The sequence below is a fragment of the Rhodococcus sp. YH1 genome, assembly GCF_009939605.1.
Classification (GTDB): Bacteria; Actinomycetota; Actinomycetes; order Mycobacteriales; family Mycobacteriaceae; genus Rhodococcus; species Rhodococcus aetherivorans.
Genome location: NZ_WVTE01000266.1, coordinates 1 through 54964 on the forward strand (window position 1 = coordinate 1; position 54964 = coordinate 54964).

Here is a 54964-nt window from a genome sequence, read left to right on the forward strand (position 1 = left end):
CGACAGCCTTTTCGACACCGACACCGGTGAGGGAGCGGACCTCCATCTCGGCCTGCTTGGCCGGGTCCTCCAGCTTGCGCCGGCCGATGTAGGTACCGACGATGCCGAGGACGAAGGCCAACGGGATCGACACGATGCCGGGGTTGGCGAGCGGGAAGAGGGCGAAGTCCGCGTTCGGGAACATCGAGGACGGCTTGCCGGACACCGCCGGGGAGAAGGCGATGAGCAGCAGGCAGCTGACCAGGCCGCCGTAGATGCTGAACAGGGCGCCGGTGGTGTTGAACTTCTTCCAGAACAGCGAGTACAGCAGCGTCGGCAGGTTGGCGGACGCGGCGACTGCGAAGGCCAGGGCCACCAGGAAGGCGATGTTCTGGCCCATCGCGAGGATGCCCAGCACGATCGAGACCACGCCGATCACTACGACGGTGATGCGGGAGACCCGCACCTGATCCTCCTCGGAGGCGTTGCCGCGCTTGATCACGCTGGCGTAGATGTCGTGGGCGAAGGACGCGGACGCGGTGATCGCGAGGCCGGCGACGACCGCGAGGATCGTGGCGAACGCGACGGCGGAGATGATGCCGAGGAAGATGGTGCCGCCGAGTTCGAAGGCGAGCAGCGGCGCGGCCGAGTTCTCCTTGCCGGGGGCGCCGAGGATGACGTCCGGTCCGACCATCTTGGCGGCACCGTAGCCGAGCACCAGTGTGAACAGGTAGAACCCGCCGATCAGGGCGATGGCCCAGGTCACCGAGCGCCGGGCCTCCTTGGCGGTGGGCACGGTGTAGAAGCGCATCAGCACGTGCGGCAGGCCGGCGGTGCCGAGCACCAGGGCGATGCCGAGCGAGACGAAGTCGAGCCGGGTCATGTCGCTGATGCCGTACTTGGCGCCGGGGGCGAGCACGTCGCGGCCGGCGACGGCCTCGTTGGTGGAGCTGTTCACCATGGCCTGCGCGTCGGCCAGCAGCTGCGAGAAGTTGCCGCGGACCGCGAGCAGCACGAGCACGAACATGATGCCGGCACCGGCGACGAGCAGCACGGCCTTGACCATCTGCACGTAGGTGGTGCCCTTCATGCCGCCGATGAGCACGTACACGATCATCAGGACGCCGACCACGGCGACGACGATGCCCTGGCCGAGCTTGCCGTCGATGTTGAGCAGCAGCGCGACGAGGCCACCCGCACCGGCCATCTGGGCGAGCAGGTAGAACAGCGACACCGCGAGGGTGGACAGCGCGGCGGCCATACGCACCGGACGCTGCTTGAGCCGGAAGCTCAGGACATCGGCCATGGTGAACCGGCCGGTGTTGCGCAGCAGTTCGGCGACGAGCAGCAGGGCGACGAGCCAGGCGACGAGGAAGCCGATGGAGTACAGGAATCCGTCGTAGCCGTAGACGGCGATGGCGCCGGCGATGCCGAGGAACGACGCGGCCGACAGGTAGTCGCCGGCGATCGCGAAGCCGTTCTGCGGGCCGGAGAACTGCCCGCCGCCGGTGTAGAAGTCCGAGGCCTTCTTGGTGGAGCGGCTGGCCCGGATGACCAGGCTCATCGTCACGACGACGAATGCGACGAAAATCGCGATGTTGAACAAGGGGTTGCCGACGTCGGTGGCACCCTGGGCCAGAACTGTCACTGGGCCGGTCCTTCCAGCTCTTCACGGATCGCGGCGGACCGCGGATCCAGGTCACGGTTGGCGAACCGCACGTAGAGCGCGGTGATGACGAAGGTCGATACGAACTGCGCGAGTCCGAGGATCAGGCCGAGGTTGATGTTGCCGAGCACCTTGGTCGCCATGAAGTCGGCGGCGTAGGTGGCCAGCAGGACGTACACGAAGTACCAGGTGAGGAAGAGCCCCGTCATCGGGAAGACGAACCGCCGGAGCCGGCGGCGCAAGTCCTGGAACTCCGGACTCGCCTGCATGTCGACGAAGTCCTGCGCATCGGGCGTGCGGCGCTCGAGCGCCCCGCCCTTGCCGAGGTGAGCTGTGGTCACTGCCGACTCCTTGGTCGTGGCTTCAGGGATCGCCCCTGTGAGACGTACTACCAGTAGACCGTAATGAGACGAGAGTCACACGAGAAGATGGTGGCACCGGTCACACGCCGAGCTGTCGACCGGTGCGGCGAACGGTCCCCCGGGCGCGACGAGTGGCGGCTCAGTGGCCTCGCGGCCGGGGCGACTTTCCGGGTCCGCGCCGGTCCGCGGGGTCGCCGGTGTCCTCGAACGCCCCGAGCTCCCGGTCCCGGCCCATCCCCAGCCGCTCGGGCACGTGCATGCGGGAGAAGACGCGACCGATGTCCGCCGGGACGCGGGATCGGGTGGCGAGGCTGACGACGACCATGGTGACGAACGCGAGTGGCACGCTCACGGCGGCCGGGTAGCCGATGACGGCGGCGAGCCAGCCTCCGCCCGTCCCGGGGTCGATGCGCACCAGCACGACCACCAGGGCCGCGCCGCCGGCCACCACCGCGCCGACCACCATGCCCGCGGCCGCCCCGGCCGCGGTGAGCCCGCGCCACCAGATGCCGAGCATCAGCAGCGGACACAGCGTGGAGGCGGCCACCGCGAACACCAGACCCACCGCCCGCGACAGGTCCAGCGACGTCACCGCCAGCGACAGGCCGAGCGGCACCAGGCCGGCGAGGACGGCCGCGATCCGGAAGTCCCGCACCCGCCCCCGCAGCACGTCGGTGGACAGCACGCCGGCGACGCTGACCAGCAACCCCGAGGACGTGGACAGGAACGCCGCGATCGCGCCGGCGGCGACGAGCGCGGCGAGCAGCTGGCCGCCCCAGCCGGACAGGACCGACCCCGGCAGCAGCAGCACGGCCGCGTCGGAGCGGCCGGTGATGAGCAGTTGCGGCACGTACAGGCGCGCGAACACCCCGAGCAGCGTCGGGAACAGATAGAACACGCCGAGCAGGGCGATCACCGCGAGCGACGTCATGCGGGCCGCACGCCCGTCGGGGTTGGTGTAGAAGCGCACCAGCACGTGCGGCAGCCCCATGGTGCCGAGGAAGGTGGCGAGGATCAGCGAATACACCTGGAACATCGGGTGCGCGCCGCCGATCCCGCCGCCGGGCGCGGCCCAGTCGTCGTTGGTGGCGGGTGCCCCGGCCACCACCGGCACGGCTGCGCCGGGCTCGAGCACCAGCGCTGTGCCGGCGGCCACCTCGTGCTCGCCGGGCGCGAGCAGCACGGTGCCGTCCACGGTCCGTCCGTCGACCCGTCCGGTGGCGGCGACCTCGAGGGGCTCGCCGACCTGGACGACGACGTCGGTGGTGACGTCGACGGTGGTGCGCTCGGTGACCGTCGGCGGCGCCGGCTGCCCGACGGCGCGGTCGTCGTCGAGGAAGTGGACGGCGAGCACGAGGGCCGGCACCGCGACGGCGGTGAGCTTGAGCCAGTACTGGAACGCCTGGACGAAGGTGATCGAGCGCATGCCGCCACCGACGACGTTGCCGACGACGATCAAGCCGACCGCGACGACGCCGACCCAGTCGGGGACGCCGAGCAGGATGTTCAGGGTCAGTCCCGCGCCCTGGAACTGGGGGACGAGGTAGAGCACGCAGACGACGGCGACGATCACCATCGCCAGGGTGCGCAGCCATCGCGCGCCGAGCCGGAACTCCGCGAAGTCGGGCACCGTATAGGCGCCGGACCGGCGCAGCGGCGCGGCGACGAACAGCAGCAGGCCCAGGTAGCCCGCCGTGAAGCCCACCGGATACCACAGGGCGTCGGCACCGTACTTGGCGATCAGCCCGGCCACTCCGAGAAACGAGGCGGCGGAGAGGTATTCACCGGATATGGCGGCGGCGTTCCAGCGGGGGCCGACGCTGCGGGAGGCGATGAGGAAGTCGGAGGTGGTGCGGGCCAGCCGGACTCCGTAGATGCCGATCGCGACGGTGGCGGCGGCTGCGGCGACGAGCCCGATGACGGTGACGACGGGGATCGAACCGGTATCCATGAGCCGCTCAGTCGTCGACCAGGTCGGTGAAGTCCTGCTCGTTGCGTTCGGCCAGGCGGACGTAGAGCCCGCCGATGCCGAGCAGCAGCGGGTATCCGACGAATCCGAGCAGCAGCCACGGCAACCGGATGCCGAGCACCGTCAGGTCCGTCAGGCGCGGCACGAAGTGGAACAGCAGCGGCAGGGCACACAGCAGGCACACCGCCACGAGCGAGAGCCGCGCGGCGAGGCCGAGCTGGGCTCGGACCAGGCCGCGCACCATGGCCTCCCCGACCTCGGTCTGTTCCTGGACCTCTACGCGGGTGCGCACCATGCGGGCGCCGCGGCGCTGGGCGAGCACCACCCGTTCGCGCGGCGGCGAGCCGCCCGAACCACGCGGCGGCGGGCCGCCCGAACCACGCGGCGGCGGGCCGCCCGAACCACGCGGCGGCGGGCCGCCCGAACCACGCGGCGGCGGGCCGCCCGAACCATGCGGCGGCGGGTTGCCGGACGGACTCATCTGGTCGTCCAGGTCTGCATCGGTCCGCGGATCAGGCGGTCCTTGAGCTCGCGGGTGTGGCGACGGCTCACCGGCAGTTCGACGGGCGGCTTGCCCTCCTCGGCCCGCAGGCACACGACGAGGCCGGAGCCGACGCTGCGAATGCCGGTCACCAGGGGCAGCAACACGAGGTAGGAGCGGTGCACCCGCAGGAACCCGGCGTCTGCCCAGCGGCTCTCGAGGGTGGAGATGGGGATGCGCACCAGGTGGGAGCCGGTGCCGGTGTGCAGGCGTGCGTAGTCGCCGTCGGCCTCGACCCACTGCACCGACGACCGCGGCACCAGTGTGGTCACGCCGCCGAGTTCGACGGGGATCACCTCGTCCGCCGCGGCCGCGCCCGCGGCGGCGGATTCGGTTTCGCGGGTGCGGCGGCGCTCGGCGATGCGGCGCACCGCCTCGGCGAGACGTTCCTCGCGCAGGGGTTTGAGCAGGTAGTCGACCGCGCCGAGGTCGAAGGCCGCCACCGCACGGTCGTCGTGCGCGGTCACGAACACAACGGCGGGCGGGTTCGCGAAGTTGCGCAGGATGCCGGCGAGCTCCAGGCCGTCGAGGCCGGGCATGTTGATGTCGAGGAACACCGCATCGATCCCGCCGTCGCGCAGCAGCCGCAGGGCGGTGGTCGCCTCGCCCGCGGTGTGGACATGGCCGATCTCCTCGCGTCGCCGCAGCAGGTACGCGAGCTCGTCGAGGGCCGGCGGTTCGTCGTCGACGGCCAGCACGGTGAGGGTGTCGGTGGTGTCGTTCACAGCCGGTCCATCGTGCCATGCCGGACCGTCCGCGCGGAGCGGACCGGTCCACTCGCGCGGAGCGGGGCCGGGTGGCGGAAGGGTCGCGTCATGCCCGTATCCCGGGCCGGAACTTCGGCACCCGCATGCTGACCTTCGTTCCGGCCCCCGGCGCCGTCTCGACGACGAGGCCGTAGTCGTTGCCGAACGCTGCGCGCAGGCGATCGTCGACGTTGGCCAGTCCCACGTGCGCCGCCTCCTTGGCGCTGGTGCGCCCCTGTCCCTCGGCGACGGCGTCGAGATCGCCGGAGCGCAGGAGTTCGGGGTCCATGCCGACGCCGTCGTCCTCGACGCTGATGACGCAGTCGGTGCCCTCGTCCGCGGCGACGATGCTGATGGTGCCGGTGCGGGTGCTCTTGCCCGCGATGCCGTGCCGCACGGCGTTCTCGACGAGGGGCTGCAGGGCGAGGAACGGCAGCACCACGTTGAGCACCTCCGGCGCGACCTGCAGCCGCACCTCGAGGGCGTTGCCGAACCGGGCCCGCTCGAGCGTGAGATACCGGTCGATGTTGCGCAGTTCGTCGGCGAGCAGCGTGTACTCCCCGGCCGCGCGGAACGAGTACCGGGTGAAGTCGGCGAATTCGAGGAGCAGTTCGCGGGCGCGTTCGGGGTCGGTGCGCACGAACGACGCGACGGTGCCCAGGGCGTTGTAGATGAAGTGCGGGCTGATCTGAGCGCGCAGCGCCAGCACCTCGGCGCGGTCGAGGCGGGCGCGGGAGGCGTCGAGTTCGGCGAGTTCGATCTGGCTGCAGGCGTAGCGGGCGACCTCGGTGAGCACGCCGAGCAGAGCCGGGCCGGGCTCGGTGGTGGTCACGACGCCGAGCGCACCGACGACCCCGACGTTGTCGATGACGAGCGGCTGCACGATCACGGCGCGCGCGGCCTGCTCGTCGGGACCGCGCTGGAGGTCGCCGTGCCCGACGAGGACGCGCCGGTCGTCGGCGATCGCGCGCTTCGCGGCGGTGAGCAACTGGGCGGACAGCCCTTCGAAGGGGCCGCTCCACGCCAGGCGGGTGCCGTCCGCGTCGACGAGCGCGACGGACGACGTGCCGGTGAGCGAGCGCAGGTGCGGGGCGGCCTCCTGCGCGGACGTCGCGTCGAGGCCCCGGCGCAGCGGCCGCGCGGCCAGCGACGCGGTGTGCAGGGTGGCGTGCACGGCACGTTCGGCCGGTGTGGTCAGGCCGCGCCGGGTGCGCAGCCACAGCACGGTGACGCCGGCGACGACGAGCAACGCGACGGCCAGGAGTGCGGCGAGGGTTGCGCTCACCGCGGGTCCGGTCCCGGCTCGGCGTCGAGCCGCGCGACGAGGGTCTTCGGCGCGACGGTGCGGTACGCGTCCTCGACGATGTCCGCGACGTCGTCCCAGAAGGCGTCGCCGGTGGCGCCGGGGCCGTCGAGGCGGACCCCGATCCAGCCACGGGTGCCGACGTACGGCGGCCGGAAGAAGCGATCCGGGTCCCGCTCGATCCAATCCTGTTGTGCGCCCGCGGGTGCGGCCGCCCAGAACGCGACACGGTCGTCGTGGTGGTGGTCGGCGAAGGTGGCGAACTGCGGGGAGCGGCGGACGAACCAGGCCGGTTCGCCGTGGCTGACGCGTTCGGTGACGTCCGGAAGCGCGGTGCACAGGGCACGCAGGCGGTCGAGCGGACTCATCATGGGTTCACGCTAGGCCACCGCAGCGACGCCGTTGCGGGGTACACGGTGGCCGGGTGCACGCGGATCGGCGCGGCGCCGGCCGGTGCCCGCACAGGCCTCAGCAGCAACGTGCCCCCGGGTTCGCGTCCGCGGCGGCGTAACGGGTGCGCCAGTACTCGCGTTCGGTGGGGATCTCGGCTCCGGGGTGCAGCCGTTCCAGGTGGGCGACGTAACGCGCGTAGTCGTGGTCGCCCATCAGCGCTCCGATCCACCAGCGCACCGTTCGTCCCCGCGCGGCGAGCGCGGCGAGCACCCTACTCATGGTGCGCTCCGGTCGGCTCCGAGCGGGGGCCGCGAGCGGGACGGATGTGCGCGGCGCCCGGGGCGCGCACGCGTCCGGACGCGATGAGCACGTCCCACTGGTGCTGTATTCGTTTCTCGGCGGCCGTGGGTACGAACCCGGCCGGGGCGAAGATCTTCGACGGAACGTCGGGAGCCTCGGTGGTGGGCAGCCCTCCGGCCCGGAACGCCTTGACGCACACGATGGCTCCCGCGACGGCGACGATCAGCACGAGACTCGCGAACACGATCGACAGTGTGCCCTGGATGAAGGTGTTGCGGATCACCGCGTCGATCGCGGCGGGGCTCGTCGCGGACCGGAAACTGGTCTCCCCGGCGTCCTTGGCGGCCTGGAAGTCGAAGTGCTGGGTCCAGTACCCGATCGCGGGATCCCCCGAGAAGATCTTCTGCCACGAGGCGGTCATCGTCACGATCAGGTCCCACACGAGCGGAACGCCCGGGATCCATGCCCATTTGAACAGGCCCTTCTTCATCACCACGGTGAGCACGACCGTCAGGGCGATCGCGGCGAGCAGCTGGTTGGCGATGCCGAACAGCGGGAAGAGGGTGTTGATGCCCCCGAGTGGATCGGTGACGCCCATCAGCAGGATCGCACCCCACGCGGCCACGACCAGCAGCGAGCACAGCCACGCGCCCGGACGCCACGACGGGTCCTTGAACCGGCGGGCCGGTCCCCCGAAGTTGCCGAGCGAATCCGAGAGCATGAAGCGGGCGACGCGGGTGCCGGCGTCGACGGTCGTGAGGATGAACAGGGCCTCGAACATGATCGCGAAGTGGTACCAGAACGACTTCAGCGCGTCGCCACCGAACAGGTCGCTCAGCACGCTGGACATCCCGAACGCGAGGGTCGGGGCGCCGCCGGTGCGCGAGATGATCGAGTCCTCCCCGACGTCGGCGGCGGCCTGGGAGATGGCCTCCGGGGTGATATCCGGGGCACCCAGTCCGAGGCCGTTGACGTAGTCCGCCGCAGTGGCGGGAGTGCCTCCGGTCACGCCGGCCGGGGCGTTGAGCACGAAGTACAGATGCTGATCGATCACGCAGGCGGTGATCAGCGCCATGATCGCCACGAAGGATTCGGTGAGCATGCCCCCGTACCCGATCAGCCGGGTCTGCTTCTCCTTCTCGAGCAGCTTCGGGGTCGTGCCTGAGGAGATGAGCGCGTGGAAGCCGGACAGTGCGCCGCAGGCGATGGTGATGAACAGGAACGGGAACAGCGATCCGGCGAAGGCCGGGCCGTTGCCCTCGAGAGCGAAGGAGGTGACGTCCGGCATCTGCAGGGTCGGGCGGACGATGAGAATACCCACGGCGAGCAGCGCGATCGTCCCGACCTTCATGAACGTGGACAGGTAGTCTCGCGGCGCCAGCAGCAGCCACACCGGTAGCACCGAGGCGGCGAATCCGTACGCGATCATCAGCCACGTGATGGTGACCTTGGACAGGGTGAACCACTCGGCTCCCCAGTCCGTTTCGGCCACCCAGCCGCCGGCGACGATGGCCAGCAGGAGCAGTGCGACGCCGATGAGCGAGACCTCCGAGACCCGGCCCGGCCGCAGGTAACGCAGGTACACCCCCATGAAGAGGGCGATGGGGATGGTCATCGCGATGGAGAACAGACCCCATGGGCTCTCGGCGAGCGCATTGACCACGACCAGAGCGAGAACCGCGATGAGGATGATCATGATGACGAAGACCGCGACCATGGCGGCGATTCCGCCGACGACGCCCAGTTCCTCCCGCGCCATCTGACCGAGGCTGCGCCCGCGGCGCCGCGACGAGATCGACAGCACCAGGAAATCCTGCACCGCACCGGCGAACACGACGCCGAGGATGATCCACAGGGTGCCCGGCAGGTACCCCATCTGCGCGGCGAGCACCGGACCGACGAGAGGACCGGCGCCGGCGATCGCGGCGAAGTGGTGTCCGAACAGCACCCGCCGGTCCGTCGGGATGTAGTCCTTTCCGTTCTCGAGGATCTCCGCCGTGGTGGCCCGGTCGTCGCGCGGTTGGACGATCTTGCTCTCGACCAGCCTGGCGTAGAAGCGGTAGGCGATCAGATACGTGCACACCGCGGCGATCACGAACCAGACCGCGTTGACGTTCTCCCCGCGGACCACCGCGATCATCGTCCAGGCGACACCACCGAGCAGCGCCAGCACGACGAACACGACGCGGGCCGACGAAGGCATCGGGGAACGGTCGACGATGCCGACCGGCGGGAGGTCGGGATCCGTGCGCAGGTATTCGATCCGGGGCGGGGACTCGGGAACCGATTCGACGGCCATAAGGAATCCTAGAATCGTCTGCTCCCGCCCCGGCGGGAAAACGCGGATGTCGGCAGTCCGGGGCCCGGTCAGTACCGGGTGCGCCGGTTGAGCCGTTCCTCCGCGGCCGCCTCCTCGACGTCGAGTCCCTCGAGCACCGTGCGGAGCGTCTCGTCGTCGAGGTCGCCGTTGTCGCGTGCCGCGATCAGGGCCTGCCGCTGGGCGCGCAGCACGGAGCGCCGGAGCTTCTCGAACAGGGTGCCCGAGTCGGGCACGGCCGGTTCGTGCTCACCGGCCTCCTCGGCCTGCTGCGCTTCGAGGCGGGCCTTCATGGACCGGTTCACCCGGGCGAGGATGCGTTGCAGCGCCTCGGCGTCGACGCCGTCGGGCGGGTTCTTCGCGAGCAGCGCGAGGTGCTGTTCGGCGGCAGTGCCGGAGATGGTCCGCGCACGTTCCATCTGCTCCTGGGCATACAGCCGTTCGTAGGGATCGGCGACGTTCAGCACCCGGATGAGGGCCGGCATCGTCGCCCCCTGGATCAGCAGGGTGCCGACCGCGACCACGAAGGCGATCACCTGGATCGTCTCGCGACCGGGGAACGGCTCGCCGGAGGCCAGGACGAGCGGCACGCCCCCGGCGGCCGCGAGGGTCACCACACCGCGCATCCCGGCCCACGAGATCACCAGGTACTCACGGCCGGTGAACTGGTCGCGCCCCAGCCGGTCGAGCCCGACCTCCCGCGTGAGGCGGCGACGCGCCCAGTGCAGCAGCACCCACAGCGGCCGCACCGCGATCACCACACCGAGCACCGCGAACGCGTAGAGGAACGCGCGGTGCACGTCGAGACCGCTCTCGCGGACCTCGTCGATCACGAACTTCAGCTGCAGTCCCATGTAGGCGAAGACGAACATCTCGAGCAGCACGTCGAGGCTCTCCCACACCGCCCGTTCCTGGATGCGCGTCGCCACGGACGCGTCGGTGGCCCGGTGCCCCATGTACAGGCCGGCTGCGACCACGGCCAGCACACCGGACGCCTCGATCTCCTCGGCGGCCAGGTAGGCGGTGAACGGGAGCACCAGTCCCAGCACCGTTTCCAGCGGCGAGTCGTACATGCGGCCGCGCACCCGGTGCACCACGACGGCGAGCAGCAATCCGATCGTCACGCCGCCGGCCACCTCGTACCCGAAGAACACCACGGGCGAGTCCACCAGCACCCGGGTGCCGGCGACGGCGGAGACCGCGACGGTGAACAGGGTCAGCGCGGTCGCGTCGTTGACCAGACCCTCACCGGTGAGGACCGCGATGACGCGTTTGGGCAGTCCGAGTCGCTGTCCGACGGCGACGGCGCTGACCGCGTCGGTCGGCGCGACCACGGCCCCGAGCACAAGTGCGGCGCCGAGGGTCAGATCCGGCACCAGCGCCGAGGCGGAGAACGCGACGGCGAAGGCCGTGACCAGGACGGTGAAGATGCCCAGCCGCAGGATCGGCGCGAGGTGCCGGCGGAAGGTCGCCACGGAGAAGCGCAGCGCCGCCGAGTACAGCAGCGGCGGCAGCACCACCCCGAGGATGATGTCCGGATGCAGCTCGAGCCGCGGCATGCCGGGCAGGAACGAGGCGATCGAGCCGATGGTGACGAGGACCAGCGGGGCCTGGAGGTTTCCGCGGTTCGCGAGTCCGGTGACTGCGACGGCGGCGATGACGACGAGGAGGATCCAGGTCCCGTTCACCCGTCGATTGTGACCCGGACGGGCGGTGGGCGCCGCCGCACGATCCGAGTGCCCGGTGTCCGAGCCCACCGGGCACCGATACTCGCGTGCCCTGCACCGCACCCTTGACACCCCCCGAGAAACGAACGTATATTCACCTCAAGTGAATGAGCATTCATTTTGCTCGTGTGCTTTTCGAAATCCGACGCACCCCGCCCCGAAGGCCCCGGTGGTGCCCCAGCAAGGAGTCGACATGGATCTGGCGTTGACGGAGGAGCAGCAGAGTTTCCGGCAACTCGCACGCGAGTTCCTCGACAAGGAGGTGGTCCCGCACCGGGCCGCATGGGACCGCGCCGAATCGGTGGACATCTCGATCGTGCCCAAGCTCGCCGAGATCGGGTTCTTCGGGCTGACCATCCCCGAGGAGTACGGCGGCCTCGGCGGCGACTACATCACCTACTGCCTCGGCATGGAGGAACTCGGCCGCGCCGACTCCGCTGTGCGCGGCATCGTGTCCGTCTCGATGGGCTTGGTGGGCAAGGTGATTCTGTCCCACGGCACCGAGGAGCAGAAGCACGAGTGGCTGCCACGCATCGCTTCGGGTGAGGCGCTCGCATGCTTCGGTCTCACCGAACCCGACAACGGCTCCGACCCCGGACACCTGAAGACCCGCGCGGTGCGCGACGGCGACCACTACATCATCAACGGGTCGAAGATCTTCATCACCAACGGAACCTGGGCGAACCTGTGCCTGGTCTTCGCCCGCACCGGCGGTCCCGGCCCGAAGGGCGTGTCCGCCTTCCTCGTTCCCACCGACACCCCGGGCTTCGAAGCCCGGGAGATCCACGGCAAGCTCGGCCTGCGCGGCCAGGCCACCGCCGAGCTGTACTTCACCGACATGAAGGTGCCCGCGAGCGCGCTGCTCGGCGAGGAGGGCCAAGGCTTCTCGATCGCCATGCACTCGCTGGACAAGGGCCGGGTCTCGGTCGGCGCCGGCTGCGTCGGCATCATCCAGGGCTGCCTCGAGGCCGCCGTCGACTACGCGACGAACCGCAAGCAGTTCGACCGGCCCATCGCCTCGTACCAGCTGATCCAGGACCTGATCGCGGACATGTCCGTCGACGCCGACGCCGGCCGCCTGCTGACCTGGCGGGCAGCCGACCTCATCGAGCGCGGAGAACCGTTCGGCACCGCCGCATCCAAGGCGAAGTACTTCTGCAGCGAGGCTGCGGTGCGAGCCGCCAACAACGCGATCCAGCTCTTCGGCGGGTACGGCTACGTCGACGAGTACCCCGTCGCCAAGTACATGCGCGACGCCCGCGTGATGACCCTGTACGAGGGCACCAGCCAGATCCAGAAGCTGCTCATCGGCCGCGCCGAGACCGGCATCAGCGCCTTCCTGTAGACCGTCCAGGACGGCGGGCCCGGGATCGCCGGTGGAGCGGGGGTATCGCCGGCGGAGCCGGGGGTCGTCGCCACACCGGCGGGTAGTCAGGCGGTAGTAGATCACGCACAACGCTCGGCTGGGGTCTCCCAGTCGAGCGTTGTGCGTGATCGGCCGTAGAGGCCCCGGCCGGGCACCCCGGGCAGGGCCTCGACGCGCACCCTTGACAGAGTGACGCGCGCCACACTACCGTTCTGGTCGAACACAATGAATGAGCATTCATCCACTACGAATTTTTGTTCACTCATCGTTGTCGCTCCGACGGGGCCGACCCGCCCCGGCGAAAACTCGCCCCCTGACACACACGGAGTTCTCATGCCCCCTGTCTCGGCCGACTGGACCAGTACGCAGCATCGACGCTCGGTGACGTGGATCGTCGCCCTCGCGACGGCAGCGCTCGTCTTCGACGGATACGACCTGGTCGTGTACGGAACCATCCTCCCGATCCTCATGAAGGATCCGACCCAGCTCGGTGCCGTCTCTGCCGAACAGGCCGGGGTGCTCGGCTCGTACGCCCTGATCGGGGTCCTGATCGGCGCCCTGCTCGCCGGCGCCTTCGGCGACCGGGTCGGCCGCCGAAAGCTGACACTGATCAGCATCACGTGGTTCTCGGTGGGCATGGCTGCCGCGGCGATGACCCACTCCGTGACGATGTTCGGCGCCATGCGACTGCTCACCGGCATCGGCGTGGGTGGACTCATCGCCACCACCGGCGCGGTGGTCGCCGAGTTCGCGCCGCCCAGCAAGAAGAACATGTACAACGCGATCGTCTACTGCGGCGTCCCTCTCGGCGGTGTCATGGCGTCGCTGCTCGCCCTGCTGCTGCGTGACGCCATCGGCTGGCGCGGCCTGTTCTGGATCGGAGCGCTGCCCCTCGTGATCCTGCTGCCGCTCGTGCTGCTGAGGCTTCCCGAGTCGCCCCGCTGGCTCGTCGCCCGTGGCCGGATCGACGAGGCCCACGCGATCACCGCACGCACCGGCATCCCTTCTCCGACAGCCGAAGAACTCGTCGTCGAGCGGGCGGGCGCCCAGAAGGTCGGATTCGCCGCGCTGGCCACCCGCCGGTACGCGCTCGGCACCGCACTGCTCGGCCTGATGAGCTTCGGCGGCATCATGCTCACGTACGGGCTCAACACCTGGTTGCCGAAGATCATGGAGAACGCCGGATTCGACGCGAAGAACTCGCTGGCATTCCTGTTGGTGCTCAACGGCGGCGCGATCGCCGGCGTTGTGCTCGCCTCCCGGGCGGCGGATCGCACCGGCCCGCAGCGGGTCATCGTCGGCACGTTCCTGCTCGCGGTGCTGTCGCTCATCGTGCTCACCCTCGACCTGCCGCTGGCGGTGCTGCTCGGCGCGGTCGCGGCGGCCGGTATCGGCGGGATCGGCACCCAGATCCTCATCTACGGCTTCGTCGCCAACTACTACTCGACCACGGCACGCGCCGCCGGCGTCGCGTGGTGCGCCGGATTCGGCCGTCTCGGCGGGATCTTCGGGCCGCTCGTCGGTGGGCTGATCCTCGGCGCCGGACTGAGCAGCAACATCGCCTTCTACATCTTCGCGGGCATTGCGCTGCTCGGCGCGGGCTTCACCGTGCTGGTGCCCACCCGTCACGAGACTCTCGCGACAAGCCCGAGCGGGACGCACCGGGCGGCCGAGCCCGCCATGGTGACCGTCGACTGACCGCACCCGGAACGGGGGCGGGTCCGTGGTTACGGACCCGCCCCCGTTCGTGCGTGGACGTCGGATCCTTGCTCGCTCAGCTCCAGTCGTAGAAGCCGCGGCCGGACTTGCGGCCGAGCTCGCCGCGGGCCACCTTGTCGCGCAGCAACTGCGGCGGCGCGAACCGCTCCCCCAGGGTGCCGTGCAGGTACTCCGCGACGGCCAGCCGGATGTCCAGGCCCACGAGATCCGTCGAGCGCAGCGGGCCCATCGGATGCTTGTACCCCAATTCCATTGCCCGGTCGATCGACTCGGCGTCGGCCACGCCCTCCTCGAGCATTCGGATCGCCTCCAGGCCGAGCAGCACGCCGAGGCGGCTGGTGGCGAAGCCCGGCGAATCGCGCACCACCACGGGCGTCTTGCCGAGCAGCTCTACCCAACCCGCGACGTCGCGCACCAGCGCGTCGGAGGTCGTCTCGGCGCGCACGATCTCCACCAGCTCCGACGCGGGCACCGGGTTGAAGAAGTGCATGCCCAGGAACCGGGACGGGTTCCTCAGGGCGGCGCCCAGCTCCGTCGGCGACAGCGAGCTGGTGTTGGTGGCGATCACCGCGTCGTCGGGCACGACGCGCTCGGCGTCGGCGAGCACGCGCCTCTTCAGGCCGGGATCCTCGGGCACCGCCTCGACGAGCAGCCGGGTGTCGCCGGGCAGCTCGGCCACCGACGCGACGAACGCGACCCGGCCGGCCACCACGTCGAGCGGATCGACGAGCTTGCCGCGCTCGGCCGCGCGGGAGAGGCTGTCCGTCAGCCGCTTTCGCGCAGCATCCAGGTCGCCGGTCTCGGACACGGTCACGGTCGCGCCGAGCGCGGCGAAGGCATGGGCGATGCCGACGCCCATGCGGCCTCCGCCGATCACGGCAACACGGTCGGGAAGTCCTGTCATCTGCTGGTCCTCTTCTCCAGGAATCGGGTCATGCGTTTCTACCTGTCCACCGCCCCGTACCGCACCGCCCGGGCGGGATCGTCGAGATGATGTGGTCGCTCACAGCGCCTCCACCGCCAGCGACACGCCCTGGCCGACACCGACGCACAGGGTGGCCAGGCCCCGCGCCGCGCCCTCGCGTTCCATGCGGCCGAGCAGGGTGACGAGGATGCGCGCCCCGGACGAGCCGAGCGGGTGACCGAGCGCGATGGCGCCGCCGTCCGCGTTGACGAGGTCCTCGTCCAGGCCGAGTTCGCGGATGACGCCGAGCGACTGGGCGGCGAAGGCCTCGTTGAGCTCGATCGCGCCGATGCCGTCGAGGGTCCAGCCGGTGCGGTCGAGCAACTTGCGGGTGGCGGGGACCGGGCCGAGGCCCATGATGTGCGGGGCGAGCGCCGCCGAGGCGCTGCCGACGATCCGGGCGCGCGGCGTCAGCCCGTGCCGGCGCACCGCGTCGGCGCCGGCGAGCACCAACGCGGACGCGCCGTCGGACAGCGACGACGACGAGCCGGCGGTGACGATGCCGCCGGCCCGGAACACGGGCTTCAGGCGGGCGAGTTTCTCCTCGTCGGTCCCGCGCCGCGGGCCCTCGTCCACGTCGACGACGCCGTCGCGCACCGGCACCGGGACGATCTCCTTCTCGAACCGGCCGGCGTCGATGGCGGCGAGGGCGCGCCGGTGGCTGCGGACCGCGAACGCGTCGCTCGCCTCCCGGGTGATGCCGTGCAGGGCCGCGACCTCCTCGGCCGTCTCGCCCATCGACAGGGTGGTCGTGTCGTCGAAGCGCGGGTTGGTGAACCGCCAGCCGATGGCGGTGTCGAAGACGGCGCCGGGCTTGGCCCAGGGCGTGCCGGGCTTGCTCATCACCCACGGCGCCCGGGTCATCGACTCGACCCCGCCGGCGACGACGACGTCGGCCTCCCCGGACCGGATGGCCTGGGCCCCGGAGGCGACAGCGGTGAGCCCGCTCGCGCACAGGCGGTTGACGGTGTACCCGGGGACGGTCTGCGGCAGGCCGGCGAGCAGCACCGCCATGCGGGCGACGTTGCGGTTGTCCTCGCCGGCCTGGTTGGTGGCGCCGAGGATCACCTCGTCGATCGCGTCGGCCGGGACGCCGCTGCGTGCGACGGCCTCGCCGACGACGAGTGCGGCCAGGTCGTCGGGCCGCACCGGGGCGAGCGCGCCGCCGTAGCGGCCCTGCGGTGTGCGGACTCCGTCGACGACGTAGACGTCGATCATCCGTAGATCTCCCTTCCGAAACCGGGGGCCGTGTGACCCTTGACACCCTCCGGTAGTGAATGTACGTTCATAGTTAGTGAAGCACAATTCATCACTCATGAACAGAACTTCAATTCCTGACCCGACCTGCGCTGACGAGGAGTCATCATGACCGTGTTCGAGGACATCACCTACGAGATCGACGGCCCCGCGGCGATCATCACGATCGACCGCCCGCACCGCTACAACGCGTTCCGCGGCAAGACCGTCGAGGAGCTCATCAAGGCGTTCCGCGCCGCGTGGGCCGACAGCCGGGTCTCGGCGATCATCCTCACCGGCGCCGGCGAGAAGGCGTTCTGCACCGGCGGCGACGTCAAGCAGCGCGCCGAGACCGGCGACTACGGCCCCACCGAGAGCGGCATGTTCGAGATCGGCTACCTGCACAAGCTGATTCGCGACATCCCGAAGCCGGTCATCGCCGCGGTCAACGGAGTCGCCGTCGGCGGCGGACACGTGCTGCACGTGCTGTGCGACCTCACGATCGCCTCGGAGAACGCCAAGTTCGGCCAGGCCGGCCCGAAGGTCGGATCGTTCGACGCCGGTTTCGGCTCGGCCTTCCTCGCCCGCGTGGTCGGCGAGAAGCGCGCCCGCGAGATCTGGTACCTGTGCCGCCAGTACGACGCCGCCACCGCCGAGCGCTGGGGCCTGGTCAACTGGGTCGTGCCGCAGGACAAGCTGCTCGACGAGGCCAAGGCGATCGCCGCCGAGATCGCCGAGAAGAGCCCCACCGCCATCAAGTTCCTCAAGCAGTCGTTCAACGCGGACACCGACCACCAGGCCGGCCTGAGCAACCTCGCGATGTCGGCGCTCGACCTGTTCGGCAAGTCCGACGAGGGCCTCGAGGGCGCCAACGCGTTCGCCGAGAAGCGGCCCGCCGACTTCGCCAAGTTCGTCAAGGCCTGATCCCTCCCCATTTCGGATTCCCCGAGAGGACCCCTCATGAGCAACATCGCACTGGTCACCGGCGCCGGCTCCGGCATCGGCAAGGCCATCGCACTGGCCTTCGCCGCACAGGGCGACCGCGTGGTCGCCGCCGACCTCGACCTCGCCGCCGCCGAGGCCACCGCCAAGGAGTACCCCGAGCTGATCACCGCCCTGCCGGTGGACATCGCCGACCGGGCCCAGGTCGACGAGCTGCGCGAGCGCACCCACGCCGAGGTCGGCGTGCCGAACGTGCTCGTCAACGCCGCCGGCTGGGACCGCACCGATCAGTTCCTCAACGCCACACCCGAATTCGCGCAGAAGGTCGTGGCGATCAACTACCTCGGCCCGGTGCACGTGTGCAGCGCCTTCCTGCCCGGCATCATCGAAGCCGGCAACGGCGGCCGCGTGATCAACCTCGCCTCCGACGCCGGCCGCGTCGGCAGCTCCGGCGAGTCGATCTACGCCGGGGCGAAGGGCGGCGTCATCGCGCTGACCAAGTCCCTCGCCCGCGAGATGGCGCGGCACGGCATCAACGTCAACTGCGTGTGCCCCGGCCCCACCGACACCCCGCTGTTCCAGGCACAGGACGAGAAGCTCAAGGCCGCACTGATCAAGGCCATCCCGTTCCGCCGGCTCGCCCGGCCCGACGAAGTCGCCGCCCCCGTGCTGTTCTTCGCGTCGGAGGCCGCGTCGTTCGTCACCGGTCAGGTGATCAGCGTCAGCGGCGGCCTCACGATGGCCGGCTGACCGCGGACACGCGAGGGAGGACGGACACCATGACCGCGTCGTACAACGCCCGGGCCTACCGGGAGTACTTCGAGAACGACTTCACGTACCTCAACGGATTCCGGCGCAACACCAAGCGTTACGCACACCAGGTCGCCCTGAGCGACCCCGGCACCGGGCGGCAGTGGACCTACGCGCAGCTCGGGGAGCGCGTCGACCGGATCGCGACGGGCCTGGCGGACGCGGGGGTGCAGACCGGGGACGTCGTCGCCTACCAGCTGTTCAACGGCGTCGAATTCGCCGAGCTCTACCTCGCCACGCAGGCCGTCGGGGCGGTCGGCTCGCCGGTGAACTTCCGCCTGGCGGCCGGCGAGACGGCGTTCGTCCTCGACAAGTGCACCCCTGCGGTATTCGTCTACGACACCGAACTCACCGATATGGTGCAGGAGGCGTTGCGGCTCGCAGCGCACACCCCGAGGGTGATCGTGGCCGTCGGCGACGGCGACACCGTCGAAGTCGACGGCGTCACGGTGATGCGGTACCGGCACCTGGCCGCCGACCGCATCGCGCTACCGCCGCTCCATCGCACGGTGTGGGACGAGACCACCCGTCTCTACACCTCCGGCACGACGGGCATGCCGAAGGGCGTGCCGCTCAACAGCATGATCGAGATCTTCAGCGCCCACGACGTGATCATGCACTTCCCGCTCGGCCCCGACGACAAGACGCTCAACATGACCCCGTGGTTCCACCGCGGCGGCCTGCACGCGGGCGGGCCCAACCCGACGTTCTACATCGGCGGTGAAGTGGTGCCGCTGCGGTCGTTCGACGCCGACCGGGTCCTCGACCTCGTCGCCGCGTACGGACTGACCTTCCTCATCGGCGCACCGACCAATCTCGCCATGCTCGCCGCCGCCCAGGAGGCGCGCCCGCGCGACCTGTCCAGCCTGCGTGGCATCGTCACGATGGGCGCGCCGCTCGAGAAGGAGGCGGCGCTGCGCTACCAGAAGGTGCTCAACCCCCGGATCTTCAACGGCTACGGCACCACCGAGGCCTTCTGGAACACCTTCCTGCGGCCGGCCGACCTGCCCGACCGCGCCGGTAGCGCCGGCCGCGCCTGCACCGACGACGAGGTCCGCGTCGTCCACGTCTATCCCGACCGGCTCGCCGACCCCGACGACGTCGTCGCCCACGACGGCCACGACGTCGGTGAGGTCATCGTCCGCTCCCCCAAGTGCGCCAACGCCTACTTCGACACCCCCGACCAGGAGAGGGCCAAGTTCCACCAGGGTTGGCTGCACATCGGCGACCTCGCCACCTGGGACGCCGACGAGTTCGTCACCATCGTCGGACGCAAGGACGACATGCTCATCTCCGGCGGCGAGAACGTCCACCCGGTGCAGGTGGAAGAGGCACTCAACGCCCATGCGCAGGTGCAGGACTCGCTCGTCGTCGGCGTCCCGGACGAGAAGTGGGGACGCATCGTCGTCGCCTACATCGTCGCCGAGGATCCCTCGCTGACGGTCGATCACCTCGACGCCCACTGCCGCTCCCACCCGATGCTCTCGTCGTTCAAGCGGCCGCGCGCCTACCGGTTCGTCGAGACCCTGCCCGTCTCCCCCACCGGCAAGAAGCTGCATTACAAGGCCACCGAAGCCGCCGCGGCCGAGTTCGCCGCCGGCCTCTTCTCCGCTCCCTCCGACTCGAGGATGACCCGATGAGCACCGCCACCACCCTCCCCAAGTTCGACGCCCTCGACCCGCTCGCCATCGACTCGCTCTACTCCGACGACGAGCTCGCCGTCCGCGACACCGTTCGCAAGTTCTGCGCCGAGCACGTCACTCCGCACATTGCGGAGTGGTTCGAGGCCGGCGACCTGCCCGGCGTGCGCGACCTCGCCCGCGAATTCGGCAAGCTCGGCCTCCTCGGTATGCACCTCGAGGGCTACGGGTGCGGTGGCTCGTCCGCCGTGCACTACGGCCTCGCCTGCCTCGAGTTGGAAGCCGCCGACTCCGGCATCCGCTCCCTGGTCTCGGTGCAGGGCTCGCTCGCGATGTTCTCGATCTGGAACAACGGTTCCGAGGAGCAGAAGCGGCGCTGGCTGCCGGGCATGGCGGCGGGCGAGATCATCGGCTGCTTCGGCCTGACCGAACCCGACGTCGGCTCCGACCCGGGGGCGATGAAGACCCGCGCCCGCCGGGACGGGTCCGACTGGGTTCTCGACGGTCGCAAGATGTGGATCACCAACGGCTCCATCGCCGACGTCGCCGTGGTCTGGGCGAACACCGACGAGGGCGTCCGTGGCTTCGTCGTGCCCACCGACACACCCGGTTTCAGCGCCCACACCATCAAGCACAAGCTGTCGCTGCGCGCCTCGGTCACCGGCGAACTCGTCCTGGACAACGTGCGCCTGCCCGCCGACGCGCTGCTGCCCGAGGCCAAGGGCGTCAAGGCGCCGCTGCAGAGCCTGTCCGAGGCGCGGTACGGCATCATCTGGGGCGCGATGGGCGCCGCGCGCTCGGCGTGGGAGGCCGCCCGCGACTACTCGATGCAGCGCACCCAGTTCGGCCGCCCCATCGGCGGATTCCAGCTCACCCAGGCCAAGCTCGCCGACATGGCCGTCGAACTGCACAAGGGCCAGTTGCTGTCGCTGCACCTCGGCCGGCTCAAGGACAGCGTCGGGCTGCGGCCCGAGCAGGTGAGCTTCGGCAAGCTCAACAACACCCGCGAGGCCATCGAGATCTGCCGCACCGCGCGAACCATTCTCGGCGGCAACGGCATCTCCCTCGAGTACCCCGTCATCCGGCACATGGTCAACCTCGAGTCCGTGCTCACCTACGAGGGCACCCCCGAGATGCACCAGCTGGTGCTCGGCCAGGCCTTCACCGGCGAAAACGCCTTCCGCTGACAGGAATCCCACCATGAACGCACGATTGATCCACGACTCCGAGCACCTGCAGTTCCGCGAGGTCGTCCGTGACTTCGTCCGGGACAAGATCACCCCGGTGCACGAGGACTGGGAACGGGCGAGCTGCCTCGACCGGTCCCTGTTCACCGAGGCCGGCAAGCTGGGCCTGCTCGGCTTCCCGGTCCCGGAGGAGTACGGCGGTCCCGGCGTCGACGACTTCCGCTACAACGCCATCCTGATCGAGGAGGTCAACCGGGCGGGCAACGCGGCCGCCGGGATCGCGTTCTCGCTGCAGAACGACGTCGTGCTGCCGTACCTGACCGACATGACCACCGACGAGCAGAAGGCGCGCTGGCTGCCCGGCGCCGTCACCGGCGAGACCGTCCTCGGCATCGCGATGACCGAACCCGGCACCGGCAGCGACCTGACCGGCATCCGCACCTCGGCGGTGCGCGACGGCGACCACTACGTGGTCAACGGCGCCAAGACGTTCATCTCCAACGGGCAGAACGGCGACCTGTTCGTCGTCGCCACCCGCACCTCCGACGACCCGCACAAGGGCCTGACCCTGCTCGTCGTCGAGGCCGACACCGCCGGCTTCTCCCGCGGGCGCAATCTGGAGAAGATCGGCCTGCACGCGCAGGACACCAGCGAGCTGGCCTTCACGGACATGCGGGTCCCGGTCGCGAACCGGCTCGGCGAGGAGGGACAGGGCTTCTACCAGCTCGTGCACAACCTGCCGCAGGAACGGTTGTCGCTCGCGATCGGCGCGGTCGCCGCGGCGGAGGGCGTGTTCGCCGAGACCCTCACCTACGTCAGGGAGCGCAAGGCCTTCGGCAAGCCGGTCTCGAGCTTCCAGAACACCCAGTTCGTGATGGCCGAACTGGCCACCGAGCTGGATCTGGCCCGCACGTTCCTCGACGACTGCATCGCCGAGCACGTTGCCGGCGAGCTCACCGCCGCCCGCGCGGCGCGGCTGAAGTGGTGGGCCACCGAACTGCAGGTGCGGGTCGCGGACCGGTGCCTGCAGTTGCACGGCGGCTACGGGTACATGCGCGAGTACGCGGTGGCACGCGCGTTCGTCGACGCCCGCATCCAGACCATCTACGGCGGCACCACCGAGATCATGAAGACGATCGTCGCCAAGGATCTCGGGATCTGAGCGGACGTCCCGAGCGACGAGGAGGACGCCCATGTCGGCCGATCCGAGCGAGCTGCCGATCGACGAGGCCGTGCGCGTGGTCCGTGCGAACTCCCGGCGCAGGCAGATCCTGATCGCTGCCGCGAAGGTGATGCAGCGCACAGGGTTCCATCAGATGTCCATGCAGGCGCTGGCCGACGAGGCGAACGTCAGCGTGGGCCTGCTCTACAAGTACTTCGGCAACAAGGAGGAGATCCTCCTCGCCACCATCACCGCCATCCTGGACGCGTTCCGGGATCAGCTCGAGCCCGCGATGGCGGCGGCCGGCACGGACCCCGTGGAGCGCCTGGCCGCGGGGATCGGCCGGTTCGTCGAGATCGTCGACGAGAACCTCGACGCCGTGGCCCTGACCTACCGCGAGAGCCGCACGCTCGACCCGGCCGGGCGGGAGATGCTCAAGCGGCTCGAGATCGCCACCTCCGCCCCGCTGCGTGCGGTGCTGACCGACGGCATCGACGCCGGCATCATGAACCCGGTCGACGTCGACCTGATGGTCTTCGACCTGGTGCTGCTCGCCCACGGCTGGGCGCTCAAGCACTGGCATTTCGGCCGGCTCTACAGCCTCGACGACTACATCCGGCTGCAGACCCGGTTCGTGCTCAACACCGTTCTGCCACAAGAACACCGAACCCGCTACCGACACCTGCTGGAGTAACCGTGAGCGTCGTCACCACACGCGAAGACCGCGTCGGGATCATCACCCTCGACCGTCCCCCCGCCAACGCCTTCGACGAGGCGCAGGCGGAGGCCCTGGCCGAGGCGGTCACGACGCTGGGCGAGGACCCCGCCGTACGGGCCGTCCTGATCCGCAGTGCCCGGCGGATCTTCTGCGGAGGCGCGGACATCGCGATGATGGAGTCCTGGAGCACGCAGCCCGATCGGGGTGCACGCCTGCGCCGCTTCACCGCACGGCTCCAGGACGTGTTCGCCCGCATCGAGGCGCTGCCGAAGCCCTCGGTGGCCGCCCTCGCCGGTGCCGCCACGGGAGGCGGCCTCGAGCTGGCCCTCGCGTGCGACTTCCGCGTCGCGGGCGCCTCGGTGAAGCTCGGGCTTCCCGAGGTGGGAATCGGGCTCCTCCCCGGCGCGGGGGGCACGCAACGGCTCACCCGGCTGGCCGGTCCGTCGGTGGCGCACCGGCTCGTTCTCGGCGCCGAACTGGTCACCGGCCGTGCGGCCGAACGGCTCGGAATCGTGCAGTGGGCCACCGACGCCGACGTCGAGACCGAGGCCCGAGCCTTGGCCGATCGACTCGCGCAGCTGCCGCCGGCCGCCTACGCGGCCGCCAAACGCTGCATCGTCGCAGCTCGGGGCGATGAGGGGTTCGCCCGAGAGCTCGACGAGATCAGCCGGTTGATCGAGACGCCGGACACCGTCCGCTTGCTGGAAGGATTCGTCGCGCGCGCCCGGTAGCCCGGCGTGCGGGCCGTCGCGGGATGTCCGCCGCCCGGGGCTGCGCCGGACGACCCGCCCGGATCACTCGGTACTGTGGATCCGACCCAGCGGCGACGAGGAGCACCACCATGACCACCGACCACGACGCGCTACCCGTGGACGAGGCCGTGCGAGCCGTGCGCACCAGCTCCCGCCGCAAACAGGTGCTCGACGCCGCGGTGACGGTGATGCAGCGGACCGGGTTCCACCAGATGTCCATGCAGGCGCTGGCCGACGAGGCCGGGGTGAGCGTGGGCCTGATCTACAAGTACTTCGGCGGCAAGGAGGACGTCCTCCTCGCGACCATCCTCGCGATCCTCGACGCCTTCCGCGACCAGCTCGAACCGGCCATGGACGCCGTCGGCGACGACCCCGTCGAGCGGCTCGCCGCCGGGATGCGCCGCTATATCGAGATCGTGGACGAGAACCTCCACGCCACGGTGCTCACCTACCGGGAGAGCCGCACTCTCGACGACGCCGGACGCGCCCGGATCAAGGAACTCGAGGTGGAGTCCTCGGCGCCGCTGCGCGCCGCGCTCGACGCGGGGATCGATGCGGGCGTGATGAACCCGGTCGATGTCGACCTGATGGTCTTCGACATCATGCTGCTGGCGCACGGCTGGGCGCTCAAGCACTGGCACTTCGGGGCCATCTACACGCTCGACGAGTACATCCGGCTCCAGACCCGCTTCGTGCTGAACACGCTCCTCCCGGCCGAGCGCCGCGACGACTACGCGCAGTTGCTCACGTAGCCGATACGGGAAGCAGGTCGCCGCCGAGAGGTAGCGACCAGCGCGCCCCGCGCACCGTCTCGATCGCGTCGTGGCGGGAGGTCGGCATGATGCCGGGCAGCAGCAGCGTCCACATCTGGTCGATCCGCTCCTCGAGGTCGACGCGCCCGGCGAGGACGTCGGACAGGAGCTGCACGCCCGTGAACGCGGAGATCACGAAGTGCGCCAGCATCGACGGATCGAGGTGGGCATCCAGGTCGCCTTCCTCGACGGCACGACGGCCGAACGCCTCGCAGGCCGTGATCCAGTCCAGGTACGGCCCGGCGGGCTTGTCGAGACTGCCGAGTTCGAGGGTGAGCCGGATCCCGGCGCGCACGACGGGGTCCTCGATCATCTGCCGGCCGATGCCGTGGCACAGCATCACGATCTGTTCGAGGGTCGACGCCTCGGTGCCGGCGATCGCATCGACGAGCGCGATCGAGCGGCGGTGCTGCTCGGCGACGATGGCGCCGGCGAGGTCGATCTTCGACGCGAAATGGAAGTACACCGCCCCCTTGGACAGTCCCGTGTCGCGGAGAATGTCGGCGAAGCTGGCGCCGTGGAACCCTCGTTCGTCGAACATCGCGGCGGCGGCGTGCACGATCTGCTGCCGGGTCACTGCGGCGCGGGCTTGCTTGGCCACTCACTCACCTTTCTCGCGAGGCGGATTCCGACGAGACACCTCGGCCCGAGGCATCCGACGTACATCCCCTCGACAACCCCCGACCGACACACCGCCGACTCCCCCTGGGCGGCCCGCCGGGATCTGCGTCGATCCCGGCGGAAGGCACCAGCCACCTTAACAAGACCGATCGACCGTTCAACGAAGGGTGGACGGCACCGGCGTGCCCGCCCCGCTCCCCCTCGGCAGCACGGGCCGATCGGCGGCCCCGGCCTATCCGGCGCCGAGGGCCTTCTTCGCCGCGTCCTGCGCCTTGTCGACCTGCTCGGCGTACTTTCCGCCGGTCTTGCGGTCCGCGAGATCACCGGCCTTCTCGATCGCCTCGTCGACCTTGTCGGGGTTCTGCGCCGCGAACTCCTTGCCCTTGTCGACCAGCCCCTTGACCGAATCCATGAAACCCACGTCGCGTCCTTTCGTCCGAATGATCGAGCGGGCCAAGCCTGCCACAGCAGGTCGCGACCGGACGTGGGGCCGGGTCCGACGCCGCGCTATCGGACGTCGGGTCCGGGAGCCGGGCCGGGTCCGGCAGCCGGACCCGGTCCGCGACCTTCGGTGCCGAGAGTCTTCTTCACCGCTTCCTGCGCCTTGCCGACGTGCCGGGAGTACTTTCGGGGCCCCTTCGTCCGGGCGAGATCGCCGGCCTTGTCGATGGCGTTGTTCACCGTGTCCGGGTTCTTCCGGGCATAGTCCTTGCCCTTGTCGACCAGGCCCTTGAGCGAATCCATGAATCGCATCGGGTCCATCCCTTCTCTGTGCAATGGTCGGATCGTCACCAGCGTGCCACCGGTGGACGCAGAGCGGGAGATCCCTGTCGGGACCTCCCGCCGAAGACCTCCACTGCTACGGGCTGCGCGGGCCCGGCTGCGCCTGCGGGCCGGGATCGGACTCCGGGCCGGGCCGTCCCGCGGGACCCGGAGTCGCACCGGGAACGGGATGGTCCGCGGTACCGAGGTGCTTCTTCGCGGCGTCCTGCACCTTGTCCACGTGCTGGGCGTACTTGCCGCCCGTCCGGGCATCGGCGGCGTCGCCTGCCTTGTCGACGAACCCGCCGGCCTTGTCGGGGTTCTTCTCCGCGTACGCCCTGCCCTTGTCGACCAGGCCCTTGATCGAATCCTTCAAACCCATCTGCCGCTCCTTCCGTTCGAGGGATCGATGCCTCAGCGTGCCACCGCGGGCCGGTTCCCAAACCTGCCGCGGCGGCGCAGTGTCCCCGTCCCCGGCCGGGCCGGCGCAGTGCCCTCGTCCCCGGCCGGGCCGGGGCAGTGCCCTCGTCCCCGGCCGGGCCGGGGCAGTGCCCTCGTCCCCGTCAGTGCACGCCCGGCAACAGGTCCTCACTGGCGGCGAACAGCCGGCGGTGCTCACCGTGGACTCGCCCGGTCACCCACCACGAGACCTCCACGAGGACCACGCCGATCGCCCCGCACGTGAACGCCGTGACCATTGCGCCGACGTTGGAGATGTCGAGGGCGAAGAACTCGCGGGCGAAGGGGAAGGCGAACAGGACCAGGTACCCGAGCACCGAACCGGCCAGCAGCACCAGTTTCCACATCACGTACGGCCGCGCCACCACGGCGAGCACCCACAGCGCGATCATGATCAAGGTGATCAGCGCCGCGGTGCCGGCCTGCATCTTCTGCGCCTCGGTCTGCTCGGGCCCGGCGTACACCAGGATGTAGCAGACGAACGTGCTGATCCCGATGATCACCCCCGACGGGATCGCCAGGCGCATCACCCGCGACACGAAACCGGAGCGGGCCCGCTCGTTGTTGGGGGCGAGCGACAGGATGAACGCGGGAACTCCGATGGTGAACCACGCCGCGATCGTCACGTGCCGCGGCAGGAACGGATACGGCAGCGGCTCGTAGCCGAACACCTGGGACAACGCGCCCGAGAGCCCGACGAGGAACGCCAGCAGCACGGAGTACACGGTCTTGGTGAGAAACAGATTCGAGACCCGCTCGATGTTGCCGATCACCCGCCGGCCCTCGGCGACGACGTAGGGCAGGGTGGCGAACTTGTTGTCCAGCAACACGATCTGCGCAACCGCACGGGTAGCCGGGCTGCCGGAGCCCATCGCGACCCCGATGTCGGCGTCCTTGAGCGCCAGCACGTCGTTGACCCCGTCGCCGGTCATGGCGACGGTGTGCCCGCGCGACTGGAGGGCTCCGACCATCGCCCGTTTCTGGTCGGGCCGCACGCGACCGAAGGTGGTGGCCGAGTCGAGAGTGTCGGCGAGCCGGTCGCGGTCCTCCGGCAGGGTGCGGGCATCGACGGGGTGATCGGCGTGCGGCAGGCCGAGCGACGTCGCGACCGCGCCGACCGACACGGCGTTGTCGCCGGAGATGACCTTGACCTCGACGTGCTGGCTCGCGAAGTACTCGAGGGTGGGCTTGGCGTCGGGCCGGACCCGCTGCTCGAGCACGACGAGGGCCTGCGCGGTGACCGTGCCGGGGGCGTGCGGGTCGTCGACGGGACGGTCGCACCGGCCGAGCAGCAGCACCCGCAGCCCCTGCGCCCCGAGCGCCTCGGCGCGCCGGGCCGCCTCCGAGCCGGGATCGAGCAGCACGTCCGGTGCGCCGAGCACCCAGTCGCCGTGGTCGCCGTACGACTGGCCGCTCCACTTCTTCGCCGACGAGAACGGGGCGACGGCGGTGGCCTCTCCCCAGCCGGGGTCGTCCGGCAGCGCCTCGCGGACGGCGAGGACGCTGGCGTTGGGACGCGGGTCGTCCGCGGCCATCGCCGCGAGGGCGGCACGGACGGCCGTCTCGTCGCTGCCGTCGACGCATACGACGTCGGCCAGGCGCATGCCGTTCTCGGTGAGCGTGCCGGTCTTGTCGGCGCAGACCACGTCGACGCGGGCGAGGCCCTCGATGGCCGGCAGTTCCTGCACGAGGCACTGCCGGTGACCGAGACGGATCACGCCCACCGCGAACGCGATCGACGTCATCAGCACCAGGCCCTCGGGGACCATCGGAACGAGCGCGGCGACCATGCCGCTGAGTGCCGGGCCGAGCGGCTGGCCGCTCGAGAACAGCTGGTTGTAGATGATGAGCAGGCCCGCCGGGATCATCAGGTAGGTGATGAATTTCAGGATCTTGTCGATGCCGGCGCGCAGTTCCGAGTGCACGAGCGTGAACTTGCTGGCCTCCTCGGCGAGCCGGGCCGCGTACGCGTCGCGGCCGACCTTCGTGGCCCGGTAGGCGCCGCTGCCCGCCGCGACGAAGCTGCCCGAGAGGACGTGTGCGCCGAGCTCCTTGTGCACGGGATCGGCCTCGCCGGTGAGGAGCGACTCGTCGAGTTCGAGCCCCTCGGCCTCGACGACGAACCCGTCGACCACCGCCTGGTCGCCGGGGCCGAGTTCGATGATGTCGTCGAGCACCACCTCGCGCGGCGGGAGCTCGGCCACCACTCCGTCACGGCGGACGAGAGGCTTGGCCTGGCTGACGATCGCGAGCCTGTCGAGGGTCCACTTGGCGCGGATCTCCTGCACGATGCCGACGGCGCTGTTGAGGATGATCAGCAGGCCGAACATGCCGTCGATGATCGAGCCGGTGGCCAGGACGATGGCCAGCAGGACGCCGAGGATCGCGTTGATGCGGGTGAAGACGTTGGCGCGGACGATCTCGCCGACCGACCGCGACGCCCGGTCCGGCACGTCGTTGGTGGCGCCCCGGGCCACGCGTTCGGCGACCTGCTCGGTGGTCAGGCCCAGCTCGATGTGCCGCGCGTCGGTCGGGGGCGCGGCCGCCTGGTCGGCGACGGCGGTGGGCTCCTCTGCTGCCATGGGAATCAGGCTAAGCCACCCGCTGCGCTCCGCCGCCGTGCCGTGACGCGCCTCGCGCCGGGCTCAGCTGTCCGGGCGGACGAACTCGGGCTGGTCGAGCACGCGCAGCCAGCTGCCGTCGGGCTGGCGGCGGGCCACCTGGGCCCGGGCGCCGGCGCCGTCCTTCGGCGGGGTGGCGGTCAGCGCGAGGTCGCCGCTGATCAGTGTCGGCAGCGGCGGCTCGGGTTCGAAGTGGGGGGCGTGTTCCAGCACCTGCCCCCACAAGCGGCGGATGGCCTCGCGGCCCACCGTGCGACCGCCCGGCGGGTAGGCCATCACGGCGTCCTCCTCGTACAGTGCGGCGACACCCGCCGCGTCGCCGGCGTTGGAGCGCTCGACGAACAGGCGGGTGAGATCCTCTGGCTGCCAAGCCTTCTCTGCGTCGGACACGGTAATCCTCTCCAGGAACGGAAGCGGGACACCTCCAGCCTCCGACCCGCAGATTCAGAAGTCCAACAGATTGTTCTGATCGGAACTAGAATCCAAGGTTATGGAACTGCGGCAGCTCGAGTACTTCGTCGCGGTGGCCGAGGAGGCGAACTTCACCCGGGCCGCCCACCGCGTCCACATCAGCCAGTCCGGGATCAGCGCCCAGGTCCGCCGGCTCGAGCACGACCTCGGCGCCGCCCTGTTCGACCGCTCCACCCGCACCGCCACCCTGACCACGGCCGGGGAGGCGGCCCTGCCGCACGCCCGGGCCGCGCTGGCGTCCGCCGCGGCCGCCCGGCAGGCGGTCGAGGAGGTGACGGCACTGATCCGCGGACAGCTGGTGGTCGGCATGGTCACCGCCTGCACCGTCGCCGGGCTGTTCGACGCGCTCGCCGCGTTCCACCGCGCGCACCCGGGGGTCGAGATCACCCTCGTCGAGGACGCCTCCGACCGGCTCGTCGAGCGGGTCCGCTGCGCCACCGTGGACCTCGCCCTCGTCGGCTCCGCCGGCAGCCCGCCCCCGGGCCTCGAGACGCTCACCCTCGTCAGCGAACCGATCGTCGCGGCCGTGCCGCCCGGTCACCCGCTGACCGGACGCGCCCGCCTCACGCTCGCGGACGTGTGCGCGCACCCCGTCGTGTCCATGCCCGAGGGCACCGGGATCCGGACCGTGTTCGACCGGGCGTGTGCCGCCGCCGGCCTGCGCCCCGACATCGCCCTGCAGGCCAGTTCCCCGGACACCGTCGCCGACCTCGCCCTCCGCGGGCTGGGCGTGGCGATCCTCAGCCGCTCGATGACCGCGCACTTCGAGGGCCGGTTGTGCGGGCTCACCGTGGACGACGCCACCGCGCCCGCGGTGCTGTCGCTGATCTGGTCCGATACGGACGCTCCGGCCCTGCGCGAACTCGTCCGGCACAGCCGTCGCACCTTCGCCGTCGCAGGGACCTAGGACACTTCCCCGGCGGCGGACGGCGGCCGAGAATGGGCACGGGCCGGCGAACCGGCCGGAGTCGAATCCACGACGACAGGGGCGGACATGAATCTCGAGGACCTGATGGCCAAGGCACGCGACACGGTCACGGTCAAGCGCGTGTACTCGGAGCCGGTCGAGAAGGACGGCCTGACGGTCATCACCGCGGCCGTGGTCTCCGGCGGTGCCGGCGGAGGCGGAGGGTACTCGCCCGACGGGGAGAACGGCGAGGGCGGCGGCTTCGGCGTCGGAGCTCGCCCGGTGGGCGCGTACGTCATCAGCGGCGGCAAGCTGTCGTGGCAGCCGGCGGTGGACGTCAACCGCCTGGTGCGTACCGTCGCGAGTGTGGCGATCGCCTTCCTCGTCACGCGGGCGCTCGTCGAACGCAAGCGTGCCGCTACGACGCGCTGACACCGCTCACAGCGTCGCGAGGACGAACGACAGCACGAATCCCGCGGCGGTGCTCAGCGCGACCGTGGGACCGCCCTTCTCGTAGGCCTCCGGCATGAGCGTGTCGGCCAGCGACGCCAGCACCGCGCCCGCCGCGAACGCCAACGGCAGGGAGATCGTCTCCGGCGGGGTCACCGCGAGCGGCCCGGCCCCGACGACGACGGCGATGGTCAGCAGCGTGGCGCACGCGACCCACATCCCGAGGATGTACCCCCGGGACCGGCCCTGAGCGCGCATGGAGGCGCTGCCGACGAGCGACTCCGGGAAGTTGGACACGAAGATCGCGACCAGCAGGGCGAGGCCGCCGGTGCCCTCCCCCAGGGACACGCCGAGCGCCACGTTCTCGGGCACCCCGTCGAGCGTGACCGCCGCCAGCAGCGCCAGCCCGGCCGCCCCGCTCACCGAGGACGACGACGGCGCGGTTTCCTCGGCGGCCGCGTCGACGTCGAGTTTCTCGCTGCCGTGGTCCTTCTCCCGCCGGCCCTCGGCCACCCGGTCCAGCCACGCGCTGAGCACGGTGAACACGAGCGCGCCGACGACGAGTCCGATCGCCGCGCGCCAGATGCCGCCCTTCTCGTACGAATCCTCGAACAACTCGAACGACAGGGCGGTGATGAGCGCGCCGGCGGCGAACGCCAGCATCGCCGCGAGAACGCGTTTGGGGATCTCCACCCATCCGCCCACCAGGGCACCGAGCACCAGCGCGCTCGAGGCGATGATCCCGAAGAGCAACGATTCGACGATGGCCCCGCCCTCCCTCCGACGCTCCCCGACGGACGGCGGGATACCCGCTGCGGCGGCCCGGAAACCCCCTACCGGCCCGGAAACCCCTACCGGCCCGGGGTCAGCCGAGCGGAACCCACCACGGATCCTGCGAGCCCGGCCGCAGTGCGTCGACCCGCTGCCCCGGCATCGGCACGGCCGTGGGCACCCCCTCCTCCCGAGCGGCCGGCAGGAGCCGCGCGATCGGCTCCGACCACGCGTGGAACGCCAGGTTGAAGGTGCCCCAGTGCACGGGGACGAGCAGGCCGGGGTGGTCGCCGCCCCCGAGATCGAGGTGGGTGCGCACCGCCTCCTCCGGGTTCATGTGCACGTCGGGCCACCGCGGGTCGTACGCGCCCACCGGCAGCAACGTCAGATCGAACGGGCCGTAGCGGTCCCCGATGCCGGCGAAGCGGGGCGTGTAGCCGCTGTCGCCGCCGAAGAACGCGGTTCGCGTCGGCCCCGCGATCACCCACGACGACCACAGCGTGATGTTGCGGATCAGGCCGCGTCCGGAGAAGTGCCGCGCCTCGGTGCACGTGACGGTGAGCGCGCCCACCTCGGTGTGCTGGTCCCAGTCCAGCTCGACGATCCGGTCGGCCGGGAGCCGCCACCGGCGCAGGTGCGCGCCCACGCCGAGCGGCACCAGGAACCGGGCCTCGCGCTGCGTGGCCGCGAGCGCCTCCACGGTCTCGCGGTCCAGGTGGTCGTAGTGGTCGTGGGAAATCACCACGGCGTCGATCGGCGGCAGTTCCGCCAGTTCGACCGGCGACGGGTGCAACCGGGCCGGGCCCACGGCCGGCGACGGCGAGACCCGCTCGCTCCACACCGGGTCGGCGAGGATCCGGTGGCCGTCGATCTCGAGGAGGACGCTCGAGTGCCCGTACCAGGTGACCGCCAGTTCCGCGGCCTGCACCGGCGCGAGCTGCGGCGCGAGCGGCACCGCGTCGCGCGGCGTGCCGGAAGACCGTCGGGTGAGCATGTCCTTGACGAGGCTGCCGCCGGCCTCGGGCAGCACCGTGCTGCTCGGCTCCGAGTTGTGGAACCGGCCGTTCCGATACCGGGGTGAGCCGGCGGCGTACGGGCGGATGTCCGCCGGAGTCGCGCCGATCGAGCCGGGGACGCCGCGGGCGGCGCGCGCCACCCACAGCAAGCCGGCGCCGGCGAGGGCGGACGAGGCGGTCTGCTTGACGCTCACCCCACCACTGTAGAGGGGCGCGGGCGCGCTCAGCGGCCGCGGAAGACCGGCTCCCGGCGTTCCGCGCGGGCGAGCCGGGCCTCCTGGACGTCCTCGCTGAGCCACGCCGCGGCCAGCGCGGCCGTCTGCTCGGGCGACGGCTCGTCGCGGGTGCCGTCATCGTTGAGGAACAGCTTCATCGCGTGCAGCGACAGCGGTGCGAGCTTGGCGATCTCGTGTGCCCAGGACTGCGCGGCGACGAGGTCGCCGATCCGGTTGGCCAGGCCGCGGTCCACGGCCTCGTGGGCGTCGACCGGCTCGGCGGCGAGCAGCACGGCCCGCGAGGGGCCGCCGCCGAGCAGGGAGGCCAGCCGTCGTACCGTCCACCGGTCCACCGAGATACCAAGGCGCGCCGCGGGAATCGCAAAGCGAGCACCCGGCGCGACGACCCGCAGGTCCGCGGCGAGAGCGAGCTGGGTGCCCGCGCCGATGGCGGGGCCGTTGATCGCGGCGATCACCGGCACGGGCGCCTCCTGGATGGCACGCAGCATCTCGCCCAGGCTGTCGAGGAATCCCTCCGCGTAGACGTCCCCCGACAGGTCGGCGCCGGCGCAGAAGCTCGAGCCCCGGCCGGTGATCACGACCGCACGCGCACCCCCGTCGAGCGCCTCCTCGAGTCCCTCCCGGACCTGGACGCACAGCTCGGTGTTGAGCGCGTTGCGGCGCTCCTCGCGCTGCAGTTCGAGCGTGACCACGTCGCCGTCGCGGCTGATCCCCATCATGTGTGCTTCACCTTTCGTCGCCGGCACGCATCATCGCACCCGCCGCGCACGGGCGCGACGTCGCTCCGCGTCAGTCCTCGTCCGCGCGCGGCCGGCCGGGCTTGCGGATGCGCCCGGCGTCGCGCGGCATGCGTCCCGCCTCGCTCAGCGCGCGCCGGAGCAGGAACTCGATCTGCGCGTTGGTGCTGCGCAACTCGTCGGCGGCCCACCGCGCGAGCGCGTCGTGGACCGCCGGGTCGAGCCGGAGCAGGAGCTTCTTGCGTTCCGCCATGGCGTCGACGAGCCCTCAGGCGTAGAGCGATCCGGTGTTGAGCACCGGTTGCGCGCTCTGGTCACCACACAGGACCACGAGCAGATTGCTCACCATCGCGGCCCTGCGCTCCTCGTCGAGCTCGATGGTGTGCTCCTTCTCGAGCTGTTCGAGGGCGGTTCCGACCATGCCGACCGCGCCCCTGACGATCTGCTCGCGCGCGGCGATGACGGCACCCGCCTGCTGGCGGCGCAGCATGGCCTGCGCGATCTCGGGCGCGTACGCGAGCCGGTTGATCCGGGATTCGACGACCCGCACGCCGGCGGATCCGACCCGCTCGTCGACTTCCGCGGAGAGCCTCGAGGTGATCTCGGCGGCGTTCTGCCGCAGCGACAACGTCTCCGGGCCCGCGTCGTACGGGTAGCTGCCGGCAATGTGGCGGACGGCCGCCTCGGTCTGCACGGCGACGAACTCCTCGAAGTCGTCGACGTCGAACACGGCCCGGGCGGTGTCCTCGACCTGCCACACGATGACGGCGGAGATCTCGATGGGGTTGCCGTCGGCGTCGTTGACCTTGGCGATCCCGGTCTCGTGGTTGCGGATGCGGGTGGAGATCTTGCGCCGGGTGTTGAGCGGGTTCATCCAGCGCAGCCCGTCCTGCCGGAGGGTGCCCGAGTACGAGCTGCCGAGCAGCTGCAGCACGCGGGCCTCGTTGGGTTCGACGAGGACCAGGCCGGCGAGCGCCACGGTGGCGGGGACGAGCAGCACCGCGCCGGCCACGACGAGCGCGACGTTGTGGTTCACCGCGCCGAACACGGCGAGCGCCGCTGCCACGACGTCCACGGCGAGCGCGATCGCGAGGACGGACCAGCCGCTCGCGGATCGTCCGGGCCGCTCGATGGTTACGGAGGGGGTGGCGGACATGGCGGTGACTCCCTTCCCGGTCATTGCAATGCGATATTAAAGTGATATCACATTTTTGGCCGTGCGGAAAATCCCGTGAGTCCCTCCGACGGTGGTCGCGCCGGCCCCCGATCGTGCCGACGGCACGGCGGCGACGGGGACGCCGGTGCATCATGGGTGCGGACCCACGGAAGGGAGGGCGGTGATGACGACGGACGCACCGGCGACCCCCGTCGACGTCGTGGTGATCGGCGCGGGCCAGGCCGGGCTGTCCACCGCCTACTTCCTGCAGCGGTTCGGCGTCGAACCGGAGTCCGGGTTCGTCGTGCTGGACCGGTCGTTCGGCCCCGGCGGCGCCTGGCAGGAGCGGTGGCCGTCGTTGACGCTGAGCACCGTCAACGGAGTACACGACCTGCCGGGGTGGCCGTTCTCCGAAGCGGTCGACACCACCGCCGGGCAGGTGCCGGCGGCCGCCGCGGTTCCCGAGTACTACCGCGCCTACGAGGCCCGCTTCCACCTGCCGGTGCACCGCCCCGTCCAGGTCGGCGTGGTGTGCGCCCGCGGCGAGCGACTGCGCGTGGAGACCGACCGCGGCGTGTATTCCGCCCGCGGACTGGTCAACGCCACCGGCACGTGGGAACACCCCTTCGTGCCCTGGTACCCGGGCGCCACCCGCTTCCGCGGACGCCAGCTGCACACCCGGGACTACCGCAGCGCCGACGAGTTCACCGGCCGCCACGTCCTCGTCGTCGGCGGCGGCATCTCGGCGGTGCAGCTGCTCGACGAGATCTCCCGCGTCACCGAAACCACCTGGGTGACCCGCCGCGAACCCGCCTGGCGCGACGAGGATTTCACCCCGGAACTCGGCCGGGCCGCCGTCGCGCTGGTCGAGGACCGGGTACGGCGGGGCCTGCCGCCCGGGTCGGTGGTGTCGGTGACCGGACTGCCGGTCACGCCCGCTATCCGTGCGGCCCGCGAACGCGGCGCACTCGACCGCCTCCCGATGTTCGACGAGATCACCGAGACCGGCGTCCGGTGGCCCGACGGCACCACGCTCGATGTCGATGTCATCCTGTGGTGCACCGGTTTCCGCAGTTCCCTCGACCATCTCGCGCCCCTCGGCCTGCGCAATCCCGGCGGCGGCATCACCATGACGGGGAAGCTGGCGACGCAGGTCGCCGCGGACCCGCGGGTCCACCTCGTCGGGTACGGGCCGTCGGCGTCGACCATCGGCGCGAACCGCGCCGGTCGCGCCGCCGCCCGCGAACTCGTCGACCATCTCGCGGCCACCGCGCCGGGGCCGTGATCCGCCGCATCGGCGCCGTCCTGGCGATGGTGTCCGCCGGACTGGTGCTCACCGCGCCGGCGACGGTCGAGATCGTCGTGCTGCCGCCGCCACCCCCGGCACCCGCCCCGCCCGTCGTGCCTACCACCGAGGAGGTGGCGGCACGGATCACGCCGGCCGTCGTCACCCTCTCCGCCAACCGCGGCTGGCGCGGCATCTCGGGCACCGGCATCGTCCTCACCGCCGACGGCACGGTGCTCACGAACCACCACGTCGTCACCGGCGCCACCGACATCAGCGCGGTCAGCCCCCACACGGGTGCGAGTTACGACGTCGCGGTGCTCGGCTACGACACCACCCTCGACATCGCCGTACTGCAACTCGGCTCCGCCGCCGGCCTGCCGGTCGCGGCCGTCACCGAGAGCCCCCTTCCGCAACCGGGAGCGCCGGTGACCGCCTTCGGCAACGCGGACGGCGGCGGGGTCGTCGTGCCTGCGCCCGGCACGGTCGTCGCCGTCGACAAGACGGTGTCGGTGCGCGATTCGATGGACGGATCCCTGCGCCGGCTCAGCGGAATGCTGCAGGTCGACGCGGCGATCCGGCCCGGGGACTCCGGGGGTCCGCTCGTCGACGCGTTCGGCACCGTCGTGGGGGTGAACACCGCCGGGGCCCTGGAACCGGATCCGGCCGTCGTCCCCGACCCACCCGAGGCGTACGCGGTGCCCATCGGGATCGCCCTCGACGTGGTGGACCAGGTCCGTACCGGCACGAGCGCCGGGACGGTGCACGTCGGCCCGACCCCGCTGCTCGGCGTGAGCGTCACCACCGGCCGGACCGGCGGCCAGGAGACCGGCGCCGAAGTGCTGTGGGTCGGCTACGGCACTCCGGCCGCCGGCACCGACCTCGAGATCGGCGACGTCATCGTCGCGTTCGACCGGCGCCCGGTCTCGTCCACGGCGGACCTCGAGGAAATGCTGATGGCGCGACGGCCGGGCGACAGCGTGGAGATCGGCTGGCTCGACGCCGCCGGGCAGCGACGCACCGCCACGCTCACGCTGGACGCCGGCCCGCCCCGCTGACAGGCGACCGGCGCGGTGCTCGCGCGGTTGTGTGGCCGAATGTGACATGCGTTCGATCGGATCGAAGCAATGTGACATCCGGCCGGGAACGGGCCGTCGGCACGGGCGGTCAGGCGAACCGGTGCGTGGTCTGCCCGAACGGCCCCTTGGCGAAGACGAGCACCTTGCTCGGCTCGACGCGGAAGACCCAGCCCGGGTCGTCCACCGGCCCGACGGCGTCGCCGTGGACCTCGAACCGCCACTGCTGGCCGTACTTGACGTAGTACGCCTCGGCGACGTCGCGCAGCGCGTCGCCGTCGGTGACGCGCCGGGCCCGCCCCTCGACCACGACGTCCGTGCCGGCCGCCCACGTCGCGACGCCCGTGGTGACAGCCACCGCATCGTTGTGCCGGAGGTTGTGCGTCTTCTGCTCGCCCGGGCCCGTGCAGAAGACGAATCCGCCCGCGTGCCACAGTCCGATCAGCGGTGTCACATGCGGTACGCCGTCGCGCCGGACCGTGCTGAGCCAGTACAGCTGCGCGGACTCGAGAAGCTCCTCCGTGTCGGTCCACGGCAGGGGCGGCTCCCCTTCGTCCCCGAAGCGGGCATCGACGGTGGTGGTGACAGGTGTGCTCACGACGACTCCTCTCCCGGCTCCGGCCGGAGCCCGTATCGATACGGACCGGTCGGACCGGGAGAACTCATCGCCCGCACGGGCCGAATGTCACACGGCGTCGATCAGATCGAACGCGTGTCACATTCGGCCACCGCCCCGGCCCCGCGGATCAGGAGAACGTGGCGGGATCGCCGCCGATGCGGCCGGCGTCGTCGTGCAGCCCGCGGATGCGGTCGAGGTCGTCCGCGGTCAGCTCGAAACCGAAGACGTCGAAGTTGCTCGCGATGCGCTCGGGCGTGACGGACTTCGGGATGACGATGGTGCCGAGCTGGATGTGCCAGCGCAGGATCACCTGCGCGACGGTGCGGCCGTGCGCCTGCGCGATCGACGTCAGCGTCGGGTCCTCGAGCACGGTGCCCTGGCCGAGGGGGCTCCAGGCCTCGGTGGCGATGCCCTTGCCGGTGTGATACGCCCGCAGCTCGGCCTGGTTGAACCGCGGATGCAGCTCGATCTGGTTGACGGCCGGGACCTCGCCGACGGCGTCGATCAGCCGGTCGAGATCCTCGACCCGGAAGTTGGAGACGCCGATCGAGCGGGCGCGGCCCTCCGCCTTGATCTTCTGGAAGGCGCGGAAGGTATCGATGTAGCGGTCCTGGGCCGGGGCCGGCCAGTGGATCAGGTACAGGTCGACGTAGTCGAGGCCGAGCCTGCCCAGGCTCGTGTCGAAGGCGCGCAGCGCCGAGTCGTAGCCCTGGTCGCTGTTCCACAGCTTGGTGGTGACGAACAGCTCGTCGCGGGGGACGCCCGAGTCGCGCAGCGCGCGGCCGGTGCCGGCCTCGTTGCCGTAGAGGGCCGCGGTGTCGATGCTGCGGTAGCCCACCCGCAGCGCCTCGGTCACCGCGTCGTAGCTCTGCTCGTCCTCGACCTGCCACAGGCCGAAGCCGAGCTGCGGAATCGTGTTGCCGTCGTTGAGGGTGATCGTGGGAACGGTCATGATCGGCCCAACCCGTTCCGGCCGCCCGGTGTTCCCCGCATCCCACCATCCGGAAACCCCGCGACGCGCGTGGGGATAATCGAGAGGTGACTGCAACACTGCGCATCAGCGGCCTGTCCGCCTCCCGGGGCGAACGCACCCTGTTCACCGACCTGAGCCTGACCGTCGCGCCCGGCGACGTGATCGGCCTGGTCGGCGCCAACGGCGCAGGCAAGTCCACCCTGCTCACGACGCTCGCCGGGGTCGGCACCGCCGACGTCACCGGCACGGTCGTCCTCAGCCCGCCCGACGCCACCGTCGGGTATCTCGCCCAGGAACCCGAGCGCGTCCCGGGCGAGACGATCCTCGGCTTCCTCGGCCGACGGACCGGTGTCACCGACGCCGAGCACGCGATGAACGCCGCGGCCGAGGCGCTGGGGACCACCGACGTCGACGACTACACCCCCGCCCTGGAACGGTGGCTCGCGCTCGGCGGCGCGGATCTCGCCGAACGCGCCGAGAAGGTCGTCGCCGACCTGGGCCTCGAGGTCGGGCTGGACGCGCCCATGACGGGGCTCTCCGGGGGACAGGCGGCGCGGGCCGGGCTGGCGGCCCTGCTGCTGTCCCGGTACGACGTGCTGCTGCTCGACGAACCCACGAACGACCTCGATCTGGCCGGCCTCGATCAGCTCGAGCGATTCGTCGCCGAGACCCGCACCCCGCTGATGGTGATCAGCCACGACCGCGAGTTCCTGGCCCGCACGGTCACCGGGATCGTCGAACTGGATCTGACGCAGCAACAGATCGCGGTGTACGACGGCGGTTACGAGGCGTACCTCGTCGAACGCGAGGTGGCTCGGCGGCACGCCCGCGAGACCTACGAGGAGTACGCGGACACCAAGCAGGAGCTCGAGGATCGCGCCCGGATGCAGCGCAACTGGCTCGAGCACGGGGTCCGCAACGCCCGCCGCAAGTCCAAGGACAACGACAAGCTCGGCAAGAAGTTCCGCGCCGAGGCCACCGAGAAGCAGGCGGCGAAGGCGCGGCAGACGCAGCGCCGCATCGAGCGGCTCGACGTCGTCGAGGAGCCGCGTAAGGAGTGGGAGCTGCGCATGTCGATCGCGGCGGCGCCGCGCAGCGGTGCGGTGGTGGCCACCCTGAACGGCGCACGCGTCGACCGCGGCGACTTCGTGCTCGGCCCCGTCACGACGCAGGTGCAGTGGGGCGACCGGATCGTCGTCACCGGCCCGAACGGCGCCGGGAAGACGACGCTGCTGCGCCTGCTGCTGGGCCGGATCCGGCCCGACACCGGCACCGCGGCCCTCGGGTCGGGCGTGAGGATCGGCGAGATCGACCAGGCACGTGCGCTGTTCGAGGGCGACGAGCCGCTCGTGGACGCCTTCGCCGCGCAGGTGCCGGATTGGCCGGACCCGGAGGTGCGGACGCTGCTCGCCAAGTTCGGGCTCAGGGGCCACCACGTGCTGCGGTCCGCGTCGTCGCTGTCACCGGGCGAACGCACCCGGGCCGGACTGGCCCTGCTGCAGGCCCGCGGGGTGAACCTGCTGGTGCTCGACGAACCGACGAACCACCTGGACCTGCCCGCGATCGAGCAGCTCGAGCAGGCCGTCGACAGCTTCGAGGGCACGCTGCTGCTGGTCACCCACGATCGCCGGATGCTCGCCAACACCCGTTCGACCCGCCGGTGGCACCTCGACGGGGGGCGGCTGACGGAGGAGCCGGCATGACGGCCGGCAGCGTCCGGGTGGACAGCTGGACCTGGGCGGTGCGCCTGTTCAAGACGCGGTCCGCCGCCGCGGCCGCGTGCCGCGGCGGGCACGTGCGGGTCAACGACGTCCCCGCGAAGCCGTCGCAGCCCGTGAAGGTCGGCGACGAGGTGCGGGTGCGCGCGGCCGGGGCGGAACGGATCGTGCGGGTGACGCAGCTGCTGGCCAAGCGGGTGGGGGCGCCGGTCGCCGCCCAGGCGTACGAGGACCACAGTCCCCCTCCCCCACCCAAGGAGATCCTCGCCTCGATTCCCCGCCGCGACCGCGGCACGGGCCGGCCCACCAAGCGGGACCGGCGCGAGCTCGACCGGCTCCGCGGGCTGCTCGAGTAGGACTCCCGCGGGTCTTTCGGCGGCGCGCCGGGGTGCTGCCTGCCGCGCGGACGCGTCGACACCGCTTGACCGTTCGTTGGGTTTTTACAATACTTCGTTGTATGAGTCCGGTACGTCGGGGGGAAACCCTGCCGATCCACAACCGCATCCGCGTCCTGCGCGCGGAACGCGGGATGAGCCGCGCGCAGCTCGCGCAGCTCGTCGAGGTCAATCCCCAGACCGTCGGCGCCCTCGAGCGTGGCGACCACTACCCGAGCCTCGACCTCGCCTTCCGCATCTGCGACGTCTTCGGCCTCCCGGTCGAGGCCGTGTTCTCCCGCACCGAGTTCGGGCCGCTGTCCACCGAGGTGTACCGGATCCGCACCGCAACCGAAGGACGTGACGCACAGTGACCGAGATGCCCGTGCACAACGCCACCCTCCTCGAACGGTACGAGGCCTTCCGCACCCGGCGCTTCCTGAGGAACGAAGAAAAGTTCCGGAACATGTTGCCGCGCTGGCGCACTCGTCGACGCCGCCGAATCCTCGTCGTGGCCCTCGCCGCGACGTTCGTTCTCATGTTCACCGTGGGCGTGCTGTGCCACTTCTTCGAACGGGGACCACTGCTGTGGCTGCCGGCGTGCCTGGCGTTCTTCCCCCTCTGGATCTCGCTGCAGATCGTCTCGGGCCGGCAGGGCGACGCACCGCGCGCGGCCCTCGACGAGCGGGAGATCCAGGAACGCAACAGCGCTCGCTCGATCGCCCTGACCGTGACCCAGTCCCTGGTGATGATTCCGGTGCTCTACCTCGTCGTCGGCAGCGTGCTGACCGACGGCATGCATCCCAGGATGGCCTATGCGGGCGGGCTCATGACGCTGACCGCGACGCTGATCGGCGGTTGCCTGCCCGCGATGATCCTGGCCTGGAACAACCCCGATCCCGACGAAACCGACTGACGCAGAGAACAGCCCGAGAAGACGGAGGAAACGTGACGCTCACGATCAACGGTGTCTCGAAACGATACGGTGACGTCGTCGCGCTCGACGACGTCACCTTCGACGTGCGGCCCGGTGAGCTGTTCGGCTTCGTCGGCAGCAACGGCGCCGGGAAGACCACCACCATGCGGATCGTCCTCGGGGTGCTCGCCGCCGACTCCGGTGAGGTCCGGCTCGACGGCCGGCCCGTCGACCTCCAGGTGCGCCGCACCATCGGGTACATGCCGGAGGAACGGGGGCTGTACCCCAAGATGCAGGTCGGCGCGCAACTGTCGTATCTCGCTCGGCTGCACGGACTCTCCCGTTCCGAGGCCGATGCCGCCGTGACGCGCTGGACGAGCCGGCTGGGCATCGCCGAGCGGGTGGACGACGCCGTCGACGCGCTCTCCCTCGGTAACCAGCAGCGGGTCCAGCTCGCGGCCGCCCTGGTGCACGACCCGAGGGTGCTGGTCCTCGACGAGCCGTTCTCGGGCCTGGACCCTGTCGCCGTCGACGTCATGAGCGACGTGCTGATGGAGAAGGCCGAAACCGGTGTCCCGGTGATCTTCTCGAGCCACCAGCTCGATCTCGTGCAACGGCTCTGCCACCGTGTCGGGATCATTTCCAAGGGAACGATGCGCGCCGTCGGCACCGTCGACGAACTGCGCGGCCACGGTGAGGCCCGGCTCGAGGTGCACGCCCCACAGGCCCCCGAGGGCTGGGCCGCGGGGCTGCCCGGCGTCACCACCGTCGCGCACGGCGGCGGGCGCACCGTCCTCGTCCTCGGCAACGGCGCCGACGACCAGCAGATCCTCCGGGCCGCGCTCGCCACCGGCCCGGTGCACGAGTTCTCCGTTCGTCGGCCGACATTGACCGACCTGTTCCGAGAGGTGGTCGCCGCGTGAGCGCCCCGTTGAGTCCCGCCCGCGCCGTCGCGCTGGTGGCCCGCCGTGAGTTCCTCACCCAGATCCGCAAGAAGAGCTTCCTGATCAGCAACGCGATCATCCTGCTCGCGATCGTCGGCGGCATCGTCGCCGTGTCGCTGTTCTCCGGCGACGACGAACCCGCCACCGTCGGCGTCGTCGGCGACCCGGCCCTCGGCGCCGCCGTCACCGCCGTCGGAGAAGCCACGGGCAGCCCGGTCGACGTCACGGAGATCCCGGACGCCGGCACCGGCCGCGACCGGGTACGCGACGGCGAGCTCGACGTCGCGCTGGTCCCGGGCCCGGCGGGTTCCGTCACCGCCGTCGCCGAATCGGAGATCGACCCGGCCCTGCGCGCGACGATCGACACGGCCGTCGCGCAGCAGGCGCAGGTCGAGGCCCTCACCGCGCGCGGCGTCGACCCGTCCGCGCTGGCGGCGGACACCGCCCGCGCCACCGTGACCGTCGAGGCCCTCGACCCGCCGGACCCGGAGCAGGCGCAGCGCACCACCCTGGCGATCGCGGCGGTCGTGTTGCTCTACATGCAGATCATGATGTTCGGGATGTACGTGGCGATGGGCGTGGTCGAGGAGAAGTCGTCGCGCGTGGTGGAGCTGCTGCTGTCGACGCTGCGCCCGCTGCAGTTGCTGTGGGGCAAGATCCTCGGCATCGGTGCGGTGGGTCTGCTGCAGCTCACCGCATATGGGGTGGCCGGGGTGGGGGCCGGTCTCGCCACCGGCACACTCACCGTCACCGGCGCGGCCCTGGGCACGCTCGCCGGCACACTGGGCTGGTTCGTCCTCGGGTTCGCGTTCTTCGCGGTCCTCTACGCCGCGGCCGGCTCGATGGTGTCGCGCCAGGAGGACGTGAACGCCACCGCGTCCCCGCTGATGGTGCTCATCGTCGCGATGTTCTTCGCGGCCTTCTCGTCCGTGGACGACCCCGAGTCGACGTGGAGCACCGTGCTGAGCTGGATCCCGCCGTTCTCGGCGATCCTGATGCCGCTGCGCATCGCCTCCGGCGTGGCGACCCCGCTGCAGATCGTCGGCACGATCGTGCTGATGCTGCTCGTGACCGGCGCCCTGAGCGTGGTCGGGGCGCGGATCTACCGCCGGTCCATCCTGCGCATCGGCCGCGTGGTCACCTGGAAGGAGGCGATCGGCCGGTAGGCGCCGGTGCGTCCTTCGGGAGCCTGGAGGCGCCCGAAGGACGCACAGCTAGGGTCGTGCCATGGCCCTCAGGATCTCGGCGCAGGAGTTCATCGACAGCGTGCTCGATGCGGGCAGCTTCCACTCCTGGGACACCGCCCCCGTCGACGTGCACCCCGACGAGCAGTACCGCGCCGAGCTCGAGGCCGCGGCGGCGAAGTCCGGCGTCGACGAGTCCGTGATCACCGGCGTCGGAACCGTGCACGGCCGGCACGTCGCGGTGATCGCCTGCGAGTTCGCTTTTCTCGCCGGGTCGATCGGGGTGGCCGCGGCCGAGCGCATCGTCCTCGCCGTAGAACGCGCCACCCGCGAGAAGCTGCCGCTGCTGGCCTCCCCCACGTCCGGCGGCACCCGGATGCAGGAGGGCACCCTCGCGTTCGTGCAGATGGTCAAGATCGCGGCGGCCGTCACCGCTCACAAGGCCGCGCACCTCGGCTATCTGGTGTACCTGCGCAACCCCACCACCGGCGGGGTGTTCGCGTCGTGGGGTTCGCTCGGGCACGTCACCGCCGCCGAACCCGGCGCGCTCGTCGGCTTTCTCGGCCCCCGCGTCTACCAGGCGCTCTACCACGAGGCCTTCCCGGAGGGCGTACAGACCGCCGAGAACCTGTCCCAGAAGGGCGTGATCGACGGGGTGGTGCCGCTCGCCGGGGTCCGCCAGCTCGTGCACCGGATGCTCCGCGTGCTCACCGAGCCGACGGTCATCGATGCGTCCGCAGGTCCCGCGGTCACCTCCGCCGACGACGTGCCCGACGTGCCGGCGTGGCAGTCGGTAATGCTCTCCCGCCGGACGGAGCGTCCCGGCATCCGGCAGTTGCTGCGGCATGCCGCGGCCGCGCAGGTCCCGCTGTCCGGCACCGGGCAGGGCGAGTCCGACCGCACCGTGCTGGTCTCGCTCGCCCGGTTCCGCGGCGCGTCGTGCGTGCTGTTCGGCCAGGACCGCAGCGGGCAGTCCGCAGCGCGGACGATGGGTCCGGGCGCGCTGCGCGAGGCGCGGCGCGCGATGCGGCTGGCCGACGAACTCCGCCTTCCCCTCGTGCTGGTGATCGACACGCTCGGCGCCTCGCTGTCCAAGGAGGCCGAGGAACGCGGACTCGCGCCGGAGATCGCCCGCTGCCTGGCCGACCTGGTGACCCTGCCGACGCCCACGGTGTCGGTGCTCCTCGGGCAGGGCACCGGCGGTGGCGCGCTGGCGCTGCTGCCCGCCGACCGGGTGCTGTGCGCGCAGAACGGCTGGCTCGCCCCGCTGCCGCCCGAGGGCGCCAGCGCGATCGTGCACCGCGACACCACCCACGCCCCGCAGATGGCGGCGGCTCAGGGCATCCGCTCCCGCGACCTGCTGCGCGACGGTGTCGTCGACGGTGTGATCCCCGAGTTCCCCGATGCCGCGGAGGAGCCCACCGAGTTCGCCAAGCGTGTCGGGGCCGCCGTCGCCCGCGAACTCGGCGTGCTCGTCGGCCAGGACCCGACGCTGCGATACCGGCGGCGGCTCGAGCGCTACCGGAAGCTGGGGCTGCCCCGGTAGCCGCGTGCCCGCTCACCGACGCCGAGGCGCCGCCCGGCGCACCGGCCGAACGGGCAGTGCCTCACCCCGGGGGCTCTCGAATAGGGTGGTCAGCGTCACAGGCTGTGGTCAGAGAGGATGCGAATCGATGAGCTCGTACGCGGAGGCCTTCCGGCAGAGCGTGGAGGACCCCGAGGGGTTCTGGCTCGAGGCGGCCCGCGCCGTGGACTGGGTGAACACGCCGACGCGCGCCCTCGACGGCTCGCAGGCCCCGTCGTTCCGCTGGTTCCCCGACGGCACGCTCAACACCAGCTTCAACGCCCTCGACCGGCACGTGCAGGCCGGGCACGGCGACCGGCCCGCCCTGATCTGGGATTCGGCGATGGTCCCCGCCAAGCGCACCTACACCTACGCCGAACTGCTGGACGAGGTCGCGGCCTTCGCCGGGGTGCTGCGCGATCAGGGCGTCGTCGCCGGCGACCGCGTCGTGATCTACATGCCGATGATCCCGGAGGCCGCGATCGCGATGCTCGCGTGCGCCCGCATCGGCGCCGTGCACTCGGTGGTGTTCGGCGGTTTCGCCGCCAAGGAACTCGCCACCCGCATCGACGACGCCCGGCCGGTGCTGCTCGTCACCGCCTCCGGCGGCCTCGAGCCGGGCCGCACCGTCGAGTACCTGCCCATGGTCGAGCAGGCACTGTCGCTGTCGCAGACCCCGCCGCACACCGTGATCGTCAAGAACCGGGAGATGATCCCGGGCTCGGCCGCCGACTACAGGGCCTCCGTCGCCACGTGGTTCGACTGGGACGAACTCACCGCCGACGCGGACCCGGCCGGGCCGGTCACCGTCGCGGCCACCGACCCGCTGTACATCCTCTACACCTCCGGCACCACGGGGAAGCCGAAGGGCGTGGTGCGCGACAACGGCGGGCACGCGGTGGCGCTGACCTGGTCGATGCGCAACATCTACGACATCTCCCCCGGCGACGTGTGGTGGACCGCGTCCGACGTGGGCTGGGTCGTCGGCCACTCCTACATCGTCTACGGCCCGCTGCTGATCGGCGCGACCACCGTCATGTACGAGGGCAAGCCGGTGGGCACACCGGATGCCGGCGCGTTCTGGCGGATCATCAACGAGAACAGCGTCGTCGCGTTGTTCACCGCGCCCACCGCGATCCGCGCCGTCCGCAAGGCCGACCCCGAGGCGAAGGAGCTGGAGAACTACGACATCTCCTCCCTCCGTACGCTCTTCGCCGCGGGCGAGCGGCTCGACCCGGACACCTACGAGTGGGCGACGAAGGTACTCGACCGGCCCGTCGTCGACCACTGGTGGCAGACCGAGACCGGCTGGGCGATCGCCGCGAACCTGCGCGGCCTGGACCCCATGCCGATCAAGGCGGGCTCGCCCACCGTGCCGGTACCGGGCTACCGCGTCGACATCGTCGATGCCGAGGGCAAGCCCGTCGAAGCCGGCACCGAGGGCAACATCGTGATCGCTCTGCCGCTGCCCCCGGGCACCCTGACCGGGCTGTGGCAGGACGAGGACCGCTACCGGCGGTCGTACCTGGAGACCTTCCCGGGCTACTACCTCACCGGCGATTCCGGCTACGTCGACGAGGACGGCTACGTGTTCGTCCTCGGCCGGTCCGACGACGTCATCAACGTTGCCGGCCATCGGCTTTCGACCGGAAGCATGGAGGCCGTGGTGGCGTCGCACCCGGCCGTCGCCGAGTGCGCGGTCGTCGGCATCCGCGACGAGCTCAAGGGCCAGCGGCCGTCCGGTTACGTGGTGCTCAAGTCCGGCGTCGAGATCGACCCGGAGACGCTGCGGCAGGAACTCGTGGCGATGGTGCGCGAGCAGATCGGCGCGGTCGCCACATTCCGTGACGTGACCGTGGTGCAGGCGCTGCCGAAGACCCGCTCCGGCAAGATCCTCCGCAAGACGATGCGGCAGATCGCCGACCACGAGCAGTACACCGTGCCTTCGACGATCGAGGACCCGTCGGTGCTCGAGGCGCTCGAGCAGCAACTGCGCGGATAGCTTGCCGCTCGCAACGTCGAGAGGGAGGTTGTTGCGGAGCCCTTTCGGGCGATGCCGCAACAACCTCCCTCTCGACAAGGAGACCTCCCGCTCAGTGCTTGCGGCGGCGGCGCACCACCTTGCGCTTGCCGCGGCGGCGCGCCACCCCGCCCACGACGAGGGCCGCGACGATGCCGCCGACGACGGCCGCGACGATCTGGGGACGTTCCTGCGCTTTCACCTGGACTTCGTGCACCTTCTCCTGGGCGGCCGACTTCGCGCGGGCCGGGACGTCGACCTTGTGGGCGAGGGCCTCCACCGTCTCGGCGAGCTCGGCGCGTTGCTGCTCGACGCTGGGCACCGCGTCGGCGGCCTCGGTGTTGCGTGCTGGGTCGGGACCGGTCATCGCACATGCTCCTTCACGGTGTTCACGTCCTTGCGGATACTTTCCGCCGTCTCGCTGGGTACCGGTGGGGCCGAGTTCTTGGCCCGCGACCTGCCGACGGCGGCCAGGGTGCCGCCGACAGCCAGGACGATCAACGAGACGATCAGCGCGGCCAGCCACGGGGAGAGCACGGTGGCGAGCCCCAGGATCGCGGTCGCGATGAGGGCGCCGACGCCGAGGTAGATCAGCATCAGCCCGGCACCGGCGATGCCGACGCCGACGCCCATCCGGGTGCCCTTGGCCTTCACCTCGTCGAGGGCGTGGGTGACCTCGGTGCGCACCAGGGTCGGCACCTGGGTGGTGAGCCGCTCGATCAGTTGCGCGGTGGACAGTTCGCTGGGGTCCGTGGCACTGTGCGTGCCGCCGGGGGACGCGGTCATCGTCGAGTCCTTTCGGTGTGGTGCGACGTCTCGGTCCGATCTGTCGCCCTCCGCATCGTCGTCGGCGCCCTCGCGGGCCGACGCGGTGTGCGCAAGGCGGAGTTCACGGCCGCGGTCGATGTCCTCTTGCCGCTTCTCCTCGTTCTTCTCGATGTTGCGGGTGTCCCGCGGCGGCAGCTGCAGCGTCTCCTCCGCCTCGATGCCGGCCTGCAGCTGACGTCCACGCTCGAGCTCGGCGTCGAACTCCGCGCCGAACAGCAGCGCGAGGTTGGTGATCCACAACCACAGGAGAAACACGATCGCGCCGGCGAGGGAGCCGTAGGTCTCGTTGTAACTGCCGAAGTTGGAGACGTAGAACGCGAACGCGACCGACGCCACGATCCACGCGAGGATCGCGATGGCGGCACCCGCACTGATCCAGCGGAACTTCGGCTGCGTCACGTTCGGCGTCGCGTAGTACAGCACGGCGACGATCATGATCACCAGGATCAGGATCACGGGCCACTTCGCGATGTTCCAGACCGTCACCGCAGTCTCGCCGAGCCCGATCACGTCCCCCATCGCCCGGGCCACGGGACCGCTCACGACGAGCATGAGGGCCGTCGCGCCCATCGCGATCAGCGCGAGGGCGGTGATGAGCAGCATCCACGGCCGCAGCTTCCAGATGGGGCGTCCCTCGTCGACCTCGTAGATGCGGTTCATGGCGCGGCCGAACGCGCCGACGTAACCCGACGCCGACCACAGCGCACCGGCGATACCGACGACGAGCGCGAACCCGGCCGCCGGCGCCTGCACGAGTTGTTCGACCGGGCCGCGGAGCGTGTCCACGGCGGTGGCCGGGCCGAGATCCTCGACGATCTGCATCACCGCGTCCACGGTGCTCTGTCCCTGGCCGAACACGCCGAGCAGGGACACGACGACGAGCAGCGCCGGAAACAGGGACAGCACGGCGTAGTACGTCAGCGCGGCGGCGAGGTCGGTGCACTGATCATGACTGAACTCGCGAGCGGTCTTGCGCAGCACGAACTTCCACGACGGTTTCGTCAGGTCGGTCGGCGAGTCGGGTTTGCGAGAATCGTCCGGTCGCGGGAAGTCCTCCGCCACGTCGGGGTCGCCGTGTTTGGCCGTCATGTTGCCGCGATTACCCGTACACGGTGGGGACCAAACGCCGCAACCGGCCGGAACAGGAGGCCGGGCGGCGTAGGAATGAAGGCATGACGAGTGCACACACGGTGTTCCATTCGATCGTCGGCCGCCTGGATCAACCGGTGTTCGTCGTCACCACCCGGGTCCTCGAGGAGCGCACCGGGTGCCTGGTGGGGTTCGCCACCCAGGCCAGCATCGACCCACCCCGGTTCCTGGTGGGGCTGTCCACCTCGAACCGCACCTTCCGGGTGGCCACCGCCGCCGAGCATCTCGCCGTCCACGTACTGGGACGGGACCAACTCCCCCTGGCGCGCCTGTTCGGCGGCGAGACGGGCGACGAGGTGGACAAGTTCTCGCGATGCGCGTGGCACGACGGGCCGCACGGCCTGCCCGTCCTCGACGGCGTCCCGGCGTGGTTCGGCGGACGCGTCGTCGGCCGGGCCGCGCTGGGCGACCACGTCGGATTCCTGCTCGACCCGGACGGCGGGGAGTGCCACGGCGAACTGAACGACGTGATCCGGCACGGCGACGTCCGTGACCTCGACGCCGGGCACGCGCCCTGATTCCCCACGGCGCCGCGACGCGTGGTGTGATCGAGCGATGCGGCGCCTCGACGATCCGACCTGCCCGGCCCGTCCGCTCGACGACGACGAACTGCGGGCCCTCTACGCGTATCCGGCCGATCTGCGGTCGCCGTGGGTCCGGGTCAACTTCGTCTCCTCCCTCGACGGGGCCGTCGCCGTGGAGGGCCGCTCGGGTGGGCTCGGCACGCCGTCGGACAAGAAGGTGTTCGGGCTGCTGCGGGGCCTGGCCGACGTGATCGTCGTGGGCGCGGGCACGGCACGCGGCGAGAACTACGGCGGTGCCCGCACCAGCGCGGCGCTGCGGGAGCGGCGCCTCGAGGCGGGCCTGAGCGAGGTGCCGCCCGTCGCGGTCGTCACCGCCACATGCCACCTGGACCCCGGGTGCCGGTTGTTCACCGACACCACCGTCGCGCCGGTCGTCCTCACGTGCGAGACCGCGCCCGGGACCCGTCGTCGCTCTCTCGCCGCCGCCGGCGCGGACGTGCGGGTGATCGCCGAGCATTCGATCGACGGGCACGCGGTGCGCGACGCGCTGGTCGCGGCGGGCTGGACCCGCGCGCTGTGCGAGGGCGGGCCGCGGCTGTTCGGTCAGCTGATCGCCGACGGCGTGGTCGACGACCTGTGCCTCACGCTGGCGCCGCTGCTCGCCGCAGGTCCGGAGGGACGCATCGCCACCGCCCCGCAGACGGCGGTGACGTCGATGCGGCCCGCCCACGTCCTCGCCGACGACGACGGCACGGTCCTCACCCGGTGGATACGCGGGGAGCGGTGACGGGGCGGGGCCCCGCCAGGAGCTTCTGCACCACGTCGAGATCGCCGTGCGCCCGCAGCGTCGGCGCGACGCGGTCCAGCAGGCGGGCGAGCATGTCCCGGGCCGGGATCCGGGTGCCGGTGTGCACGTCCACCGCCGGGCCGTCGAGACCGTACCGGGCGGCGCTCCACACCGCCGCCGCACCGAGGTCCGGCTCGACCGGCCGCACCTCGACGCCACGGCGCAGATCGTCGAGAGCGGCGCCGACCAGGCCCCGGCCCAGGGCCGCCTGCAGGACCGTGCCGTCGACCGTTGGGGCGGTGTCGGCCGCGCGGATCTCCACCGTCGGCACGTGGACCGACGGCCGGGCGAGCCAGAACGTCATCCGGGAGTCGAGCAGCACCCCGGCGTCGACCAGGCGGGCGACGAGAGCGGCGGCGTGCTGCGCCGAACGCAGGTACGGGGGCAGACCGAAGCCGGGAAACCGGCTCTGCTGCACGATGCGCCAGCTCGCGTAGCCCGTGTCGCGGCCGCCGTGCCGCGGGGAGTTGGCGCCGAGCGCGACGAGCGTGGGCAGCCACGGGGTCAGATGATTCACCACGGCGGCCGCGGTGTCGCGGTCGGCGACGCCGACGTGCACGTGGCAGCCGCAGGCGTGGTAGTCGTCGACCAGCGCGCGGTACCGCTCGGCGATGGCGGCCCGCCGACCCGCCGCGACGAGGGTGCCGGGTCCGGCGTCGGACTCGGGGACCCCGACGGCGGCGACCCGCAGCCCGCATCGGCGGGCTGCGGCGTCGAGGGCGGAGCGGGACGAGGTCAGCCGGGTCCGCAGCTCCGCGAGGGTCCGGCACACCCCGCCCACGGCCTCGATCTGGGTCGGGTGCAGTTCGCCGACGAACGTCACCCCGGGTACCCCCGGAAGCCGGCCGCACATCGCGTCGAACCCCGGCGCGGGGTGACCCGTCGCCGGGTCGACGAGGAGGAATTCCTCCTCCACGCCCATGGTGACGCCGTCGCCCGGCGCCGCGCCGGAGGTTTCGGGGTTCATGGTTGCGGGCTACCCGTTGCCGCCGGCGGCGACACGCCGGCCGGTAGAGTCCGGACAGCATCCGGCGGAAGGAGTTCCCCATGCCCGACGACGTTCCCGAAGGATCCGCACGGTCCAGCGCGACGGCAGAGCGGATCGGCGAGCTCGCCGCCGACCGCGATCTGACCGTCGCGTGCGCGGAGTCGCTCACCTCCGGCGCCCTGGCCGCCCGGCTGGGCGCCGCGCCGGGCAGCGCAGGGTGGTTCCGGGGCGGCATCGTCGCCTATTCCCGGGCCGTGAAGCACTCGCTGCTGCGGGTGCCGGAGGGCCCGGTGGTCTGCGAGGCGGCGGCGCGCGCCATGGCCGAGTCGACGGTCGAACTGCTCGGCGCCGACCTCGCGGTGGCGGTGACCGGGGCGGGCGGCCCGGACAGCCAGGACGGGCAGGAGCCGGGCACGGTGTGGTTCGCCGTGGCCGGCCGCGGGCCGACGCACGCCGAGGAGAAGTTCTTCCCGGGCGAGCCCGAGGACGTGCTGGCCGAGACGGTCTTTCACGCGCTCACTCTGCTCGCGGACCGCGCGGCGAGCTGAGCGGGCCGGTGCCCGCCCGGCCGAGCAGCCGGGTGACGAGTTCGGTGACGAGTTCGTCGGGTGTGGCGTCGGCACCGATGGAGGTGGTGAGCAGGTCCAGCAGCAGCCCGTCGATCGCGTAGTGCAGCAGGGCGACCTCGAGCGCGGTGGCGGGTAACTGTGCGGCGTCGTTGAATTCGACGTCGAGCCGGTAGTTGCGGGAGAGCGTCGCGCCGAGCACCTCGGCGAGTCCCGGGCTTCTGCGGGACTCGAGGCGCAGTTCCATCAGGGCGACGGTCAGGTCCGGCTGGGCGGTGGTGCGCTCGACGAGGTATCGCATGTAGTCGATGTAGAGGTCGACGCTCGGGGTCCGGCCGGCGAGCGCCTCGAGCCGGTCCGGATCGGGGGCGAGCCGCTCGAAGATGCGCGCACCGAGGGCGCCGAGCAGTTCGTCCCGCGTCGGAAAGTAGTTCGCGCAGGTGCCCAGGGGCACTCCTGCCTCCCGGTCGACGGCGCGGTGGGTCAGCTTGCGGGCGCCGTCCGCGCCGAGCACGCGCAGGCCGGCATCCGCGAGCTGTGCTCGGCGCTCCGGATTCGCTGCCATGAAAAAACTCTAGCATCGACCACAACACCTGTTGTAGTTTGACCACCACAGGTGTTGTAGTCGACGATCCGAGGAGCCCTTCGTGCGAAAACTGACCTACTACGTCGCGACCACGCTCGACGGCTTCGTCGCCGACCCGGCCGGCGGGTTCGACTTCTTCCCGGTCGAGGGCGACCACATGGGATACCTCCTGCGGGAGTTTCCGGAGACGTTTCCGGTCCACGCCCGCGGACCCCTCGGAATCGAGGGACCACCGAAGCACTTCGACGCCGTCGTGATGGGCCGGCGCACGTGGGAGCCCGCCCGCGACGCCGGGCTGACGAGCGCGTACCCGCACCTGCGGCAGTACGTGTTCACCACGACGATGACCCAGGCGCCGGACGAGACGGTCACGCTCGTGGCCACCGATCCGCTCGAGTACGTGCGCGACCTCAAACGCCAGGAGGGACTGGGAATCTGGCTGTGCGGCGGGGGCTCGCTCGCCGGGGCGCTGTTGCCCGAGATCGACGAACTGGTGCTGAAGGTGAACCCGATCGTCGTCGGCGACGGAATCCCGTTGTTCCGCCGCGGGTTCGAGCCGCACCGCTTCACCCGGCTCGAGACGAAGACCTTCGACAGCGGCGTCACGGTGTGCCGCTTCGCGTCCGGTGTGTCCTTTGGGCGGCCCTGACCGCCCAAAGGACACACCGGCGGCGCAGCCGCCTAGAGCCAGGCGGGATCGGTGTCGAGCGTGGTCCGGTCCAGGCTGTCGAGCAGGTCGAACTGCGGACCCGTCTTCGGCAGTTCGAACGCGAAGAAGTACCGGGCGGCGGCACGCTTGCCGTCGTAGAAGCCGCCCTCCCGGGTCCCGGCCGCGAGGAGCTGTTCGAGCCACATCCACGAGACGATCACATGCCCGACGGCCTCGAGGTAGACCGACGAATTCGCCAGCGCCACCTCGGGATCGCCGGTCGACCACAGCCGGGCGGTGGTCGCCGCGACACGCGTCACCGCCGCCTGCAGCTGCCCGGCGTAGCGGGCCGCGTCGCCCCCGGCGTCGACGGCCCGCGCGACGGTCCGCCCGATCGTCTCGCCGAGCAGCGCCAGCCCCGCCCCGCCCTGCATGACCACCTTGCGCCCGAGCAGGTCCAGCCCCTGGATGCCGTGCGTACCCTCGTGAATGGGGTTGAGACGGTTGTCCCGGTAGAACTGCTCGACGTCGAATTCGCGGGTGTAGCCGTAGCCGCCGTGCACCTGGATCGCCAGGCTGTTCGCCTCCAGGCACCACTGCGACGGCCAGGACTTCGCGACGGGGGTGAGCATGTCGAGCAGCAGCCCGGCGCGGGCGCGGGCCTCCTCGTCCTCGGCGGTCTGCTGCTCGTCGACGAGCGTCGAGCAGTACAGCCCCAGCGCCAGCGCGCCCTCGACGTAGGCCTTCTGCGCGAGCAGCATCCGGCGCACGTCGGCATGCTCGATCAGCGGCACGGGCGGCGACGACGGGTCCTTGTCCCCGAGGGGGCGGCCCTGGGTGCGGGTGCGGGCGTACTCGAGGGACTGCAGGTAGCCGGCGTAGCCGAGCGACGTGGCGAGGAACCCGACGCCGATGCGGGCCTCGTTCATCATGTGGAACATGTACGCCAGGCCCTTGTGCGGCTCGCCGAGCAGGTAGCCGACGGCGCCGGCGCGACCGCCGGGGGTGAAGGTGCCGTCGCCGAAGTTCAGCAGCGTGTTGGTGGTGCCGCGGTTGCCCATCTTGTGGTTGAGACCGACGAGGGCGACGTCGTTGCGCTCGCCGAGCTGCCCGTCCCCGCCGACGAGGATCTTCGGGACGATGAACAGCGAGATGCCCTTGACCCCCGCCGGACCACCGGGAATCTTCGCGAGCACGAGATGGACGATGTTCTCGGACAGCTCGTGGTCGCCGCCGGAGATCCACATCTTGGTGCCGGTGAGCCGGTAGCTGCCGTCGTCCTGCGGAACGGCCTTGGTGGTGATGTCCGCCAACGACGATCCGGCCTGCGGCTCGG

At 71.0% G+C, this 54964-nt stretch carries 56 protein-coding genes (1 of these 56 cut by a window edge); 26 read left to right on the forward strand and 30 right to left on the reverse strand.

Annotation, left to right across the window (positions count from 1 at the left end):
- The 10 genes from AIIKEEIJ_RS26860 to AIIKEEIJ_RS26905 form a co-directional block, all read right to left on the reverse strand.
- The coding region (locus AIIKEEIJ_RS26860; RefSeq protein ID WP_161996918.1) for a sodium:solute symporter family transporter at positions 1-1627 on the reverse strand (1627 nt) is incomplete at its 3' end.
- Positions 1624-1986: a DUF485 domain-containing protein gene (locus tag AIIKEEIJ_RS26865; RefSeq protein ID WP_006930250.1), complete on the reverse strand. Its 363-nt coding sequence runs from the start codon at positions 1984-1986 to the stop codon at positions 1624-1626. The genes AIIKEEIJ_RS26860 and AIIKEEIJ_RS26865, both read right to left, overlap by 4 nt.
- Positions 1987-2146: 160 nt before the next feature.
- Positions 2147-3958 (reverse strand): sodium/solute symporter, encoded by a 1812-nt coding sequence (locus AIIKEEIJ_RS26870; RefSeq protein ID WP_006930241.1) that lies wholly within the window; start codon positions 3956-3958, stop codon positions 2147-2149.
- A gap of 7 nt (positions 3959-3965) precedes the next feature.
- On the reverse strand, positions 3966-4271 hold the full coding sequence (locus AIIKEEIJ_RS26875) for a hypothetical protein (protein ID WP_202917667.1): 306 nt from the start codon (positions 4269-4271) through the stop codon (positions 3966-3968).
- Between the two features lie 182 nt (positions 4272-4453).
- Entirely contained in the window at positions 4454-5242 is a 789-nt protein-coding gene (locus tag AIIKEEIJ_RS26880; protein ID WP_161996919.1) for a response regulator, read from the reverse strand.
- A gap of 88 nt (positions 5243-5330) precedes the next feature.
- Positions 5331-6548, reverse strand: a complete 1218-nt coding sequence (locus tag AIIKEEIJ_RS26885; protein ID WP_006946362.1) for a sensor histidine kinase — start codon at positions 6546-6548, stop codon at positions 5331-5333.
- Positions 6545-6937: an MmcQ/YjbR family DNA-binding protein gene (locus AIIKEEIJ_RS26890; RefSeq protein WP_006946363.1), complete on the reverse strand. Its 393-nt coding sequence runs from the start codon at positions 6935-6937 to the stop codon at positions 6545-6547. The genes AIIKEEIJ_RS26885 and AIIKEEIJ_RS26890 overlap by 4 nt, the downstream gene beginning before the upstream one ends.
- Positions 6938-7034: 97 nt before the next feature.
- Positions 7035-7238: a YbdD/YjiX family protein gene (locus tag AIIKEEIJ_RS26895; RefSeq protein ID WP_044476511.1), complete on the reverse strand. Its 204-nt coding sequence runs from the start codon at positions 7236-7238 to the stop codon at positions 7035-7037.
- Positions 7231-9558, reverse strand: coding sequence for a carbon starvation CstA family protein (locus AIIKEEIJ_RS26900; RefSeq protein WP_006946367.1), 2328 nt, complete (start codon positions 9556-9558; stop codon positions 7231-7233). The genes AIIKEEIJ_RS26895 and AIIKEEIJ_RS26900 overlap by 8 nt, the downstream gene beginning before the upstream one ends.
- 68 nt (positions 9559-9626) lie before the next feature.
- Positions 9627-11264, reverse strand: coding sequence for a Na+/H+ antiporter (locus AIIKEEIJ_RS26905; RefSeq protein ID WP_050034731.1), 1638 nt, complete (start codon positions 11262-11264; stop codon positions 9627-9629).
- A gap of 232 nt (positions 11265-11496) precedes the next feature.
- Here AIIKEEIJ_RS26905 and AIIKEEIJ_RS26910 point away from each other — a divergent pair, with 232 nt between their 5' ends.
- Together AIIKEEIJ_RS26910 and AIIKEEIJ_RS26915 are read left to right on the forward strand one after the other, a co-directional pair.
- Positions 11497-12648, forward strand: coding sequence for an acyl-CoA dehydrogenase family protein (locus tag AIIKEEIJ_RS26910; protein ID WP_006946371.1), 1152 nt, complete (start codon positions 11497-11499; stop codon positions 12646-12648).
- 354 nt (positions 12649-13002) lie between these two features.
- On the forward strand, positions 13003-14367 hold the full coding sequence (locus AIIKEEIJ_RS26915; protein ID WP_161996920.1) for an MFS transporter: 1365 nt from the start codon (positions 13003-13005) through the stop codon (positions 14365-14367).
- 76 nt (positions 14368-14443) lie between these two features.
- On the opposite strand, the gene AIIKEEIJ_RS26920 is transcribed toward AIIKEEIJ_RS26915, so the two are convergent.
- Positions 14444-15292, reverse strand: coding sequence for a 3-hydroxyacyl-CoA dehydrogenase family protein (locus AIIKEEIJ_RS26920; protein WP_050034728.1), 849 nt, complete (start codon positions 15290-15292; stop codon positions 14444-14446).
- A gap of 99 nt (positions 15293-15391) precedes the next feature.
- Positions 15392-16570, reverse strand: coding sequence for a thiolase family protein (locus AIIKEEIJ_RS26925; protein ID WP_029541919.1), 1179 nt, complete (start codon positions 16568-16570; stop codon positions 15392-15394).
- 147 nt (positions 16571-16717) lie between these two features.
- On the opposite strand from AIIKEEIJ_RS26925, the gene AIIKEEIJ_RS26930 reads away from it, so the two are divergent.
- The 8 genes from AIIKEEIJ_RS26930 (at position 16718) to AIIKEEIJ_RS26965 (ending at position 24551) form a co-directional block, all read left to right on the forward strand.
- Positions 16718-17512, forward strand: a complete 795-nt coding sequence (locus AIIKEEIJ_RS26930) for an enoyl-CoA hydratase-related protein (RefSeq protein WP_006941059.1) — start codon at positions 16718-16720, stop codon at positions 17510-17512.
- A gap of 36 nt (positions 17513-17548) precedes the next feature.
- Positions 17549-18280 (forward strand): SDR family NAD(P)-dependent oxidoreductase, encoded by a 732-nt coding sequence (locus tag AIIKEEIJ_RS26935; RefSeq protein WP_006941061.1) that lies wholly within the window; start codon positions 17549-17551, stop codon positions 18278-18280.
- Between the two features lie 29 nt (positions 18281-18309).
- The gene (locus AIIKEEIJ_RS26940; protein ID WP_161996921.1) at positions 18310-19980 is read left to right on the forward strand and encodes an AMP-binding protein; all 1671 of its coding nucleotides are present in this window, start codon (positions 18310-18312) and stop codon (positions 19978-19980) included.
- Positions 19977-21167, forward strand: a complete 1191-nt coding sequence (locus AIIKEEIJ_RS26945) for an acyl-CoA dehydrogenase family protein (RefSeq protein WP_161996922.1) — start codon at positions 19977-19979, stop codon at positions 21165-21167. Before AIIKEEIJ_RS26940 ends, AIIKEEIJ_RS26945 begins: the two co-directional genes overlap by 4 nt.
- Positions 21168-21180: 13 nt before the next feature.
- Entirely contained in the window at positions 21181-22329 is a 1149-nt protein-coding gene (locus AIIKEEIJ_RS26950) for an acyl-CoA dehydrogenase family protein (RefSeq protein ID WP_161996923.1), read from the forward strand.
- Between the two features lie 31 nt (positions 22330-22360).
- Entirely contained in the window at positions 22361-23023 is a 663-nt protein-coding gene (locus AIIKEEIJ_RS26955; protein WP_161996924.1) for a TetR family transcriptional regulator, read from the forward strand.
- Positions 23024-23025: 2 nt separating this feature from the next.
- A complete protein-coding gene (locus tag AIIKEEIJ_RS26960) occupies positions 23026-23778 on the forward strand; it encodes an enoyl-CoA hydratase/isomerase family protein (protein WP_006941078.1) in 753 nt (250 codons plus the stop codon).
- A 110-nt stretch (positions 23779-23888) separates the two neighbouring features.
- Positions 23889-24551, forward strand: a complete 663-nt coding sequence (locus AIIKEEIJ_RS26965; protein ID WP_029541912.1) for a TetR/AcrR family transcriptional regulator — start codon at positions 23889-23891, stop codon at positions 24549-24551.
- Here the strand turns inward: AIIKEEIJ_RS26965 and AIIKEEIJ_RS26970 are convergent.
- The 6 genes from AIIKEEIJ_RS26970 to AIIKEEIJ_RS26995 form a co-directional block, all read right to left on the reverse strand.
- Positions 24544-25212 (reverse strand): ScbR family autoregulator-binding transcription factor, encoded by a 669-nt coding sequence (locus AIIKEEIJ_RS26970; protein WP_072634535.1) that lies wholly within the window; start codon positions 25210-25212, stop codon positions 24544-24546. The two genes, AIIKEEIJ_RS26965 and AIIKEEIJ_RS26970, sit on opposite strands and share 8 nt — an antisense overlap.
- 252 nt (positions 25213-25464) lie before the next feature.
- On the reverse strand, positions 25465-25653 hold the full coding sequence (locus AIIKEEIJ_RS26975) for an antitoxin (RefSeq protein ID WP_006941081.1): 189 nt from the start codon (positions 25651-25653) through the stop codon (positions 25465-25467).
- Between the two features lie 86 nt (positions 25654-25739).
- Positions 25740-25985 (reverse strand): antitoxin, encoded by a 246-nt coding sequence (locus tag AIIKEEIJ_RS26980; protein WP_161996925.1) that lies wholly within the window; start codon positions 25983-25985, stop codon positions 25740-25742.
- 106 nt (positions 25986-26091) lie between these two features.
- Positions 26092-26376: an antitoxin gene (locus tag AIIKEEIJ_RS26985; protein ID WP_029541908.1), complete on the reverse strand. Its 285-nt coding sequence runs from the start codon at positions 26374-26376 to the stop codon at positions 26092-26094.
- A 181-nt stretch (positions 26377-26557) separates the two neighbouring features.
- Complete coding sequence (locus AIIKEEIJ_RS26990; RefSeq protein ID WP_161996926.1) at positions 26558-29035, reverse strand: HAD-IC family P-type ATPase; 2478 nt, start codon at positions 29033-29035, stop codon at positions 26558-26560.
- Between the two features lie 63 nt (positions 29036-29098).
- On the reverse strand, positions 29099-29464 hold the full coding sequence (locus tag AIIKEEIJ_RS26995; protein WP_161996927.1) for a nuclear transport factor 2 family protein: 366 nt from the start codon (positions 29462-29464) through the stop codon (positions 29099-29101).
- A gap of 100 nt (positions 29465-29564) precedes the next feature.
- Between AIIKEEIJ_RS26995 and AIIKEEIJ_RS27000 the strand changes: the two genes are divergently transcribed.
- Both AIIKEEIJ_RS27000 and AIIKEEIJ_RS27005 read left to right on the forward strand, forming a co-directional pair.
- Entirely contained in the window at positions 29565-30452 is an 888-nt protein-coding gene (locus tag AIIKEEIJ_RS27000; protein WP_161996928.1) for a LysR substrate-binding domain-containing protein, read from the forward strand.
- Positions 30453-30539: 87 nt separating this feature from the next.
- Complete coding sequence (locus tag AIIKEEIJ_RS27005) at positions 30540-30884, forward strand: hypothetical protein (RefSeq protein WP_006941091.1); 345 nt, start codon at positions 30540-30542, stop codon at positions 30882-30884.
- Positions 30885-30890: 6 nt separating this feature from the next.
- Here the strand turns inward: AIIKEEIJ_RS27005 and AIIKEEIJ_RS27010 are convergent, their stop codons facing one another.
- The 5 genes from AIIKEEIJ_RS27010 to AIIKEEIJ_RS27030 form a co-directional block, all read right to left on the reverse strand.
- Positions 30891-31655, reverse strand: a complete 765-nt coding sequence (locus tag AIIKEEIJ_RS27010; RefSeq protein WP_161996929.1) for a zinc permease — start codon at positions 31653-31655, stop codon at positions 30891-30893.
- Positions 31656-31767: 112 nt separating this feature from the next.
- Positions 31768-32883 carry an MBL fold metallo-hydrolase gene (locus tag AIIKEEIJ_RS27015; RefSeq protein WP_161996930.1) on the reverse strand — a complete coding sequence of 372 codons (1116 nt, stop codon included), beginning with the start codon at positions 32881-32883 and terminating at the stop codon, positions 31768-31770.
- 29 nt (positions 32884-32912) lie between these two features.
- Positions 32913-33644 carry an enoyl-CoA hydratase gene (locus tag AIIKEEIJ_RS27020; protein ID WP_161996931.1) on the reverse strand — a complete coding sequence of 244 codons (732 nt, stop codon included), beginning with the start codon at positions 33642-33644 and terminating at the stop codon, positions 32913-32915.
- Between the two features lie 70 nt (positions 33645-33714).
- Positions 33715-33915, reverse strand: coding sequence for a hypothetical protein (locus AIIKEEIJ_RS27025; RefSeq protein WP_029541885.1), 201 nt, complete (start codon positions 33913-33915; stop codon positions 33715-33717).
- 15 nt (positions 33916-33930) lie between these two features.
- On the reverse strand, positions 33931-34818 hold the full coding sequence (locus tag AIIKEEIJ_RS27030; protein WP_006941097.1) for an SPFH domain-containing protein: 888 nt from the start codon (positions 34816-34818) through the stop codon (positions 33931-33933).
- 184 nt (positions 34819-35002) lie between these two features.
- Between AIIKEEIJ_RS27030 and AIIKEEIJ_RS27035 the strand changes: the two genes are divergently transcribed.
- The gene (locus AIIKEEIJ_RS27035) at positions 35003-36103 is read left to right on the forward strand and encodes an NAD(P)-binding domain-containing protein (RefSeq protein WP_065922926.1); all 1101 of its coding nucleotides are present in this window, start codon (positions 35003-35005) and stop codon (positions 36101-36103) included.
- The gene (locus tag AIIKEEIJ_RS27040; protein ID WP_029541879.1) at positions 36100-37161 is read left to right on the forward strand and encodes a S1C family serine protease; all 1062 of its coding nucleotides are present in this window, start codon (positions 36100-36102) and stop codon (positions 37159-37161) included. The genes AIIKEEIJ_RS27035 and AIIKEEIJ_RS27040 overlap by 4 nt, the downstream gene beginning before the upstream one ends.
- Before the next feature lie 109 nt (positions 37162-37270).
- On the opposite strand, the gene AIIKEEIJ_RS27045 is transcribed toward AIIKEEIJ_RS27040, so the two are convergent.
- Together AIIKEEIJ_RS27045 and AIIKEEIJ_RS27050 are read right to left on the reverse strand one after the other, a co-directional pair.
- Positions 37271-37777: a pyridoxamine 5'-phosphate oxidase family protein gene (locus tag AIIKEEIJ_RS27045; RefSeq protein WP_006936055.1), complete on the reverse strand. Its 507-nt coding sequence runs from the start codon at positions 37775-37777 to the stop codon at positions 37271-37273.
- Positions 37778-37925: 148 nt separating this feature from the next.
- Positions 37926-38750 carry an aldo/keto reductase gene (locus AIIKEEIJ_RS27050; protein WP_161996932.1) on the reverse strand — a complete coding sequence of 275 codons (825 nt, stop codon included), beginning with the start codon at positions 38748-38750 and terminating at the stop codon, positions 37926-37928.
- A gap of 86 nt (positions 38751-38836) precedes the next feature.
- Between AIIKEEIJ_RS27050 and AIIKEEIJ_RS27055 the strand changes: the two genes are divergently transcribed.
- The 8 genes from AIIKEEIJ_RS27055 (at position 38837) to AIIKEEIJ_RS27090 (ending at position 47473) form a co-directional block, all read left to right on the forward strand.
- Positions 38837-40474 (forward strand): ATP-binding cassette domain-containing protein, encoded by a 1638-nt coding sequence (locus tag AIIKEEIJ_RS27055; protein ID WP_161996933.1) that lies wholly within the window; start codon positions 38837-38839, stop codon positions 40472-40474.
- Positions 40471-40845, forward strand: a complete 375-nt coding sequence (locus AIIKEEIJ_RS27060; RefSeq protein WP_161996934.1) for a S4 domain-containing protein — start codon at positions 40471-40473, stop codon at positions 40843-40845. Before AIIKEEIJ_RS27055 ends, AIIKEEIJ_RS27060 begins: the two co-directional genes overlap by 4 nt.
- 101 nt (positions 40846-40946) lie before the next feature.
- Positions 40947-41237, forward strand: coding sequence for a helix-turn-helix transcriptional regulator (locus AIIKEEIJ_RS27065; RefSeq protein WP_029541869.1), 291 nt, complete (start codon positions 40947-40949; stop codon positions 41235-41237).
- Positions 41238-41242: 5 nt separating this feature from the next.
- Entirely contained in the window at positions 41243-41779 is a 537-nt protein-coding gene (locus AIIKEEIJ_RS27070; protein WP_202917676.1) for a hypothetical protein, read from the forward strand.
- A 32-nt stretch (positions 41780-41811) separates the two neighbouring features.
- Entirely contained in the window at positions 41812-42702 is an 891-nt protein-coding gene (locus AIIKEEIJ_RS27075; protein ID WP_029541864.1) for an ABC transporter ATP-binding protein, read from the forward strand.
- The gene (locus AIIKEEIJ_RS27080; RefSeq protein WP_006936068.1) at positions 42699-43889 is read left to right on the forward strand and encodes an ABC transporter permease; all 1191 of its coding nucleotides are present in this window, start codon (positions 42699-42701) and stop codon (positions 43887-43889) included. Before AIIKEEIJ_RS27075 ends, AIIKEEIJ_RS27080 begins: the two co-directional genes overlap by 4 nt.
- 61 nt (positions 43890-43950) lie before the next feature.
- Positions 43951-45453, forward strand: a complete 1503-nt coding sequence (locus AIIKEEIJ_RS27085) for a carboxyl transferase domain-containing protein (protein WP_029541857.1) — start codon at positions 43951-43953, stop codon at positions 45451-45453.
- 127 nt (positions 45454-45580) lie between these two features.
- Positions 45581-47473, forward strand: coding sequence for an acetate--CoA ligase (locus AIIKEEIJ_RS27090; protein ID WP_161996936.1), 1893 nt, complete (start codon positions 45581-45583; stop codon positions 47471-47473).
- Between the two features lie 91 nt (positions 47474-47564).
- Here AIIKEEIJ_RS27090 and AIIKEEIJ_RS27095 read toward each other — a convergent pair whose 3' ends face one another.
- Both AIIKEEIJ_RS27095 and AIIKEEIJ_RS27100 read right to left on the reverse strand, forming a co-directional pair.
- Entirely contained in the window at positions 47565-47858 is a 294-nt protein-coding gene (locus AIIKEEIJ_RS27095) for a DUF3618 domain-containing protein (protein ID WP_161996937.1), read from the reverse strand.
- Positions 47855-49408: a YhjD/YihY/BrkB family envelope integrity protein gene (locus tag AIIKEEIJ_RS27100; RefSeq protein ID WP_006936072.1), complete on the reverse strand. Its 1554-nt coding sequence runs from the start codon at positions 49406-49408 to the stop codon at positions 47855-47857. The genes AIIKEEIJ_RS27095 and AIIKEEIJ_RS27100 overlap by 4 nt, the downstream gene beginning before the upstream one ends.
- Before the next feature lie 83 nt (positions 49409-49491).
- Between AIIKEEIJ_RS27100 and AIIKEEIJ_RS27105 the strand changes: the two genes are divergently transcribed.
- Together AIIKEEIJ_RS27105 and AIIKEEIJ_RS27110 are read left to right on the forward strand one after the other, a co-directional pair.
- Entirely contained in the window at positions 49492-49986 is a 495-nt protein-coding gene (locus AIIKEEIJ_RS27105; protein ID WP_161996938.1) for a flavin reductase, read from the forward strand.
- Positions 49987-50023: 37 nt separating this feature from the next.
- Positions 50024-50779, forward strand: coding sequence for a pyrimidine reductase family protein (locus AIIKEEIJ_RS27110; RefSeq protein ID WP_102799639.1), 756 nt, complete (start codon positions 50024-50026; stop codon positions 50777-50779).
- Here the strand turns inward: AIIKEEIJ_RS27110 and AIIKEEIJ_RS27115 are convergent.
- The gene (locus tag AIIKEEIJ_RS27115) at positions 50751-51806 is read right to left on the reverse strand and encodes a YbdK family carboxylate-amine ligase (RefSeq protein WP_161996939.1); all 1056 of its coding nucleotides are present in this window, start codon (positions 51804-51806) and stop codon (positions 50751-50753) included. The genes AIIKEEIJ_RS27110 and AIIKEEIJ_RS27115 overlap by 29 nt on opposite strands.
- A gap of 80 nt (positions 51807-51886) precedes the next feature.
- Between AIIKEEIJ_RS27115 and AIIKEEIJ_RS27120 the strand changes: the two genes are divergently transcribed.
- Positions 51887-52375: a CinA family protein gene (locus tag AIIKEEIJ_RS27120; RefSeq protein WP_006936080.1), complete on the forward strand. Its 489-nt coding sequence runs from the start codon at positions 51887-51889 to the stop codon at positions 52373-52375.
- On the opposite strand, the gene AIIKEEIJ_RS27125 is transcribed toward AIIKEEIJ_RS27120, so the two are convergent.
- Positions 52344-52958 (reverse strand): TetR/AcrR family transcriptional regulator, encoded by a 615-nt coding sequence (locus AIIKEEIJ_RS27125; RefSeq protein WP_006936082.1) that lies wholly within the window; start codon positions 52956-52958, stop codon positions 52344-52346. The two genes, AIIKEEIJ_RS27120 and AIIKEEIJ_RS27125, sit on opposite strands and share 32 nt — an antisense overlap.
- A gap of 82 nt (positions 52959-53040) precedes the next feature.
- Between AIIKEEIJ_RS27125 and AIIKEEIJ_RS27130 the strand changes: the two genes are divergently transcribed.
- Positions 53041-53628, forward strand: a complete 588-nt coding sequence (locus AIIKEEIJ_RS27130; protein ID WP_161996940.1) for a dihydrofolate reductase family protein — start codon at positions 53041-53043, stop codon at positions 53626-53628.
- 32 nt (positions 53629-53660) lie between these two features.
- Here the strand turns inward: AIIKEEIJ_RS27130 and AIIKEEIJ_RS27135 are convergent, their stop codons facing one another.
- A protein-coding gene (locus tag AIIKEEIJ_RS27135) for an acyl-CoA dehydrogenase C-terminal domain-containing protein (RefSeq protein WP_161996941.1) crosses the window boundary here: on the reverse strand, positions 53661-54964 show its 3' portion. 496 nt of this gene lie beyond the right edge of the window; 1304 of the gene's 1800 nt are visible here — the last part of the coding sequence; the start codon falls outside the window, past its right edge; its stop codon occupies positions 53661-53663.

Excerpts from the sequence above, each read along its gene's own strand:
- AIIKEEIJ_RS26870 (WP_006930241.1), bottom strand. The coding sequence starts at position 3,958 with ATGGATACCGGTTCGATCCCCGTCGTCACCGTCATCGGGCTCGTCGCC.
- AIIKEEIJ_RS26875 (WP_202917667.1), bottom strand. The coding sequence starts at position 4,271 with ATGGTGCGCACCCGCGTAGAGGTCCAGGAACAGACCGAGGTCGGGGAG.
- AIIKEEIJ_RS26890 (WP_006946363.1), bottom strand. The coding sequence starts at position 6,937 with ATGATGAGTCCGCTCGACCGCCTGCGTGCCCTGTGCACCGCGCTTCCG.
- AIIKEEIJ_RS26895 (WP_044476511.1), bottom strand. The coding sequence starts at position 7,238 with ATGAGTAGGGTGCTCGCCGCGCTCGCCGCGCGGGGACGAACGGTGCGC.
- AIIKEEIJ_RS26900 (WP_006946367.1), bottom strand. The coding sequence starts at position 9,558 with ATGGCCGTCGAATCGGTTCCCGAGTCCCCGCCCCGGATCGAATACCTG.
- AIIKEEIJ_RS26910 (WP_006946371.1), top strand. The coding sequence starts at position 11,497 with ATGGATCTGGCGTTGACGGAGGAGCAGCAGAGTTTCCGGCAACTCGCA.
- AIIKEEIJ_RS26915 (WP_161996920.1), top strand. The coding sequence starts at position 13,003 with ATGCCCCCTGTCTCGGCCGACTGGACCAGTACGCAGCATCGACGCTCG.
- AIIKEEIJ_RS26920 (WP_050034728.1), bottom strand. The coding sequence starts at position 15,292 with ATGACAGGACTTCCCGACCGTGTTGCCGTGATCGGCGGAGGCCGCATG.
- AIIKEEIJ_RS26925 (WP_029541919.1), bottom strand. The coding sequence starts at position 16,570 with ATGATCGACGTCTACGTCGTCGACGGAGTCCGCACACCGCAGGGCCGC.
- AIIKEEIJ_RS26930 (WP_006941059.1), top strand. The coding sequence starts at position 16,718 with ATGACCGTGTTCGAGGACATCACCTACGAGATCGACGGCCCCGCGGCG.
- AIIKEEIJ_RS26935 (WP_006941061.1), top strand. The coding sequence starts at position 17,549 with ATGAGCAACATCGCACTGGTCACCGGCGCCGGCTCCGGCATCGGCAAG.
- AIIKEEIJ_RS26940 (WP_161996921.1), top strand. The coding sequence starts at position 18,310 with ATGACCGCGTCGTACAACGCCCGGGCCTACCGGGAGTACTTCGAGAAC.
- AIIKEEIJ_RS26945 (WP_161996922.1), top strand. The coding sequence starts at position 19,977 with ATGAGCACCGCCACCACCCTCCCCAAGTTCGACGCCCTCGACCCGCTC.
- AIIKEEIJ_RS26950 (WP_161996923.1), top strand. The coding sequence starts at position 21,181 with ATGAACGCACGATTGATCCACGACTCCGAGCACCTGCAGTTCCGCGAG.
- AIIKEEIJ_RS26955 (WP_161996924.1), top strand. The coding sequence starts at position 22,361 with ATGTCGGCCGATCCGAGCGAGCTGCCGATCGACGAGGCCGTGCGCGTG.
- AIIKEEIJ_RS26965 (WP_029541912.1), top strand. The coding sequence starts at position 23,889 with ATGACCACCGACCACGACGCGCTACCCGTGGACGAGGCCGTGCGAGCC.
- AIIKEEIJ_RS26980 (WP_161996925.1), bottom strand. The coding sequence starts at position 25,985 with ATGCGATTCATGGATTCGCTCAAGGGCCTGGTCGACAAGGGCAAGGAC.
- AIIKEEIJ_RS26985 (WP_029541908.1), bottom strand. The coding sequence starts at position 26,376 with ATGGGTTTGAAGGATTCGATCAAGGGCCTGGTCGACAAGGGCAGGGCG.
- AIIKEEIJ_RS26990 (WP_161996926.1), bottom strand. The coding sequence starts at position 29,035 with ATGGCAGCAGAGGAGCCCACCGCCGTCGCCGACCAGGCGGCCGCGCCC.
- AIIKEEIJ_RS27000 (WP_161996928.1), top strand. The coding sequence starts at position 29,565 with ATGGAACTGCGGCAGCTCGAGTACTTCGTCGCGGTGGCCGAGGAGGCG.
- AIIKEEIJ_RS27005 (WP_006941091.1), top strand. The coding sequence starts at position 30,540 with ATGAATCTCGAGGACCTGATGGCCAAGGCACGCGACACGGTCACGGTC.
- AIIKEEIJ_RS27020 (WP_161996931.1), bottom strand. The coding sequence starts at position 33,644 with ATGATGGGGATCAGCCGCGACGGCGACGTGGTCACGCTCGAACTGCAG.
- AIIKEEIJ_RS27025 (WP_029541885.1), bottom strand. The coding sequence starts at position 33,915 with ATGGCGGAACGCAAGAAGCTCCTGCTCCGGCTCGACCCGGCGGTCCAC.
- AIIKEEIJ_RS27030 (WP_006941097.1), bottom strand. The coding sequence starts at position 34,818 with ATGTCCGCCACCCCCTCCGTAACCATCGAGCGGCCCGGACGATCCGCG.
- AIIKEEIJ_RS27035 (WP_065922926.1), top strand. The coding sequence starts at position 35,003 with ATGACGACGGACGCACCGGCGACCCCCGTCGACGTCGTGGTGATCGGC.
- AIIKEEIJ_RS27050 (WP_161996932.1), bottom strand. The coding sequence starts at position 38,750 with ATGACCGTTCCCACGATCACCCTCAACGACGGCAACACGATTCCGCAG.
- AIIKEEIJ_RS27060 (WP_161996934.1), top strand. The coding sequence starts at position 40,471 with ATGACGGCCGGCAGCGTCCGGGTGGACAGCTGGACCTGGGCGGTGCGC.
- AIIKEEIJ_RS27065 (WP_029541869.1), top strand. The coding sequence starts at position 40,947 with ATGAGTCCGGTACGTCGGGGGGAAACCCTGCCGATCCACAACCGCATC.
- AIIKEEIJ_RS27070 (WP_202917676.1), top strand. The coding sequence starts at position 41,243 with ATGCCCGTGCACAACGCCACCCTCCTCGAACGGTACGAGGCCTTCCGC.
- AIIKEEIJ_RS27085 (WP_029541857.1), top strand. The coding sequence starts at position 43,951 with ATGGCCCTCAGGATCTCGGCGCAGGAGTTCATCGACAGCGTGCTCGAT.
- AIIKEEIJ_RS27090 (WP_161996936.1), top strand. The coding sequence starts at position 45,581 with ATGAGCTCGTACGCGGAGGCCTTCCGGCAGAGCGTGGAGGACCCCGAG.
- AIIKEEIJ_RS27095 (WP_161996937.1), bottom strand. The coding sequence starts at position 47,858 with ATGACCGGTCCCGACCCAGCACGCAACACCGAGGCCGCCGACGCGGTG.
- AIIKEEIJ_RS27100 (WP_006936072.1), bottom strand. The coding sequence starts at position 49,408 with ATGACGGCCAAACACGGCGACCCCGACGTGGCGGAGGACTTCCCGCGA.
- AIIKEEIJ_RS27105 (WP_161996938.1), top strand. The coding sequence starts at position 49,492 with ATGACGAGTGCACACACGGTGTTCCATTCGATCGTCGGCCGCCTGGAT.
- AIIKEEIJ_RS27110 (WP_102799639.1), top strand. The coding sequence starts at position 50,024 with ATGCGGCGCCTCGACGATCCGACCTGCCCGGCCCGTCCGCTCGACGAC.
- AIIKEEIJ_RS27115 (WP_161996939.1), bottom strand. The coding sequence starts at position 51,806 with ATGAACCCCGAAACCTCCGGCGCGGCGCCGGGCGACGGCGTCACCATG.
- AIIKEEIJ_RS27120 (WP_006936080.1), top strand. The coding sequence starts at position 51,887 with ATGCCCGACGACGTTCCCGAAGGATCCGCACGGTCCAGCGCGACGGCA.
- AIIKEEIJ_RS27125 (WP_006936082.1), bottom strand. The coding sequence starts at position 52,958 with ATGGCAGCGAATCCGGAGCGCCGAGCACAGCTCGCGGATGCCGGCCTG.